Here is a 56,227-nt window from a genome sequence, read left to right as displayed (position 1 = left end):
CAAAGGGACCTCGGCATCTCTAGGGAAACTTCAGAATTTCTTATAACCCTATCATCCATAGCAGCTGTCATTACCATAGCACTAAGCGAGTCTGTAACCCGTATCTTGGGCATGAAAAAATCAGTTCAAATCGGACTCATCATGGTATTTATATCAGGTCTTATCCCAGTCATAGTTACAAACTACTCTTCAATCTTTGTATCTAGGATAATTTTAGGTGCAGGGCTTGGACTTTTTAATGGCCATTCTGCCAACTACATAAGTGCCTTGTATGAGGGTGAAAAGCTCTCTAGCCTAATGGGAATCAGAAATTCTATGGAATTTATCGGTCAAATCCTCCTATTACTTGTGGCAGGATTTCTTATTAAGTTTGAATGGGTCTATGGCTACCTGGCATATTGCCTAGCCATCATTGTCTTTTTCTTTTTTACCTATTATGTACCTGACGTTGGTATCAAAAAAGAAAGAAGCAAATTTCGTATGAACAAGCAAATATTCTTTTATGTATGCTTTGCTGGAATTATGATTATGAATATAAACGCAATCTTGGTTAGACTTCCTAGCATAATAACCATGAACTTAGGGCTAGATGCCAATATAAATGCCTATATGCTAATCCTCCCTATAGTTGGTATGGTATCTGGATTTTTGTTCGGCTATATCAATAATATCCTTAGGGAAAAGACCCTCTTTCTAGGTCTAATCCTCTACCTAGTGGCCAATATTTTTATTGCCCTATCAGCTGATAAGATGTATATCTTTATCCTATCCATGCTAATAATTTCCTTTAGTCAGTCCCTATGCTTTCCTTACCTTTTTGCAGAGGCTTCGAGATTTTCTAGGGGAACGACCAATAGGATAGTAAATAATCTAATCTTTATAGGTTGTAATATAGGAAGCTTTATATCACCGTTTTTCCTAGCTCTTGCCGGAAATCTGGTGAAGACTACTTCCCTCACCTTTGCCTTCTGGGCCTTCTGTCCCCTATACTTATTTTTATTCCTTGTAGTCTTTTATGAATATATCAAGGTTAGGTCAAATAGGTCCTAGACAAAAATATTTAGTCCCAGGTCTTGGGATATTATTTTAAAGAGGCCCTTGCCCCTTACAGAGTTACCTGTCTTATCAAGCCTAGGGCTATAGACTGCAAGGGAGCAAACCTCCGGCACTACTCCCACTATGGCTCCCGATACTCCAGACTTGGAAGGAATCCCTACATTCATTAGGTAGGCTCCGCTATTTTCATACATCCCACAAGATGCCATTTGGCTAACTACAATTTGGACAATATTTTCTGGTACAATCATCTCCCTAGTCTTTATTCCTATCCCCTTGTTGGCAAGGACTGCCCCCATCATCGCTAGGCCCTCTATATTTGTTCCAATGGAGCAGGCCTTGATATAAAGGTCTAATACCTCATCTGGGTTTTGGTCAAAAATCCCCTTGGACTTTAGATAATAGGCTATTGCCTTATTCCTATCTGCTGTAGCTATCTCCGATGTATAAATTCCTTCATCCATCTTTGTCCCTTCAAATTCTGACATAGACCTAAATAGCCCTAAGATCCTATCAAATTTCTCCTCATTATCACTTCCCAAAATCATAGAAGAAGTTGTAATGGCTCCTGCATTTATAAAGGGATTGGCAGCCTTATCCCCTATTGGTATAAGGGAATTAAACTCATAAGAAGTAGGCTCAGATCCAACCTTAGAATACAGGTAGGCTGGAGTAGTATCCGAAAGTGCCAAGATTAGTGTCAAAATCTTAGATATGGATTGGAGGGAGAAGACAATCTCATCATCCCCATAGGTAAAAATATCTCCAGTCGTACCCACCAGGCAAAAGGCAAAGTTGTCCCTATCCACATTCAAAAGCTCAGGTATATATGAAGGGACCTCCCCCTTGCCTATGTATTTTTTGCTATTTTCAATAGCTATTCTTATTTTTTCATCAATCAATTCTTTATTTAATAACATAATCTACCTCCCTTATATCATACTCTATGAAACGATTTTAAAAATAATAAATAGAAAGCCTTTTCTCATTTAAATTTACAATTAACAAGCGTAAAATTATAGTGAGGAGTAAATATGAGAGTTATTGATATATTAAAAAATGAAAATCGGATCAGAAAATATGATTTTTATGAAGACTTTATGGCTTCACCATATTTTGACATGTTAGTTGACACCTACCAAACTTTGAATGAAGATATCCTTTATGATTCCAAGGTTCATGGCAAGGCCCATATTGAGAGAGTTATATTTTTTACCCTTCTTCTTTCCTTTGCCTATGACCTTGATGAGGCTGATACCGATATCCTAAGGGATGCCGCAAGCCTCCATGATACCATGAGGGTAAATGATGGATGGGACACAGACCATGGCAGACGTGCAGCAACTCGTAATATAAAATACGCAAGGACTAAGAAAAAAGACCAGAACATCCTCCAAGCTGTTATAACAGCCCATTCTATAAATGATAAGCTAATGGATGATATCATAAGAGAGTTCGTGAAGGATGAAAGTAAATGGCCAAGGGCCACAAGGCTTGCTAAGCTCTTTAAGGATAGCGATGGACTTGACAGGGTTAGGATTAACCGCCTAGATCCTTCCTACCTTCGTAATGATTACTCAAGAAAACTGGTAGACTTTGCATACGAATTTTATGAAAATTTTTAATTCCTACAAAGCTAAAGATATGGTATAATATAAATAGTTTTGTTATAGGAAGGTAAAATGAAAAATAAAAAGAGACTCTTAAGCCTATCATCAGCATTTTTTATAAGTATGGCTCTAGTTGGCCCCCTACCATCTCTAGCTGATGAGGTTATATTAAATAAAGAAAATACGAGCGGTGTTTATATCAGAGCCGATAAGGCCAATGATGCAGAAATTTATGGGGTAATCGAAGACTTTAATCCCATAGAAATCAAAGATGAAGATAAGGATTGGTACCAAATATCCTACGAAGACAAGGACGCCTATATAGGAAAGTCTTGGTTCTTTAGACTAAGGGATGCCAAGCTAATAAGCCCTAGCAATCTCAAAGAAAATCCTGATTCTGATAGCTTGAACCTAACAGAGGATGAACTTGGCAAGGGCACTTCCCTTACTATCTTGGACTTTGATAAGGATAGCGATTTTGTAAAGGTAGCATATAGGAGCAAAAAACGCTACAATAGGACAGTCAACAAGTTTCTAGATGATGAGGGCAAGGATAAGGACATAAATGAAGAAGGTTATGTAAAACTATCATCTCTTGACCTAAGTAAGGAAGATAAGGAAGAAATAGAAAAAATTAAAAAAGAATACCAAAAAATAAACGAAAGTTTATTAAGACAAAAAGAAGCAGAAAGACAAGCCGAAGATGTAATAGAGTATGAAGAAATCTATGTAACCTACCTAGTAGATGACAATGGAGATATAATTGATGACCCTTCTAATGATATTGGAGCAAGCATTTACAATGATGCCGTAGAATATGTAGGAAGTCCTTATGTATTTGGAGGTACATCCAAGACTAATGGTATAGATTGCTCAGGTCTTGTCCTAGAAGTTTTCGCAAAGTATGGTCTAAACCTACCTCATAGTGCCAAGATGCAAGCAGCTTATGGGGAAGATGTTAAGCTAGGTGAAGAGAAGGCAGGAGATTTGATCTTCTTTGGATCATCTTATGATGATATCTACCATGTAGCCATAGCAGATGGCTTTGGCAATATGGTCCATGCCGCAAATCCTGGTCAAGGAGTTATAGTAAGCCCAATCTACGATACTCCATTTGTTATAAAAAGAATATTTGAATAGAGTTCTTCATTTATAAGGATAGTTATGAAAAAATTACAAATAGGTATTACAAAAACTCAAGAAAAAACAGTAAGAGATAAGGATAGTGCAGAACTTTTTGGTAATAAGGGAGTAGATGTCCTAGCTTCACCCTTCATGATTGCCTTTATGGAGGAAACTTCAAGAAAGCTAGTCGCTCCCTACCTTAAGGACAATGAAACAACAGTAGGGATGTCCTTTAACATCGACCACCTAGCCAGTGCCAAGATAGGTGCAGTTATCAAGTGCGATAGCGAGCTCATAGAAATCGAAGGCAAGAAGCTAACCTTCAAGGTCAAGGTCTATACCGAAAATAAGGTAATAGGTGATGGGATCCACCAAAGATATATCAAAGATCCTAGTAGAATAAGAAAATTTTAAGGGACCCAGTGAGGTCCCTCTTTTATTACTTAATTTGAAGGATCATTTTCGTTTGATGAAAAAGCCTCCATTATTGAATTTATGATTGACTGAAAGAAGTTAGCTAACTTTTCTAAGATTCCTGATTCTTGGACTTCCTTCCCTATCTCATCAATTGTTTCCTTGTTGTCTTGGTAAAATTTATTGGCCTTTTCAGATAGGTCAGTGGCTAAGGCCTTTAGGTTTTCCTTAACTTCTTCTGAGTCGATAGCTGAAGTCTCTTGGTAAGATTCGAAGTAGTTAACAAGGATTTCTATATTGTTATTGGAGAGAATATCTCCCATATCAACATCTGCCAAGGCATCCTTAATGTAGGTCACTATTTGGCTTGGATCAGCCTTCTCCCCCTCATTTTCCTTGTGTTCTGCAAGTTTTTGCTTAACTTCTATGATGACTGTGTCTAGTTTTTCTCCATCAAAATTTTCTTTACCTTCATTTTCCTTGGCTACTTCACTTACTGCCTCTAGCTCTTTTTGAGCTACTTGAGTTCTATTGGTATCAAGTTCCTTACCCCTGGCTTCTTCTGCCTTGTAGACACCTACTAGGGCAGATTCTCCTGTTACAGGCTTGATAGATACAACTATGATGTCTGCATCGGTTATGCCGGCAGTTATGGCTGCATTGGCATATTGGCTCTCAGTAATCTCGGTAATATTGGCAGGGGTCTTTATGCTAACCCCTATCCCCTTATCCTTTACATCTCTTTTTACATATACTGATGATATCATATTGGAATCAGCAGTAGAATAGCCTAGGTATTTTTCTAGGTCTGACCCATTTACACTTAGGATATTTTCATCTCCCTTGGCCCCTAGAGCCTTATCTACGTCTTGCCTTTGGCTATCACTAAGGGCCACTCCATAGACTAGGTCGTTTTTGCTTTCATCTATCCCACTTGCTAATGTAAGGCTTGGTAGGATGAAGGCAGCGGACATAAGTCCTGCTAGGATTTTCTTTTTCATTATAACTCCTCGATTTTTGTAATTATTGGATCTAGTTGGTCTATATTTATATCTTCTGCCCTACCTTGGTCGATTTTTTCTGAAATACTTGGGTCGATTGGAAGTTTGACTAGGGTATCTAGATTGTATTTGCTAGCAACTTCTTCTATATTTGACTTGCCAAAGATCTCATGACGGCTGCCACAGTCTGGGCATTCGAAGTAGGACATATTTTCTACGATACCTATGAGGTTTTTACCCATCATCTTAGCCATCTTTAGAGATTTTTCTACAACCATCTCTACTAGGCCTTGGGGAGTAGCCACAGCGACAACTCCATCTATTGGTAGGGATTGGAAGACTGTAAGTGGGACATCAGCAGTTCCTGGAGGCATATCTACTACCATGTAGTCTATATCTCCCCAATCTACATCTGTATAGAATTGCTTGATGACTTGGGTAACTATAGATGATCTCCAAACAACTGGGTCAGTTTTTTCCTTCAAAATCATATTGACTGACATAATTTTTATTCCGAGGTCTGTTTCTGCTGGATACATGAGTCCCTCCTTGGTCCCCCTTACTGGCTCATTGATACCAAAGGCTTGGGCTATAGATGGACCAGTTATATCTGCATCGAAGAGGGCAACCTTGTAGCCCTTCTTGTTAAGGGATGATGCTATAAGGGATGAAACAGAGCTTTTACCTACTCCACCCTTACCACTCATAACTGCTATGACTTTCTTTATATTGGTTCCCTCGTGGGTCTTTATTTTAAATTTATCTAAATTAATAGTTCTCTTTTGCACAAATATCTCCTTTAAAAATAAATAATCTTAATTTATTATATAATTATATGCGTTTTTCTAACGATTTCCATATCTTTAACAGGACTTATTGGTCTTGACAATTCTACTTTTCCTTGTAGAATATTAACAGCAACTTTGATAAGAAGAGTAACTAAAGAGCTCATTAGATAGAGAATCCTAGCTGGTGGAAATGGAGATTTTGAACTTTAGTGAATAAAGACTTGGAGTTTTGCTGGGGATAATTGATCTGGCAACGTGGCTTGCACGTTATAGCGAGAGAGTATGTAAGTACTTGCTGAGTTCTAGCTTGTGAGAGCTAGTTAAATTAAGGTGGTAACGCGAATTTCGCCCTTAGTTCCTTTTGGGAGCTAGGGGCTTTTTTAAGTCTATTATCAAAGAAATATAAGAAAGGAAAATATATGAAGAAATTATTAAAAATCTTAACTGTCCTTGCCCTAATCCTATCTCCCATCCTTAGGGTATATGCGGCAGATGATAGTGATACCCTCAAGGTAGGTATGGAGGTCAACTACGCTCCCTTCAACTTCTCTGTCGTAACAGATGAAAATGGAGCCTACCCAGTAGCAAACTCCACTGGAGAATATGCCAACGGTTACGATGTCCAATTTGCTCAAAAAATAGCAGATGGCCTAGGCAAGAAGCTAGAGATTTACAAAATCGAATGGGACGGCCTAATCCCTGCCCTAACTAGTGGCAAGATCGATGCAATAATTGCAGGCATGAGTCCAACAGATGAAAGACTAGAGCAAATCGACTTTTCCATACCATATTATAGGGCAAAGATGGTAGTTGTAGTTCCCAAAGACAGTCCCTATGTCAATGCCAAGTCCATAAACGACTTCGAAGGGGCCAAGATAACTGGCCAACTCGGCACCTTCCACGTGGATGTAATCGACCAAATGAAAGGAGTAGAAAAACAAGAAGCCATGGACTCCTTCCCAACCATGATAGCAGCAACCAATGCTGGAACAATCGATGGCTATATATCAGAAGAAGCAGGAGCCCAAGCCGCAGTCAGCGCCAACAAGAACCTAACCTACATTACCTTTGATGAGGCAAATGGCTTTGAAACATCAGACTCAGACACAACTGTTGGTGTAGGTCTTAGAAAAAACTCAGACCTTACAGATAAAGTAAACGCCATCCTAGAAGATATAGACATAGATAGTGAACAAGAAAAAATAATGGCAGAGATGACAGCCCTCACCTCAGACGAAGAGGAAGCAGAAGTAGGCTTCTTCCAAGAAGTAAAAGATATCTGGGCTACCTACTCAACACTTTTCATTAGAGGACTAGTAAATACTCTAATAATAGCTATAATATCAACCCTCCTAGGTTTTCTCATAGGACTAATAGTCGCCATCATTAGAAAAAGCGAAGTAAATCCTCACTCAAACATAATAATAAGATCCCTCCACAAGCTAGTTAAATTTATCCTAGTAGCCTATGTAGAAATATTTAGGGGAACTCCAATGATGGTCCAAGCCGTAATAATATTTTACGGTCTCAAACAATACCTTGACATAGACCTATCAACTATGTTTGCTGCCCTTCTCATAGTATCCATCAACACAGGAGCCTACCTATCAGAAGTAGTAAGAGGAGGAATAAATTCAATAGACAAGGGACAATTTGAAGCCTGCAAGGCCATAGGACTTAGCGAATTTCAAACAATGGTCCACGTTATCTTGCCACAAACCATACTAACCATTCTACCATCACTAGGTAATGAGTTCGTAATCAACATCAAGGATACCTCTGTCCTAAACGTAATATCCGTTACAGAACTATTCTTTATGTCAAAATCAGTAGCAGGATCAACATACCAATACTTCCCAACCTACCTAATTACAGCAGTAATCTACTTTGTCCTAACCTTCAGTATAACTAGAATCCTCTTATACCTAGAAAAGAAATTTAACGATACTGACTTTGTAATGGAATCATCAACAGGAGCAAAAAATGTCTGAAATAATAAAAATCGAAAACCTAGAGAAAAAATTTGGAGATAACCTAGTCCTAAAAGACATCAATATGAGCGTAGATGAAGGAGAAGTAGTAACCATTATCGGCTCATCTGGATCAGGAAAATCAACCCTCCTTAGATGTATCAACCTCCTAGAAGAACCAAGCGGTGGCAAGATCCTCTACAGAGGAGCAAACATCCTAGAGCCAAAATATGACAGGAGACACTTCAGATCAAGAGTCGGTATGGTTTTCCAAAACTTCAACCTCTTTGCCAACAAAACAGTACTAGAAAACTGTATACTAGGCCAAATTAAAGTCCTAGGCAAGTCAAAAAAAGAAGCCGAAGAAAGGTCAAGAAGGCACCTAGAATCCGTAAATATGCAAAACTACGTCAATGCCAAGCCTTCCCAAATATCAGGTGGTCAAAAACAAAGAGTAGCCATAGCCAGAGCCTTGTGCATGGATCCAGACGTCCTCCTCTTCGATGAGCCAACCAGCGCCCTAGACCCAGAAACAGTAGGTGAAGTCCTAGACGTAATGAGAAAACTCGCCAAATCCGGCATGACCATGATAGTGGTAACCCATGAGATGGACTTCGCAAGAGACGTATCAACCAGAGTCCTCTTTATGAACCAAGGCATTATCCTAGAAGATGGCAGCCCAAAAGAAATCTTCACCAATCCAAAACACGACAGAACCCGAGAATTCCTAAGCAGGTTTCTTGAAAAATAAAAAATATGACCAGCCTAGCTCTACATTACTTGAGAAAGGCTGGTCATTTTAATTACTATAAGGCCTTAGAGATTTAATCTAGAGCTTGGTTTTTATATAAAATCTATTCTTTAAGATAAATTTTCACAAAAAAGATCGCCCTATCCCTAAGGCGATCTCTAGCATCCTATTAGCCAAATAGCTCATCTAACTTATCTTCCAATATTCCTTCTTGGATACACTTTAATGAATCTAACTTTCTAAGATTATGCTTATTTATTTTTATCTTATCCGTAAATCCTAGAACAAAATGAAGGGCGATTTGATAGATAATTTCAGTAGGGGCTAGTCCGTAGACCTGCTTTTCAAAAATATGATTTAGCCTATCCTCATCATTTGAGTAAAGCTCTTTCATCCTATCACTTCTATAAAGTCTTTTAACAATTTCAGCAATATATAGACCAGACTTCATATACAAATCTATAAAAGTCTTATCAGGATCGTCAAAGCAACCCGGATTTTCCTTTTCTAATAAGTCTACCATCTCTACAACAACCTTTTTAGGAGTATAGATTTGGTTGGTCTTTTGTGGTGGAATATAATCAAAAATATCTCTCTTAACACCCTCATCAAAGTAGTTAGATAGATCTTTTTTCTTATTAAGGAATTCCTTGACTGAGTCGTTAAAGACTATTTCATCAAAGAGATGGCCTTCAAAATATTTACTTTCACCACTTACACTATCAATATAATCTCCACCGTCACGTAAAAATCTGAATTCATCTAGTGTAATACTTGTAACTTCTTTGAATACGTCTGCTGGAACAATTTTATCAAAGTCATTAAGGTTTGTATCATAATCTCCATAGGCCATCAAGAAAGATGGGATAGTCCTTGAAAATCCTCTCAAATGCTCTCTAACAGAATCTTCAATGAGCTTTTTTTTCTCATTTTTATTATCTGTTTCTACAACTTCAACTACGTCTTTACCAACATCTTCAATAAATTCTCTAGATTCTAATCTTTCTTTTATCCTTTGATAAAAATCTAATTTATTTTTTTCAGCTTCTTTGTCATACCTCTTATTGATTTCAGTTACTTCACTGCCAGTTTTCGCCTTATCTAACTCTTCATTTCTGCTATCTTCGTGCTTGTTATTTTCTTTTATCCAGCTTCCATATTCTTCCTCTATCACCCTATCAGTTGACTTCTTTAAGTTTCTTTGCAAATGTCTTTGAGTAGACTTGCTTAAATTATCCCCATAGCTTGCTTGTGTTTCTTTGATAAAAACTTCAGTTATTGGCTTACTTAGCTCTTCTTTTAATTTTTTTATTTCATTATTCTTTCTAGTAGGAGTGCTTTGAACTTCATCTATCTTTTCTGCCAAGCCTTCCTCTATTACACCATATATCTTATCACCAAATATATCAGTTGCCCTACCAATGATTTGCTCTTCTGAAATCTCGACTTCATTATCAGCATTTAGGTTTAACTCATCCGGTGTATCATCTTCCACTTCTACATTCTTTATCTTCTTACCCTCATCTGCGGTTTTTACTTTATTTAATATATCCCTAACTTCAAGAGGAGCAGAAAATATATTGCCAATATTTGCAAATAAAAAGTTAGATATAAAGCCTCGGTTTACTACCTCACTAGCATGAATTTTTCTTGGTATGCTAAGAACCTTCTCTGCATCTAACAAGATCATCTCCCCGTCTTTGTCCTCTCCATAAACAGGGAAGAAATTTAAAAGCTCTCTTACATGTTTTTTCCTAGTTTCGCTATCACCTCGCCCACCAGAGGTATCTGATAGGAGGTCATTGGCAAACTCTTCAAATATAGTAAGGGTTCTTGCTGGATCAAAATCAAACACATAGGCATTCTTCTTTCTAAAAGACTTCCCATTTTCATAAAATAAACATGGATTTTGAGACCTAAAGGCAGCCTGCATATAAAGGGCAGGACTCTTCATATTGTTTAGCATAAGAACTGCTGTCCATTCTGGAATTGTAATTCCTGTAGTCAGCTGACCAACAGATAAAGTAATAGTCTTATCATATTTCTTAATAGCTTCCACTACTTCGTCATAGGCTTTCTTATTTTCATCATCATTGTCTAGTCTTCCATCTCCTGCAGCAAGGATTATATTATATTCCTTAAATACTGGGTGTTGATTTAATTTCCTAGCCAATTCCTTTGCACTATCTACCCTATTTAAAATCCAAAAAGAATGTTTTATCTCCCTTCTCAAATCTTCTGTAGAAAATGGAAACTTCTCCTGACTAACTAAAGCATCCAAAAACTTATCTACATCCTTTTCATATACAAACTTTCCAGATTCCTTAGTTGAGAAAAACTCATTTAAGTCAAAAGCATATTCTTCACCTTCCCCATCAATAGCTATCCCTGATTCAACCTTTTCTCTTATAAGCTCAGACATTTGATAAGTATATAAATTTAATTTAGGTAATACTTCATAAGGGTTTTCTTCTTCACTTGACCTATCCCAATCCTTCTTTGCCCTTTGCTCATCAGCATAAGTCCAATTATATATAGCATCCTCAGCAAACTTATCCCTTGCCAAAGCCTTAAAAGGAGTACCTGATAAGTGTAAGGTGTGCCTTCTCTTTATATATTTAAAGGCTAGGTCAGTCTTAAAGGTATCTACTCCCTCATGGGCCTCATCTATTACTAGGATATCCCAGATCATACCTATTTGCTTGCCATTTTTATCCAAATCTCCACTTAGTTCCCTAAGCTTGTCATTATTAACATCTCCACCAAAATACTTAGAACCCTTTATATCTTGGAGGCTAACAAATTCTATACAACCCCTAAGATTTTCATCTTCTATAGCCTTATCTAAGTATTGACTCCTATCGAGGACATAAGTCCTATCCTTTAGAGAATCGATATGGCTTACAAAATAATAGCCTGACTTAGGACCAACAAACTTCACATAATCCTCATACCATGAGTTAGCTATGGCAGGTCTATTAGTAACTACCAAAATATTGGACAAACCCATTTTTATACACAAATCATAAGTTGATAAAGTTTTTCCAAATCTTGGCTTGGCGTTCCACAAAAATTCTCCATTTTTGTGGCTAGAAAAATATTCTATAGTTTTTCTTACTGCTTCTTCTTGCTCCCCTCTAAGTTTATACAAAAGAGGATCTTGACTTACCTCTATTATTCCTCTATTTTCCCTAAAATCATTAAATTTTAATTTAGCATCATCTGGATCTATCTTAAACCACTCAGTATGATCATCTCTCTCTATTCCTAATTTAGCCAAATATCCATGAAAGTCCTTATCAGTAAAAGTTTCATTAGTCCCCTCAAAAGTGGCGTTTTTGTGCCATTTTAATACAGGCTTGATACCTACTGTATGAGTTTGTTCCTTTATCCTTGTTTCTACATCCCTTTCTGTATAGCCTATCTTGGTCCATCCATTATGCTTAGGGACTTCAGGAGTAATATAGGCATAGCATTGAGGAATAACTTCCTTGGCTGTGTTTAAATTAATCTTTGCCATTATTCCATCTCCTGAACTTTTTCTTCTATAAAGGAAATTTCTTCTTCATTTAAGCCATATTTTTTATATAACTGCCTATCTATTTCAGGAATTGACTTAGACCGATCTATATCAGAAGATTCTGTAAAGTCTTGAAGGGGGACATATTTCCATTTAGCAGGAGGGTTGTCTTGAGTTATTTTCAAAACCCCCAGCATAGTTCTTGCAAATTTTGTCTTTATATATTTTAAACAATTCTCAGTCTCAATATAGTTATCAAATAATCCTATGCTTATAAAAGTTTGAGTATACCCGATTAGGGGTTCCCCGATTAGGGGTGTGCTTAAAACCTCCCCTATAGCCCCTGATCCATTGGATTTTGGAAGAATAACCTTATACTTGAGGAGGGTATCGTTGGGCCTAATATAAGCTCTTTTAATCCATTTATAGACTCTTTTACCATTACTTCTTCCAATTATTTGCATATAATCTTCTTTATTGTCAACATCATCTAAAAATATCTCTGGTAATTTATCAAAAATACTTGTTGTTAAATCATATTTGTGACCTTTGCTCAATTTTTCTTCTATATCCTTGTAATCTTCATGGACTTTTTCTGAAAATTTATACGTATTTTGTCCATACATTATGGTAGACAAAGATTGATAATTAAATCTATTCATTTTTTGTATGATAGAATTAAGCTCATTAAAGGATGTAAAGACTTTTATTGGGTTGTACTTTTTTAATTTGTCTATATAAAAAATTGTAACTCCACCCTTAATATCAGTATTTGGGAAAATACTCGCAGACTTTTGTTCATATTTCATAACTTTTATATGATCATAGTTTAACATTTTTTCATTCCAAGCTTTTGGAGTTGCACCAGCATTAAATAAAAATCTTGCAGGTGTTATTAGCAAAATTTTATCAGAAATTTCTTTAGCTTCTTCAACAAATAAGTGATAAACTGGAGGAGCTTGTGTACTATCTCCAATAAAAGTATCCTGGTAAGGTGGATTCCCTATTACAAAATCAAATTTTTTCATTTTACTTCTCCTTTCTTAGTCCAGCTATCGTGATAAGTAACCCCTGGAGTAGTATAGGCATAGCATTGAGGAATAACTTCCTTGGCTGTGTTTAAATTAATCTTTGCCATTATTCCATCTCCTGAACTTTTTCTTCTATAAAGGAAATCTCTTTTTCATCAAGGCCATATTTTTTATATAATTGCCTATCTATTTCTGAAATTGACTTAGACCAATCTATATCAGAAGATTCTGTAAAGTCTTGAAGGGGAACATATTTCCATTTTACTGGTGGATTATGTTGAGTAACTTTTAATATACCTAATAAAACTCTAGCAAATTTTCCTTTTATATATTTTAAACAGTGTTCACATTCTTCATAACTTTCAAAAAGTCCAATGCTACTAAAGGTTTGTGTATACCCGATTAGGGGTTCCCCGATTAGGGGTGTGCTTAAAACCTCCCCTATAGCCCCTGACCCATTTGCTGACGGCAAGATTACCTTGTACTTGAGGAGGGTATCGTTGGGTCTAATATAAGCTCTTTTAATCCATTTATAGACTCTTTTACCATTACTTCTTCCAATTATTTGCATATAATCTTCTTTATTGTCAACATCATCTAAAAATATCTCTGGTAATTTATCAAAAATACTTGTTGTTAAATCATATTTGTGACCTTTGCTCAATTTTTCTTCTATATCCTTGTAATCTTCATGGACTTTTTCTGAAAATTTATACGTATTTTGTCCATACATTATGGTAGACAAAGATTGATAATTAAATCTATTCATTTTTTGTATGATAGAATTAAGCTCATTAAAGGATGTAAAGACTTTTATTGGGTTGTACTTTTTTAATTTGTCTATATAAAAAATTGTAACTCCACCCTTAATATCAGTATTTGGGAAAATACTTGCAGACTTTTGTTCATATTTCATAACTTTTATATGATCATAGTTTAACATTTTTTCATTCCAAGCTTTTGGAGTTGCACCAGCATTAAATAAAAATCTTGCAGGTGTTATTAGCAAAATTTTATCAGAAATTTCTTTAGCTTCTTCAACAAATAAGTGATAAACTGGAGGAGCTTGTGTACTATCTCCAATAAAAGTATCTTGGTAAGGTGGATTCCCTATTACAAAATCAAATTTTTTCATTTTACTTCTCCTTTAAGTCCATGAATTTAACCGATTTATTTGCTCTCCAATCATATATCCTACAGTAGGTGGCTTCCTTCTCTTTATCTTCTTTTTTTCCTAATTCAAATATGTTTATCTGATGAGCTTCTTCAAAGGGAGCACCAAAAGGAACTGTGTCTGTCAACCCATCCATCTGCCATAGGTTCCAAGAGATGATGTTGGATAGCTTTAGAAGGATAGGATTTGCCACTTTTTCTCCCCATCTTTCTTCAAAGTACTCTGCAAAGCTTAGCAAGATATTTATCCTAGCTAGAAGGAGGTTATCTCCTTGGTATTCGTAGCCATAGCAGGACTCCACAGCTCTTATAGCCCACTTTATCCAATCTTCTTTTGTTTGTGTATTTTCATTTACTATCCTTAGCTTCCTATCTAGGACTCCTATCCTTAATATAGTCGGGGATATATATTCTCCCGTAGCCACGTCATATCTTGAAACAAGGAAGGGAGCTTCACCACAAGTGATTTCAAGTCTAGTAGAATCAATATAGTCCTTCCATGTTTTCCCTATAGGAAAGCTTATTTTATCCTCGATAGGTTCCCAGCTATTTTCTTTTTCTGTATTAAAAACGTTTTTTCTACCAAACCATTGCTCATCACAGATGTTATTCATATGGTTAACTATCCAAGAAGGGGTAAAGACTTCAGCTTTTTGCTTGGTTCTTTCTAGCTGATCTTCATTGCTTTTGGATGTTCTAGGCTTGATTACAAAACCATTTTTAATAAGCTTATATGATATTTCATTTTTATCATCAAAGGCTGGACCTAAATTTTTATAGGTATTAGTCGCCCAAATTATATTTTTTTTTGTGGATTTATCTTTTAAAATTCTCTTTAGTGTTGACCTAATTGCATAGGAATTAAAATCCATTAACTTCTCTTCCATATCTATCCTTTGTGTGTTTATAGGTAGTCTTATCCTTTTTATATTTATTTATATTATATCACTCTTTGTCTTGTAAATTTAATATTTTCCTCAAAGCAGTAGCCTTTCTTAACTCACTAAAAAAGCCCTGGAGATCCCCCAAGGCTATATTTTTTGCTTTTCTTCTAAGCTATTATTTTTTTAAATAAATCTATGGCTAAGTAGGATAAAAGCATTTATAATAATTGTAAAAATATCTCCCTTAGACCTATATCCCACAATATAAAGGTTGTGAAAAATATAAAAGCAAGGCTATTTAGAATTTCTTCCATAAAGGAATTATTTTTAAATAACCTTTTGGTTTGGTAAAAATATTTTTATTTGAGTCAGAAAATCATCCAAGGTCGCCCACCTTGTTAACTGCTGGTAATTTTCTTATATTTTTATTTGCTACCCAGTAGATGGCTACTAGGAGGATGATTGTGCTTGCTAGGAGGATTGTTCTTGGGCTTGATAAGTATTCTCCCATAAATCCTCCCAGGAGGGCGCCTAGGGGTGCCATTAGGGTTGATATTCCTACCATGGTGCCCATGGCGGAGCCTAGTTTGTCTCTTGGAACTAGGACTTGGACCATGGTTTGGGCGTAGACGTTGACTATGCCGACCACCAACCAACCTAGTCCGTAGAGAGTAACCCCTAGGGCTAAGTTTGATGATGAGAAGGAAATTCCTATCCACATAAGTCCCACTATCCCCATCCCGTAGGTGTATAACTTACCTAGGGGGATGGCTTTAATTTTTTCGATACCTGCAAGTAAAGATCCAACAAGGACTCCCCCTCCCATGGCGGCAAGCATGAGGCTATAGAATATTTCTTCCTTGGAGAAGGCAGGTAGGACTGCCATAATGGAGCTTGCTGAGAAGTTGATAAAGACAATCCCCAAAAGAAGGGCAAAGATCCTCGTATCTTTAAATAAAGCCAGTCCTTCCTTAAGGCCCCTAAGGTGCTTTCTTATCAAATCACCCTCACTTCTTACACTAGCTTGGCTAAGGTTCTTAGAAAGAAGAGCAAAGAGGATTCCTGTTATGACAAAGCTTAGGCTATCAGCGAAGAAGGCAGTCATAAAGCCAAAGACTGAGATAAGAAAGCCCGCCAGGCTATCAAAGATTGCATTTGACCCCTGGTAGGCCATATTCATCAAAGAATTGCCCTTGACCAGGTCAGCTTCTGGTAAAATCTTAGGGAGAAGGGACATCTGCCCTGGGTAGACCAGCTGGTTAATGAGGGCGATAATAGGCATGATGGCCATAATATGGTAGACTCTGAGCCTATAAAAGTAGTAGAGGGCAGGGATTATTAGGATAAGGCCCGCTTGGATAAGTTGAGTTAGGACTAGGAACTTCTTCATATTAATCTTATCTAGGATAGGACTTAGTAGTAATTGGACAAGGGCCGTCGATGAAGTTAGAAAGAGGGTTATACCAGAATAGATGGTTGACCCACTCATCTTGTAGACCAAGAGGGTTGCGGCTATGGCATAGAGACTATCTCCAAAGTTGGTTATGAGCCTACCTAATAATAGTAGGTTGAAATCTTTGTTTTTAATCATTTTTAACATACTCCTTTTATTTAACGTTTTGATAATTTTGACTGTTGAGGATATTTTAGGGGACTCTTGCAAAAATACAAAAATCTACTTCCTTAGAAATTAACTTAACTTTTGGGAGACAAGCCCGTCGGCTCGGGGAGACAGCCCGTCGGCTCGGGGAGACAGCCCGTCGGCTCGGGAAGACTAGCCCGTCGGCTCGGGAAGACTAGCCCGTCGGCTTGAGGAGACTAGCCCTCCTTTTCTTTTCTAAGCTTTGAGAATCTTTATTATGCAAGAATCCCTTTTATGATAGTTTATAAATTTGTAGCTGGTAGGATTCTCCTTCATCCTTTCCATATTTTTCTATCAAAGCCTTCATTTCTTTTTCGAAGGCAGGGAAGGAATCATCTGGAATTTTGAAGGATAATATCTTTTCTTCTAGGTTTTTATTAAATATTTCGCTGCTTGGTATAAAGGCCCTTGCCACAGGCAAAAAATATTTTTGGGTAATCCCATTTATAAGCTCTGTGTCCACTACCTCTATCATCCCATTTTGCTCTAGTATCTTTAGGTGATAGTGGATTTTTGAACGGCTCACCCCTAGGGCATCGGATAGGTCTTGGGCAGTCTTGGGACTAGTGCCAAGGGTCAAGATTATCTTTAGCCTAATAGGATCACTTATTATATTTACTTCTTCTAGTGAGTTTAGTATATGAACTTCTTTCAAAATCCACCCCTCTTCTGTTTTATTATTTAGATTATAACTCCGTTATCCGAATCCGTCAAATCTTTTTTAACGTCGAATAAATTGTTTATGGCCTTGGCTTTCCATAACTTTTAATAAGACCAATATTTTTAATCTCCGTCAATAGTTTTCGCTAATTTATTTTTAGTTCGTTTGTGTTGATTTCTGGGTTAGAATACCTACCCCAGGTCTTGGTCTTTTCCTTGTATTGGATGGCCTTTACTGGGCAAAGGTTGATGCAGGCCATGCAGGATTCACAAGAATTTTTCCATCTTGGCTTGCTTTCTACTAGATCAATGTTTGCTGCTGGGCAGACCTTTTGGCAGATACCACAGGATATGCACTTGTCATCTGAATAGAAGTTCTTGTCAGTATTTTTTTTAACAAAAATCTTGAGGCTTGCCCTAGAGATAGCTGCCATAAACTTCTTAACCTTGATTGCTTCCTTTTCTCTTTTTTCTATAATGCTAGCTATTTTCTTTAGTTCATCTTCTGCATCCCCTACGACTTTTTTTATTGTTTGGTCATCTTTTGGAGCCATATGGGTTTGGAAGTTGGATGGATAGGTTAGAGTAAAGTTGTTATCTACCTTACGCTTGCTTGTTTCTTCTAGGCAAAGCTCTACATCGGTATGGGCTGAAAGCTCGGAACCTGCACAGGTTAGGAGGGAATAGATGTAGGTGTCTTGGGGAAAGCTTGTTACTTTCAAGAAGTCACTTACCATATATGGAAGAGTTCCAGCATAGACTGGGGCAAGGATTCCTATGCTAGCAGCTTCATTTATTAGCTCTCTAACCTTTGCCTTGTCCATATTTTTGCTAATCCTAAAGAAGGTGGTATCTCCTAGTTCGTGAGCGAGGATTTTCCCTGCGTGGAGGGTATTGCCTGTTCCTGTAAAATATATAATTAAATTCATAATCTCCTCCTAGTTTCTTGCTCTAACATAGCCCATAGGGTTGTAGAGGGACCAAGAAGTAAGTCTAAGGAAATCTGCCCCAAATACTACTTGGATATCCTTATCGTTTAGTTCTTTTTCTACTTGGGTAGTAGGGATTTTGACCTCTTCATCATCTATTTTGAAGGTAAACTTGCTCTCATAAACCACTTCTTCTTTATCTAGGCCTAGCATCTTGATAGTTGAGGCCACGTTCTCGTTCTTAACTTCCATATCCTTGGCTATCTTTTCTGAAATTATAGTTAGGGGCCTTGACGTATCTAGGGCTGCCTTGTAGGATTTGTCGTTAAAAACTATGTTAAAGACTGGTTGATTGAGCCTTTGCTTCTGGCTAGGCTTCTTGAAGTCTGAGCTTTGCACTTCAAATTTTCCCTTTCTTAGATCTCCCCTAAAGACAAATTGGCTTATGACATTCCATCCCAAGACCATATCAGCTGGGAAAATATTGCCCACTGGATCGACTCCTAGGTCAATTACCTCATCCTTACAAACTAGGACTGGGACTTCTTCTAACTTTAGATTTCCGAGCTTCATACTAGCTAGTATCGCCCTTCTAAATCCTTTTTCTTCGTCAATAAACTTATCATCTATGAATTTTAGATCTAAGTCCTTGGCAAGCTTTTCTGGTATTAGGGTATTGCCCCTGGTATCAAACATAGCCACGACAGGCTTCTTATCTGCTAATATGCCCAAAAATATATAATTAAAAAATCTCTTATCTGCTAGTGGTATAGGTGTAAATTCCATTTTCATCTCCTTCTTTTTTACTATTATAACATAAATTGTACTACTATTAATAAATTAAGTTATTGGGAGATTATTATATAATAATCTCCCAATAACCATATCAAAATAATCTGAATAGTAAATATTTAATAGAACATGAAAATATTTTATATTTACTCTACAAAGATATCACTTCATTGCTTACACAATAGTTATTGGAATCGTATAAGTTTAAATTTTTCTTAAAATCGTCTTATTTAATCAACCTTCAATGATCTACCATATTGATCAGCTTTTTTTATAGAATCTATAAATTTTTCTCTCGAAAATTCTTCCAAAGCCTTTTTCCACTCATTTGTTTTCATTGCTTCATCAGCTATGATATCAAGATCATTGTAGTTTAAATTGATATCTGAAAGTTTTGTAGGTAATTTTACCTCTTTATTAAATTCAGCTATCTTTTTAAGTTTTTTATCATTACCTGCATAGGCATGTAGTACCATCACTCCGAAAGCAACAACTTGACCATGTAAAAATTCACCGCTTCTTTTTACAGCACAAGTCGCATTGTAAAAAGCATGAGCCAATGAAGAATTAAAATAAAACTCTTCTCTATTTGTTAAATTGGAAACATTGCCTGTATTTATAAATATATCCATTGCAACTTCCTCTATTGCTTCTGAATTAATGTTATTTTGACAGTCTTTTATGGCTTTCTTTCCGTATTCGATAAAAGTATCTTGACATGATGAAGCTATTGCCTTTGCAAGTTTTCCTATGTGATTAAGCTTAGCATTTTTCATGGCATATAATACTTCGGGTTCTTTGCTTATCCCATCACCAATTCCTGCCCACATATACTTTTCTGGAGCATTTGCAAGTATATCAGTATTTATAAATACGTGCTTAGGTGCCCTGATCTTATCTTCATAATGTGAAAGTGAACCATCATCATTATATACAACAGCGATAGCAGTTGCTGAAGAGCAGTTTGAACAAATTGTAGGAAATGTATATATATTCTTATTAAGCCTATCAGCTACAACTTTTGCCGTATCAATGGCTTTTCCTCCACCTACCCCAAATATTATATCGGCTTCTCTTATAGATTTTTCATTTTGGAGAATTTCTATATTAGAATTAGTCGAATCTTTGCCATAGATAAATTCTCCTAGTATTTTTATAGTGGAGCCTTCAAGACTTTCCTTAATTAGCCTATTGGCAGCATTCATAGCTTTTTGACCACCTATTATTACAACAGTTTTAATTTTGTCATCTATACATATATCTTTAAGTTCTGGATAAGATCGATTATCTACACTATAATTTGTTAAGTTTACTGTGGTCAAATTTTTCTCCTAGAGTACTCTTTCTCTCCAATTATATTTATCATCTATCTTTGCCCATTGTATGCCTGTTAAAGTTTCATATAGTTTATGAGTCAAATCTCCTGTTTCGAAATTGTTAATTGTAACTTTGTCTCCCTTATAATAAAGCTCTCCAATAGGTGATATAACTGCTGCAGTTCCTGTGCCGAAAGCTTCTTTTAGTCGACCTGTATGACCTGCCTCCATCAATTCATCTATTGACATATGTCTTTCTTCTATTTTATATCCCATATCTTTTAATAGAGTCAATATAGAATCTCTTGTAACCCCTGGAAGTACAGTTCCATCAATAGGTGCTGTTACAATGGTATCATCTATAAGGAACATAACATTCATTGAACCAACTTCTTCTACATATTTTCTATGAACACCGTCTAACCACAAAACTTGAGTGTATCCTAGTGATTCTGCTTTCTTTTGCCCAACAAGACTTGCAGCATAATTACCACCGCATTTTACATAACCTGTACCTCCGACACTTGCCCTAACAAATTTATCTTCTACATATATTTTTATAGGGTTAACACCTTGAGGATAATAAGCACCAACAGGAGTTAAGATTATCATGAACTTATATGTATCCGCTACGTGAACTCCTAGGGAACTTTCATTAGTAAACATAAAAGGTCTTATATAAAGACTTTCTCCATCTCCCGAAGGTATCCAATCTCTTTCAACTTTAATAAGTTCCTTTATAGCCCCCACAAAAAGGTCCTCATCAATTATAGGCATGCACATTCTCTCATTAGAATTTTGAAATCTTTTTGCATTCATATAAGGTCTGAATAAATATATGTTTCCATCTTTTCCCCTATAAGCTTTCAATCCTTCGAAGGTTTCTTGAGCATAGTGTAAAACCATAGTTGCAGGATCTATTGTTATATCTCCATAAGGCATAATTCTTTTATTATGCCACCCTTCTATTTCGTTATATTCCATTACAAACATATAATCAGTAAAATATTTACCAAATCCTAAGTTGTCTTTTGGTTTTTCTTTCATCTTATCTCTTCTTATAAATTCAAATTCCATAATTCCCCTTTTATTACCATTTTTCAAATTTATAGTATAAATGTATAATTTTAAAATACTAAAAAATCAATTAATCGATACTAATAAAGATAATTGTAAGTATCAGTACCTTCCTCTATATTTCAAAGCTTGAGCTATTTTAGCTACGGCTTTCATAAAAGACGCCTTTCTTAGGTTAACCTTGTTATTTTCTGCAAAATCAAAGACTTGTTCAAAGACTTTTAGCATATCTTCTTTCTCTTTTTTCTTAATCATTTCATAAGATAAATAATAGCCAATTTGATTTTGTATCCATTCGTAATGACTAACTAATACTCCTCCTGAATTTGCCAAAATATCAGGAATTATTAATATATCTTTACCTTCTAAATAATTTGCAGCTTTTAATGTAGTAGGTCCGTTTGCTCCTTCAGCTATAACTTTGGCCTTAACGGTTTTTGCTATTTCTTCAGTTATAACATTTTCCATAGCCGCAGGAACTATGATATCTACATCTAAGGCAAAAAATTCTTCATTTGAAATCTTAGTAGCCTTGTCATATGCAAGTACCGTTGCCTTTTCTCTTCTTATATCTTTTAATTCATCAGGATCAAAACCATCTTCACAATAAATTGCAGATGAGCCTGACTTAGCACTTGAATCACTAGCATTTACAGCAAGCAATTTAGCTCCGAATTCACACAAATATTTGGCAGTAAAATAGCCTACATTTCCGAATCCTTGAATTGCAAAAGTCTTGTTTAATAAATTATCCCCTTTCCTTTTATAAGCATACTTTACAGCTAAAGCAACCCCATAACCTGTGGCTTGATCTCTTCCAAGTGATCCACCTAATTCAAGAGGTTTGCCTGTAAATGTAGCTATATCTTGTTTTGAAGCATTTAATTGCATATACTCATCTACAAAATAGCCCATAATCTTTCCGTTAGTGTTTACATCAGGAGCTGGTACATCAATTCTTGATCCTAGATAATTATTTATAGCTCTTACATAACCACGAGATAAGCTCTCAAGCTCTCTCTCACTTAATTTTTTGGGATCGACTGTAATACCACCTTTTCCTCCTCCCAAAGGAAGATCTAATAAGGCAGTTTTTATACTCATCATCATCGATAGAGCTTTGACTTCATCAGCGTTCACATTTTTATCAAATCTTACTCCTCCCTTGGAAGGTCCGAGGGCTGAACTATGGGCAGACCTATAAGCTTTAAAAACTTTGCTAGATCCATCGTCCATTTTTATTGGTATAGAAACTTCTATAATTCTTTCAGGATCTTTTAAAATCTCATACACTGCTTGATCCAATCCTAATAAATCACATGCATCCTTATATGAACTTCTAACATTTTCCAATATATTTAATTTTTGACTCATTATTGTCTCCTTATATTTATTATTTTAATTTATTATAACACTTTTTTCGTCTTATAAAAATAATTTTTTATTAATAAAAAAAAACCATTTTTTTGCATCGAAGTATAATTATAAATATATAGTAAAGTAAATTCACAAAAATCCATAATTTTAGCGAAATTGCTATTGACATTTGTATATTTTGAAATTATAATAGAAATAATAAACGCTAAGAAATGGAATATTATAAGTTATTTAGCCTATAAAGAGAGACATTGGTCGGTGAAAAATGTCAGGACATATCTTAGAACTAGCCATGGAGCAGCACATTGAACTTTTAGTAGGTGGAGACGGGAACTCCCGTTATAGGGTTATTCATTAGATGAATAGAGAGCATCGTTTGATGAAGAAGAGTGGTACCGCGGAGAAGGTATAATAAATATTCTATTGCCCTTCGTCTCTTCTACTTAATTGTAGAAAAGATGAGGGGTTTTTTAGCGAAATTTAAGGAGGAGGATATGAAACAAAAATCATAATTTTAAATTAATTTAGATTTATTTTAAGATGCTTAAAGCTTAGTATATTAAAAAAATCTACAAGAAGATCTTCTAAATTTATTATAGATAGATATCAAATTATTAGATAAGTAGAATTTTTTAAAAAGGTAATTATCAGATAAATTTATAAAATATCAATTAAAGGGAGGAGAGTTTTATGATATTATTTATTATTGGTATATTGATTCTATTAATTGGGGGATATTTTTATGGCAAATATTGCGAAAAAGTATTCGGACCTGATGATAGAGAAACACCTGCCGTTAAAAAAGCGGACGGAGTTGACTTTGTAGTTATGAAAAGTTGGAAAAACCAGCTTGTTGAGTTATTGAATATTGCAGGAACTGGACCTATATTTGGACCAATTCAAGGCATTTTATTTGGACCTATTGCTTTTATAACAATCCCCGTAGGTTGTGTATTAGCTGGATCCTTACACGATTATTTTGCTGGTATGATTTCTATGAGAAACGATGGTGGCCAAGTTCCAAAACTTATAGAAAAATATGTAGGATCTGGAACTAAAAAAATATATTTTGTAGTTACTTGTGTATTGATGCTTTTAGTCGGTGCAGTATTTATTTATACACCAGGAGACTTAATTGTTAATGATATAATGGGTATGGACATTAACTCTGGCATTATTTGGTTCGTTTATGCTGGCATATTACTTTATTACATAGTTGCTACAATTTTCCCTATTGATGCAATTATAGGTAAAATTTATCCGATTTTTGGAGCTTTTTTAATTATATCAGCTATCGGTATATTTGTTGGAGTCCTTGCTAATGGCGGAAGGGATCTACATGCTATGACAGAAGGTGCGTTTTTGTCAGTACATCCTGACGGTTTGTCATTTATACCCGTCTTTTTTATAACTGTAGCTTGCGGTATTCTTTCAGGATTTCACGCAACTCAAGCTACAATGATTTCAAGGACTGTAAAATCTGAAAAAGATGGTGTAAAGACTTTCTATAATATGATGATAGTAGAAGGCTTTATAGCTATGTGCTGGGCCGCAGGTGCTATGATTCTTTTTAATCAAGGTAGTGACCTTAAAACACCTACAACTATAATGGTAAGTGAAGTGGCAAGGCATTTCATGGGCGATTTTGGTGGCTTAATTGCAATAATTGGAGTAATCGTTCTTCCTATAACAAGTGGAGATACTGCTTTCAGATCTTTAAGATTAATGCTTTCAGAACAATTTAATATAGACCAATCAAAAATAACCAAAAGGATAGGCTTATCAGCAGTTCTATTTATACCTGCAGTAGCTATATTATACTGGGCAAAAATAAACCCTTCAGGATTTAATATTCTTTGGAGATATTTCGCCTTTACCAACCAACTGGTTGCAGTATTCGGTTTAATTATGATTTCTATATATTTAGGAACTCATGGAAAGAATTATTGGATATCCTTAATTCCAGGAATGTTCTATGCTTTCGTAGTTTCAAGTTTTATACTCCATGCTGATATAGGATTTAAACTTGATAAATTATTTGGAATTGAAGGCTATACTGTATCTTATATTGTAGCCGCAATCATAGTTATATTTATATGTATCTTTGTTAGAAAAAAGATAAAGGAAAGAGAAAGTTATATAAGAGAACTCGATTTTATCGATTTCCAAACAGCAAACTAGTTTTAAAACAATTAAACAATAATTCACTTAAAAATCATCCTATAAAAAGCTGATTAGCATATTGAGTTGCTAATCAGCTTTTTAAATCAATATTTTAACTTAGCCGCTTTTTTTGCCAATATATCTGCCATATCGTTATTCTTATCATTAGAATGTCCCTTTACTTTAACGAAATGAATGCTAAGTTTTTTTCTTTTTTCTTCTACAAACTTTGCATATGATTTGGTAAGATCATTGTTGGCTTTCCATTCTTTATTGGCCCGTGACGCAATACCTTGATAATCGTGGTAAATAGTTATAGATTTTTTAGCTTTTTCTATGGCTATATTTATAGCAAGCTCGCTCGCCCTTACTTCTCCTGCTACATTTCTGTGAACATAGTAGTCATCATTATATGTCTTGTAATGCTCACTTTGTCCATCTTCTTCTATAAAGACTACCCCAGCCCCATAGGTTTTCTCTTTTGCATTGTAAGAGCCATCTACATAGGCTATGGCTGAGTCTGGGCTGAGTTCTTCAGTTTCTTCTTCCCTGTCTTCCATAAAGGCTAGGGCATCTTTTTCATTTGTAAAGGACTTAAAGATTGCCCCAGGGTAGCCACTTACTTCTTTTTGGCAGGCCTCCCAAGACCTATATATCCCAGGATTTCTGCCCTTTTTAACTGCATAATATTTCATTAATCTTCTTTGATAGACCAATAGGTTACTGAGCCTGGGCCTACTGTAAATACTCCATTTCCATCATCATCTATCGTTATTTCTTCGTTTTTACCTGATAGGTCTACGAAGGTCTTGCCTTTAAAGTCTGGACCCACGTGCATTTGTTTTTCTGCTGCATCCTTTATGGATATCAAAACTGCTAGTGGTGGGTGCTCCTCGTCTCCCCTTCTGACCCATCCTATTACAGCAGGATCATCGAAGTAGTCGTCTTGGTTGCCGTAGTTATATTTTTTCCTAATTTGCATCATATCGTTTAGGGTATCATACATAGGATCTGTTTTCACTTCTCCATTTAGACCATAGTAGTCACCTGCAAAGATACAAGGATAGCCATCCTTCCTAAAGAGGATTAGAGCATAAGCTATTTCTTTAAACCATACTTCAACCCAACTCTCCAATGATTGGCCTGGTTGAGAATCGTGGTTATCTACAAAGGTTACACATTTTGATGGGAAGTCAGATACCATGGTGTTATCAAAGATCTTTCTCATATCATAGTTACCCATGGACTTACTTGCCTCACTCATGTGGAAGTGGAGAGGCACATCAAATAGGTCTATTTTGTAATCTGTTTTCTCTAGGTAATCGGCTATCTCCTCCTTGTTGTATTGCCAGAATTCTCCGAATAGGTAGAAGTTTTCTTCTCCCTTCTCATTTATGATATGGTTGGTTAAGTCCCTGATAAAGTCTGATGATATGTGCTTAAGGGCATCATACCTAAAGCCACTGACCTTAGTTTCATCTATAAACCAATCAACCCACTTGAAGATTTCTTCCCTTACTTCTGGGTGGTCATGGTCTATATCGCAATACATAAGGTAGTCGAAGTTACCCTTTTCTCCTGACACGTCATCATCCCAGTACTTGCCATCTCCAACTATTCTAAAGATAGCTGAGGTATCAGACTTAACATCATAGTCTACACCCGAAAAGTGGTAGTAGTGCCATACCATGTCTGAATATTTGCCATTCCTACCACTAAAGTCAAAGCCTGTCCAAGCTTCTATATCCTTCTCCCCCTCAACATCTTTACTCCTATTATTTTGATCAACCATAACTGCCTTGAAGGTTTCCTTGAAATCGGCATTACCCTTGTGGTTTAGGACTACATCGGCATAGCATTTTATACCAGCATCTTCTAGAGCAGCTATAGCCTCAAGAAGCTCTTCTTTTGTACCATACTTGGTTCTAACTGTGCCCTTTTGGTCAAATTCTCCTAGGTCCCATAGGTCGTAGACCCCATAGCCTACGTCCATATCAGATCCTCCCTTGGTCATAGGTGGAAGCCAGATGCCATCAATTCCATTTTCCTTTAACTTCTTAGCATCCTTGGTCAACTTCTTGTAAAAGTCACCAGATCCATCTGTATCCCATTCGAAAGATTGGATCATTACATCATTTGCCATACTTACTCCTTACAAATATCAATGGATTTACTTGCCCCTATCCTATCAGCTCCTGCTTCAATTAGGGCTAGGGCTTCTTCTCTAGTGTGGATTCCACCACTTGCTTTAACTTTTAGCCTATCTCCTACTGTTTCTTTCATTAATTTAACATCTTCCACCTTGGCTCCCCCTGTAGAAAAACCTGTTGAAGTCTTAACAAAGTCAGCCCCAGCTTCTTCAGATAGCTCGCATGCTTTTACCTTTTCTTCATCGCTTAGGAGGCTTGTTTCGATAATTACCTTTAGGACCTTATCTCCTATAGCATCTTTTACTGCCTTTATATCATCTCTTACATAATCATAGTCTCCATCTTTGAGTCGGCCTATCTCAATAACCATATCGATCTCACTTGCACCATCTTCTATGGCACACTTTGCTTCAAATGCCTTGGCCCTAGTAGCCATAGCTCCAAGAGGGAAGCCTACAACCGCTGCAATTCTAACATCACTATTATATTCTTTAATATCCTTCACATAGGATGAATTTACACAAACACTATAAAAATCATAGTCACTTGCTTCATCAACTAACTTCTTGATGTCAGCCTTCCTAGCATCTGCATACAAAATTGTGTGGTCAATAAATTGGTTTAATTTGCTCATATATTCTCCTTAAAATTTACTTGGACAAGACTTATATCATCTTCCTGCTTGCCCTGACTAAAGTTCTTTATGTCTTCTAAAATTGGATTAAGGTCTAAACATCGAGAAAACTTCATCCTCAAATTCTCCAGGCCATACTCTATTCCTTCCTTATTCTTTGACTCAATAGCCCCATCAGAAAAGAGCAAAATCTTATCTCCGTCTGATAACTTAACCATTTTCTCATCATAAGAATCAGGCTCTATAATATTTGATATCATCCTGCCATTGGCTAGGAGGTACTCACAAGTATCCTTCCTCTTAGAATAATAAATCGGTGGGCAATTGTGGCCTGCATTTGAAAAAGTTAGGGTATTCTTATCTAGGTCAAAAATAGAAAACCATGAGGTAAAATACTGGGATGATAACATGCCAAGTCCCTTAAACTTCTCCCTTAACTTAAACAAAACCTCAGAAGGCGAGTAATGAGGGTGCTTATCCAAAATAGCATTCATAGTTACCTTGATAAACATAGTCATAATCGAAGCCTTGACCCCATGACCCATAATATCTGCTATATACAAGGCATACCTACTCTCATCTATCTTAAATATATCAAAGAAATCTCCCGAAACATCATCTGTAGGTAGGTAAATACTCTTTAGGTCAATTTTGCCGTAGGTCTTACTCTTAGGCAAAATATTAGACTGGATCATCCTAACAAACCTAACATCCTCAACCATGTTCCTATTCTTATTAAAAAGCTCAATCTTTAGCAGGCTCTCCCTGGTAATATCCCTATAGACCTCCACAAGCCCTACAAACAAATTATCCTTGTAGATAGGGGAAGTCTTGATAGAATAATACCTATCATCGATGAGCTTCTCTTCAATCATGGTAGTCTTTTTCATAGAATCGATACGGGCTGTATTAAGATAAGAAGTACTTTGACTAACATAGGACTTAAGGGACTTAGATGAACTAACAGCCTTCCTAAAAGAATCATTAATAAAGACGGTCTCACCCGAGGTATCGACAACCCTCACCCAATCGTCCATAGAATTCAAAATATAAAAATTAAAATTGTTAGCTAAATTTTGACGATTACCACAAGGCTCTATCATATCCGCCCCCTTACCATTCATTATATTAACTATATCATTTAGGCATTTAATAATCAATCATAATATTTACAAATATAGTTTAAGTATCAAAATATCTGTATATTATAGTAGAGCCACCTTATACCCCACTAAAATAATAGAAATCTAGCTCCTAGCTACTTAAAACGAAATAAAATATAGAAGTTAATCTAGCTAAAAATAAAATCACTTAACCAGTCATATATTTCCCATCTGGAATAAAACTAATCAAGTGATCTAATCTTTATATATTTTACTTACAAGTTTATGAGCAATCTTTATTGGTACTTGTCTATAAAGTCTTGGTAGTCCATAAACTCTAGTTTTTTCTTATCTAGGTAGATTATGTAATCATAGTTTCTTAGGCTAGGGTCTATTCTATGTCTAATGGCTATAACTGTTTTGTCTAGATTTTTTATGGTATCTTCTAGTAAATTTGCATTTCCCTCATCAAGGTTTGCAGTTACTTCATCAAATAGGTAGACATCTTTATCCCTTATAAGCCCTCTCGCAACTTGGATCCTCTGCCTTTGACCTCCTGATAGGTCTTGGGATTTTTCTCCTATTATAGTCATATCTTTTTCAGCTAGGGCCTCTATGGTAGCTCTCATATTAACTCTTTGGAGGATTTCTCTATACTTATCCTCGCTAAAGTTATCATATAAGAATATATTATGTCTAATCGTCCCATTAAATAAAAAAGTATCTTGTCCTATTGCTTGGAAAATATTTTTCTTGGACTCCCTAGTAATGTCGTTGATGTCTACTCCATCTATAAGGACTTTCCCCTTATCTACCTTAATCTCTCCCTTAATTAGCTTAAAGAGGGTGGACTTACCAGATCCTGACTTCCCCATAAGAGCGTATTTTTTGCCCTTTACTAGGGTTAGATTTACCTTATCAAAGATTTGTTTGGATGAAAAATTTAAAGATATATTTTTGAGTTCAATTTTTTCTTCTAGGCTATTCTTATCAATTGTCCCATCAGCTTCTACCTTATTTTCTACTTCTCCTAAATTTTTTATTATTAAGTCATTGGCAAGATCTTCATTTTTGGCATTAACTATCTCCTCGATTGGCTCACTTACAAAAGAAAGGAGTTGGCCGACTATAAGGATACTTCCTATCTCCAAGTAACCTAAATGTATCAAGACCCCTGCTAATAATATGATCATAATCTGAATTAGGAAGGAAAATCCATATTGAATATTATTGGCTAAGTTGATTGATAACTTGGAACTAACCATTGATTTTTCAAATTCTTTGCCATACTTACCAATATCTTTTAGGAAGGCAGCCTCTGCAGAAAAGTCCTTGATTGTCGCAAATCCTCCTAGACTATTGGATATGAAATTATTAAATTTCGATAAGTTTTCTGTCTGAATCTTCCTATATTTAGACAAATACCCCTTGAATAATTTGGGAAAGTTGACCAATATAAGAGCTGCAAGTATAACTACCAATGATAGACTAAGCCTTTGACTAAGTAGGGCTAGGATGGCAAAGGTGAGTAGGATTATATTTTCTACCACTACAAAGGTCAGATTTATCCTTGATGTGACTGATAGGACAATATCGTTTGTAAGTAGGGGAAATAACCTTACCAGAGTTTTGCTCAGACCTACTTAGTATAGTAGAGGTAAATACCCTATTTGAAAGATTATAAACCTCTCCTGCCAGATACTTTCTCTTAAATTTTTCCTTATAATAAAAACTTATGGCAAGAAGTAAGATAACAAGCAAGGCCTTTAGGATAATGGCTAGGAACTTGTCATAATTACTAGTCTTTACTAAGTTTAAGATTTCTCCAAAGGAAAATGCTACGAAGATGTTAAACAAGCTATATAGGCTAATGAAGCATAAGGCTAGGTAATAGTATTTATTTTTTGAAAGTTTCATTATAGACCTCCTTCATTTCCTAGGGCAAAGTCTTTAGCTTCTATTAGCCTTGCATCACAATCTTTGAAGCTAATCACATAGTCATAGGATTTTATAGTCCTTTTATCTTAGGTATGGGATATATTTAAAACTGTCTTATCGGATAAATTAACAAGCATATCATCTAAATTTTGGGCTATTTGCTTATCTAAGGCTGAGAAAGGCTCATCCAAAAGAAGTATTGACGGATCCTTGTAAAAAATTCGACCAAGTCCTATTCGTTTCTTCTCCCCTCCTGAAATATTAGTAGCTGATTCCTTGATTATGGTATCATAGCCTTCTTCAAGCTCTTCTACAAAATTATCCAAACCCGCCTTATAAATAGCTCTATTTAGCTTATCCCTATCATAGTTTTCATCTAGGGCTATATTAAAAGAAAGTGCTCTTTCAAAAATATAGACATCTTGACTCAAATAGGAAGATACCTTATTCCAGCCTCTTGATCCAATATCTTTTAAATCGACTCCTCCTAGGTCAATTCTTCCATCATATGTACTATTCTCCTTACTTAAAATCTTTAGGAAAGTAGATTTTCCAGATCCAGACTCGCCTACAAGGAGGTATTTTTTCCCAAGGTCTAAGTCCAGATTAACCCCGTCTAGTATCTTTGTTTTTCCATCATAAGAAAAAGATAGGTTCCTGATTTTTATTTGCCTAAATACCGGCATATCTTTATTATCTTCGATAATCCTTTTATCTAAAAGCTGACTTACCTTATCCCTTATAGGCTTAGTAGACGATAACTTCATCTTATTATCAATTAGAGCAATAATAGGTCTTCTTATATTATTAGTTAATTGAGATGCAACCATAATATCGCCAACATTTATAAGACCCTTGATATTGAGGATAACTCCACACCCTAGTACAAAGGCATACATAAAAAAGCCTGTAAAGATGTAGGATGCTCCAAGGAGATTTTGTGTATAGGTCAAGGCATTTTCTGCTTCTAACTTATCAGAATTTGCTTGGTCAAACTCATCAATCTTCTTATCCTCTAGGGAAAAATCTCTGATTACATTTAAACCAAGGATGGCTTCCTTGGCAAAGCCTATAAAACTTTCGCTTTTTTCTGAGACAGCCTTATTCCTTTCCTTTAGTTTCTTCGAATATAACTTAGGTATTATGTAGGGAATAAAGGTTGAAATTAGGGCAATAAGTAAAAATATAGGATGGATAGCAAAAATTCCAAGACAGGCTATTATAAGCAAAATTCCATTATCTATAAGACTAAGTTTAGGCAAGAAATAATACTTCCTCAATGTTTCCATATCGGTATAGGTAAGATTATGGTAGTAAGACCCACCTTTATTATTATAGGAATTTGGATCAAGACCCATTATGGTCCTGTATAACTTATTTCTTAAATTATTAAGATTATAAGATGTAATATAATTCTTAACATAGGCCTTAAGGGTGGTTGCCACTATGTATAAAAATATAAGGATAATAACAGCCAATATATAAAGACCTATCCCTTCTAGAATTACACCTCCAATAATCCTATTGATTATATCACCAGATATATAAGATAATCTTATAGTGAAAAAAGCTGCAAGAAAACTAACAATTGTATAAATTATTAAATTAAATAGGTTATTCCTCTCCATATAATATATTCTCCATGTTATCTCCGAACGCTTCAAATCTAGCTTCATTTATAATTTCTGTAAATTTATTAAGCGTAAGCTCTGTTATTTTCTGTGTTCCAAAGCAATTAGTAGTTTTAGAGCTACATTTAATCCTATTTACTTCATCTTGATTTCCTATACAACTAGTACACCAAAATTTACAAATACAAGAATTGCACTTATATAATATATTCTTATTCATTAGTTCTAATCTATTATTAGCTAAGAAATATTTTTCAAAATTATCATTATAAATATTTCCCATATAATATAGTTTATTTTCGTCAAATAATTGACATGGATAAATATCACCCGATTCATTTATAAAAATAGAATTTATACCCGCACCACAAAAATAATAACTTTTCTTTCTTTCCATAATCATAGTTATAATTATATATACATCAGAAACAAAAAAATATTCTTCATTTTCTATTTTTTTAAATATAAAATCTACATAATCTTCTGAATGATCTTCTAAAATTTTAGGCTTATATTCATTAATTTCAGTTGTTACATTACTAATCCCTATGAATTTTGGCTTAAATTTATTATATAGATATTCAGATATCTGTCTTTTTGTTAAAGTTGATTCGGAATTTCTAGTATATACTCCCTCAATCATAGTTGGAAATATACCATAATTTGACAACTCATTCAAATTATTATAAATGGTGTCAAAAGTTCCTCCACCATTATTAAACTTTCTATGATAATCATGTATCCTTCTGTTAACATCTAAACTCACAATTATTTTTAAATTAAATTCCTTAATCAATTCAATAAATTTTTATTTAATAATGTTCCATTTGTAACTGTTGAGTACATAGTATCTTTATTTCTAAGTTTATGTAAAAACATAGATATACTTTCATAATTTAATAATAATTCTCCTCCAAAAAAAGATACTTTTTCTACATTTACTAAATTATTATTTATAAAATCGATAGCTTTGTTAGTAACATCAATATTCATCAAACTATCATTTTTACCACAATTTCCTTTGTTAGCATAAAAATAGTCACAAGACATATTACAAGTATTAGATATTTTTAATTGTACATTTTTAATGTTATTTAAATTAAAAGAAATCTCTTTATTATCATTTTCTTTTTTACTAGAAAAATAATTATCTACCAAGTAATCATAACTATCGCTTCTATCAGCTGCATTTACTTGCTCATTATTATATAATTTAATCTGGTGTAACAGTATTTCCACAAGAACCAATTACACATCCACACAATAGCATAACAACGTTACTAGTAGTACAAGTTATCTCGTTCATAAACTACTTCTTCCTGTAATTATTTATGGAATCTGTGAATATGTAAATTCTATATGACATTATTATATAACGATTTCATGGATTGTCAATAGTTTATTTATTTTATATGTTTACCATAAATTTCAATATAAAGATTAATAATTAGGATAGGAGTAATTAATAAATTAACTAAAACATTACCAAAAGATGCTATAAAGACATTTACATCTGATAGATGAAATGGATTTGCCTGCTATAAAGAAGTTGAAAAAAAAAGGAATATACTTTTACTTTCCAGATGCATAGTCTACATTACAAATAAGGACACCGAAACTCGAATAGACTACTAATAAAATAATACCATTTGAATTATAAATAATTATATCGAATGCATCATTAGCACTTCTTACATCCAATCGTTTTTAATTTTACCAAATCCTCTATCCTTAAGGCCATCAAGACTTACAGGAAGTATAAAATTTTTTTTATTTATTCCTTCAATATTAATGATATTATTAATATTCTCATCCGAGAGTAGTTCTACATTTGTATTTAATACTAATATCCGTTAAATAACAGATATTAGTATGACTTGTTCCATTCCGCCATAACTTCCGCCTCTGGTGTTTCATATGTATTAATTATATCATTGTTCATCTTAAAACCTCCTTTATATTTTTTATAGCAATCTATTTTATAAGTGAGTTTTCAAATATTTTTTGTCATAGTATAAAATATAAATATATATGTAAACTTCTTTTAGATAAAAGATATAGATTTAAATACTAACCACTAAAAAAGCGCAGACACTTGTAATGCCTACGCCTTATTCCCTCAATGGGATTTATTTAAATTATAATCTAAATAAATAGATTTGAGTCCATCGCCGCGTCATGGACTTGTTATTAAACTAATTCAAGGATAGCTCTTTCTGAGCCGTCGCCTCTTCTTGGTCCGAGTTTTAGTACTCTTGTGTATCCACCATTTCTTTCTTCGTATTCTGGTGCTATTTCGTTAAATAGTTTTTGAAGTGTAGATGGTTTGTATAGGTATGCTGCTGCTTGTCTTCTAGTGTGTAGAGTGTTCTTTTTACCAAGTGTAATCATTTTGTCAGCCATTTTTTGTGCTTCTTTAGCTCTAGTTACAGTAGTTTCGATTCTACCATTATCAAATAATGATTGCACAAGATTTCTAAGCATAGCATCTCTATGGTCACTTCTTCTACCAAGTTTTCTTTTTTGGGCCATACTTTCCTCCTATTCGTCCTTTAGACTTAATCCTAATTCGGCAAGTTTTTCTTTGACTTCTGTTAGTGATTTCTTACCGAAGTTTTTAATTGATTTAAGGTCTGATTCGCTTACTTTTGTTATATCACCGACTGTGTGCATTCCTGCTCTTTTTAGACAGTTGAATGATCTTAATGAGATGTCTAGTTCTTCTATAGTCATGTCTAGATCTTCATTTACTTCTTCAGTTTCTTCTATTTCTTTTTCAACTTGTTCTTCCTCAGGTGGGAACTTTTGGTTTGGTAGTTCTTTGAAGAAGGCAAAGTCTTCGATTAGGATTGAAGCTCCTTGGCTTAGGGCTTCTTGAGGACTAATTGTTCCATTTGTCCATACTTCAAGTATTAGTTTATCGTAGTCAGTCCTTTCACCAACTCTGGTATTTTCTACTGTGAAGTTTACCTTTTCTACTGGTGTAAATGATGAGTCTATTGCTATAGCCCCTATTGGATCACTTTCTTTTTTGTTTTCTTCGCTTATCCTGTATCCCCTTCCATCTGTAACATCCATAGCTATGAATAGTTTGGATTTTTCGTTAACTGTAGCTATATAGTGGTCAGGGTTTGCTATTTCGATTTCTGCATCGGATTTGATATCCTTAGCTGTAACTATCTTAGGTCCTTCTATATCTAAAAATAGTGTTATATCGTCTTCGGTGTGTTTTACTAGATTTAGACCTTTAATATTTAGAACTATTTCAGGTACGTCTTCTACTACTCCACTTATTGTAGAGAATTCGTGTAGGACTCCTTCTATAAGTATTTTTGATACGCTAGAACCGGGTAAGGATGATAAGAGCACCCTTCTCATACTGTTTCCAATGGTTGTACCATATCCTCTCTCGAGTGGATATAAAGCAAATTTTCCGTAGTTTTCTTCTTCTTTTATATCCAAAATTTGTATACTTGTATCTAGTTTTTCGATCATGGTAACTCCTTAGTTCTAACTTAGTTTCTACCTAATTAGAGTAGAACTCAACGATCATACGTTCTTCAACAGGAATGTCGATATCTTCTCTAGTTGGGAATCTATCTACTGTTACTTTTAGCTTTTCTAAATCTGTACTTAACCATTCAACAACGCCAAATGAAGCATTTACTTCTTTGATAGCTTTGAATAGTGGGCTAGTTTTTGATTTTTCACGTACTTCTATTACATCTCCCTCTTCTATTAGGTATGATGGGATGTCTACTTGTTTACCATTTACTGTTAGGTGTCCATGAGTTACTATTTGACGAGCTTCTCTTCTTGTTCTAGCAAGACCTGATCTAAAAGCAATGTTATCTAGTCTTCTTTCGCAAAGGATTATAAGTTGCTCACCTGTTTGACCCCTCATTTTTGTTGCCTTGTCGTAGTAACCTCTAAATTGTTTTTCGCTTACTCCGTAGATGAATTTAGCTTTTTGTTTTTCTCTTTGTTGTAAGCCGTATTCAGAAAGTTTTGCCCTTCTGTTTGGAAGAGCTCTCTTGCTCTCTCCTGTATAACCTAGGTAGGCTGGAGAAATTCCTAAAGCTCTTGCTTTTTTGTATACTGGATCTTTTGATACTGCCATAATCTCTCCTTATTAAACTCTTCTTCTCTTTGGTGGTCTACATCCGTTGTGTGGAATAGGTGTTACGTCTTTGATCATTGTAACTTCTAGTCCTGCAGCTTGTAGACTTCTGATAGCTGATTCTCTTCCTGAACCAGGTCCCTTTACGTATACTTCTACAGTTTTTAGTCCTTGGTCGATAGCTTTTTTTGCAGCTTCTTCTGCAGCTTCGCTTGCTGCGAATGGAGTTGACTTTCTGCTACCTCTAAAACCTAGTTGTCCTGCAGATGCCCAAGATATTGCATTTCCTTTCATGTCTGTTAGTGTAACCATTGTATTGTTAAATGTTGAGTTAATGTGAGCTTGGCCACGTTCAACATTTTTCTTAACTCTTCTTCTTCTAGAAGTGCTTTTTCCTTTTTGTGCCATTTACTACCTTAACCCTTTCTGCTCTTTCTGGTTCTAGCATTGTTCTTTGTGTTTTGTCCTCTTACTGGAAGATTGTTTTTGTGTCTAAGTCCTCTGTATGATCCGATTTCTCTAAGAGCTCTGATGTTCATTGATACTTCACGTCTTAGGTCACCTTCTATGGTGTATTTGTTTAGTTCATCACGAATCTTACCTAGTTCATCTTCTGTAAGATCTTTCATTTTTGTATCAGGGTTGATTCCTGTGTTTTTTAGTATTTCATTTGCAGTTGAACGACCTATTCCATAGATATAAGTAAGGCCGATCTCTGCTCTTTTTTCTCTAGGTAAATCTATACCAGCTATTCTTGGCATTTAACCCTCCTCTAACCTTGTCTTTGTTTATGTTTTGGATTTTCGCAAATTACCATTACTTTACCATTTCTTTTGATAATTTTGCATTTATCACACATTTTTTTAACTGATGCTCTAACTTTCATATTTCTCCTACTTCTTTCTCCAGGTTATTCTACCTTGGCTAAGATCATATGGAGATAGTTCTACAGTTACTCTATCTCCTTCTAGTATCCTAATGCTGTTCATACGAAGCTTGCCTGAAATATGGGCTTGGATTTGATGACCATTTTCAAGCTCTACTTTAAAAATTGCATTTGGCAGTGCTTCAACAACAACTCCTGTAACTTCTATAGCATCTTTTTTTGACATCGATAGAACCCCTCCTTTTTATAATTTTTGTCTATTGAACGCCATTTTTTAAATTGTCTTATATCAACATGACCTACAAATATAATCTGTTAAGATTCTATCGCAGTATTTTTATCTTCATAAATTAGAATTAAACTCCTAATTTATCACAAAATTCTTCGAAAACTTCTTCAGGAGAATTTGCGCCGTCAATACTTATTAATATACCTTTATCCTTGTAATAATCAATAAGTACGGATGTTTGACTCTTGTAAATGTCGATCCTGTTTTTTACAGTTTCTTCATTATCGTCATTTCTTTGAATAAGCTTAGTTCCACATACATCGCAAATACCTTCAAGTTTTGGAGGATTATTTTCGATGTGGAAGGTGGCTCCACAGTTTGGGCATACTCTCCTTCCAGTTATTCTATGGATAAGAATCTCTTCGTCTATATCAAAATATACAACATGGTCGATTTGCTGACCTCTTTCTTCCATGCCTTTATCTAAGGCACTGGCTTGGTCAATTGTTCTTGGAAAACCATCAAATAGTACAATATTGTCCTGACTATTATTTTTTTCTATTTTGTCAAACGCATCCCATACCAGATCAACTGTAAGCTCATCCGGTACCAAATCTCCCTTGTCCATATATTCTTTAGCCCTTAGGCCAAGTTCAGTTTCATTTGAGATGTTATATCTGAAGATATCTCCGGTTGCAATTTGAACAGCATTTTTGTTTTCTTTGATTTTATTTGCTAGTGTACCCTTCCCAGCTCCAGGAGGGCCTAATAAAATAATATTCATTATCCTACCTATTTAAGAATCCTTTATATTGCTTCATTGTCATCATCGCTTCAAGTTGTTTAATAGTTTCAATTATTACACCTACTACGATGATCACTGATGAACCACCGAATGATATGTCAAGGCTTAATAGTCTTGATGCAATTGAAGGAATAATTGTTAGTAAGGCAAGGGCAATGGATCCTATAAATGTAATCTTTGTTGATACATTTGCTAAGAATTCGCTGGTTGGCTTACCTGATCTTATTCCTGGAACAAAACCACCGTTTTGTTGTAGTTGCTTAGCATATTCAACAGTGTTAAATTGGATTTGATTATAGAAGTATGCAAATACTAATATCAATACACTTTGTATTATTAAATATAAGATAAAACCAAAGGTAGTATCGTTAAAGAATGTCATCACAGATCCTTTACCATTTCCACCAAAGAACAATGAAATTGTTGATGGAATAGCAAGTACCGCTGATGCAAATACTATTGGCATTACTCCACTCATATTTACCTTAATTGGAATATGAGTTGATTGGCCACCGTACATTTTTCTTCCAACTACTCTTTTTGCATATTGGATTGGTATCTTTCTTTCGCCTTCTGATATAAATACTACCGCTACAACTATAGCTACTATTATTAGTGCCATGATTGCTATTGCTAATAGGCTAGTTGTATTGTAGTGGACTCCAGTCTTCCACCTAGCTATTGTTTTAGGGAATGATGCTATAATTCCCATAAAGATGATAAGTGATGTACCATTACCAAGTCCTTTCTCAGTTATGGTTTCACCCATCCATGTTACTAGCATTGTTCCACCAATTAGCACAATGTTCATTACAATCTTTTGGAAAAGTGTAGCATTTGATAGAGCTGCTCCATATAGACCGTTGGTTATTGCTACTGCTTGGAAGATAGCAAGGGCTATTGTAACATATCTTGTATATCTTTGAATTTGTCGTCTACCTTGTTCACCTTCTCTTGATAATTCTTCAAGTCTCGGAATTACAACAGTAAGTAACTGCATTACAATTGAAGATGTAATGTAAGGTTGGATTCCTAGGGCAAATATTGAAAGGGTTGATAGACCACCACCAGTTAGCATATTTAGGTAGTCAACCAAGGTTCCCTCAATATTTTGATATGCATTTGCTAGGGCTTGAGTATCAATAAATGGTATCGGAATATTATTTCCTAATCTATATACTACTAGCATTAGAATAGTAAAGTAAAATCTCTTTCTTACTTCCTTTTCCTTTGCTGCCTTTTTAATTGTTTCTAGCATGGCTCACCTTAATTCAGTTTTTTTTATCTGGTTTTACCCATTTTTTTGTTTCGATTACTTCTACGCTACCGCCTGCTGCTTCTATTTTTTCAACAGCTGACTTTGTGAATTTATGAGCTTTTACTGTATATTTTTTGTTAAGTTCTCCATCTCCTAAAATTTTAACTCCAGCTTTTGCCTTGTTTTTGTTTAGGATCTTGTTTTCAAATAATAGTTCTGGTGTTATTTCACTACCTTCTTCAAAGATTTCCAAATCACAAACATTTAATGTTTCGTAGTATTTTCTATTGAAATTTTTGAATCCTCTCTTAGGTAGTCTTCTATATAAAGGCATTTGACCACCTTCGAATCCTGGTCTTGTACCTCCACCACTTCTTGAGTTTTGTCCGTCTTGTCCACGGCCGGCTCTTGTACCGTTTCCGCTTCCTGGACCTCTACCTTTTCTCTTTGGCTTTTTTAAAGCTACTTTAGGTTGTAAATCATGTAATTTCATCTTACACCTCTTAGTCTAGTTCGTTTACATCAACCATAAAGGAAATTTTCTTGATCATTCCTCTGATTGCTTCGCTGTCTTCTTTTTCTACTTTTTGACCGATTTTTCTTAGGCCAAGAGCTTTTGCTGTTGCGATTTGATCATCTTTTCTACCGATAAAAGATCTTTTTAATGTGATTTCAATCTTTGCCATCATTACTCTCCTTAATAATCGAATTCTTCTACCGATTTACCACGAAGTTTTGCAACTTCCTCAACAGTTTTCATATTTGTAAATGCGTTCATCACTGCATTTATTATATTTCTTGGGTTGTTTGATCCAAGATTCTTTGCTCTAATATCTTTGAATCCTGCTAGTTCGCATATAGCACGTACTGGACCACCAGCTATAATTCCTGTACCCTCTGTAGCAGGCATTAGAAGAACATGACCGCTTCCCTTATGTCCTGTGATTCTGTGAGGAACAGTTGTTCCAACTATTGGTACTCTTACCATATGTTTTTTAGCATCTTCTGTTGCTTTTCTTATAGCTTCAGGTACTTCTGTAGCCTTTCCTGTTCCGATTCCAACAACACCTTCTGAGTTTCCAACAACCACTAGGGCTGAAAATCTCATGTTACGTCCACCTTTTACAGTTTTCGCAACTCTGTTTATAGCTACTACACTATCTTCGAGGTTTAGTTTTTCTACTTCACTTCTTAATAAATATTCCATCTATAACCTCCCCAACTAAAATTTAAGACCAGCTTCTCTAGCTGCATCAGCCAAAGCTTGTACTTTTCCGTGGTATAGGTATCCGTTTCTATCAAATACTACTTCTTCAATACCCTTTTCAAGTCCTTCTTTAGCGATTGCTTGTCCAACTTTTTGAGCAGCTTCAACATTTGCGCTTAATTTTTCTCCACCATTTACCTTATCTTGTAGGGTGTTTGCACTAGCAAGTGTTACTCCGTTTACATCATCGATAAGTTGTGCGTAGATGTTTGTGTTTGATTTAAAAACGCTTAGTCTTGGTTTTTGAGGAGTTCCGCTTATTTTAGCTCTAACTCTCTTTTTACGAGTTAATAGTCTATCTCTTTTGTTTTTCTTAGCCATTTACTATCTCCTACTTACCTGTTTTACCTTCTTTACGTCTTACATGCTCGTTTTCATATCTGATACCCTTACCCTTGTATGGTTCAGGTTTTCTCCAGTTTCTGATGTTTGCAGCATGTTGACCAACTAATTGTTTGTTAATTCCCTTAACTACTATTGTTCTATCATTTGGTACTTCAACCTCGATTCCTTCTGGATCTGCCATTGTAACTTGGTGTGAATATCCTAGGTTCATTACTAGGTTTTTACCTTGTTTTGATGCTCTATATCCAGTACCTTCGATTTGAAGTGTCTTACTATATCCTTCTGATACACCAATTACTATATTATTAATTAGTGATCTATATAGACCATGGTCAATGTTTTGAGCTTTTGTATAGTTTTCTGGAATCTTTACTAAAAGTTCATTATCATTTAACTCTAATTCTACATTTTTTGAAACCCTTAGGCTGTCTTCTCCCTTTGGTCCCTTAACGCTTACCTTTAGACCGTCTATTTGTACTGTTACTCCAGAAGGTATTTCAATTGGAAGTTTTCCTATTCTTGACATTTATAACTCCTTACCATACGTAACAAATAACTTCGCCACCCACATTTTCACTTCTTGCAGCGCGGTCAGTTAATAGTCCTTTTGATGTTGAAATAATCGCAGTTCCAAGTCCGTCTAATACCTTTGGTACTTCATTTGCTTTAACGTAAACTCTAAGTCCTGGTTTAGAAATTCTTCTAAGTCCTGTAATTACTTTTTCACCACTCTCAGTAACTTTTAAATCTATTGTAAGTATGCCTTGTTTGCCGTCTTCTTCTACATCAAATCCAGAAATGAAGCCTTCATCAAGCAGAATTTGGGCAATAGCTTTTTTCTCATTAGAAGATGGTAGGCTAATTTTTGTATGGTTTGCCTTATTTGCATTTCTAATTCTTGTTAGCATATCCGCAATTGGATCTGTCATCATAATATTTCCCCCTTAATTACCAGCTTGCTTTTTTAACTCCTGGAATTTTACCTTCATTTGCAAGTTCTCTAAAGCAAATACGGCAGATTCCATATTTTTTCAAGTAGCCGTGTGGTCTTCCACAAAGTTTACATCTATTGTATTCTCTGGTTGAGAATTTTTGTTTTCTTTGTTGTTTAGCTTTTAGTGACTTCTTAGCCATTTTTGCTCCTTTACTTTCTAAATGGCATTCCCAATAGTGTTAAGAATGCTTTTGCTTCTTCGTCAGTTTTAGCTGTTGTTACTATACTGATATCCATACCATGAAGGAAGTCTACATTATCATATTTAATCTCAGGGAAGATCAATTGTTCTTTGATACCTAGTGAATAGTTTCCACGTCCATCAAAACTGTTTGGATTGATTCCTCTGAAGTCCCTAACTCTTGGAAGAGATATTGATATTAACTTATCTAAGAAGTCATACATTTTTTCGCCTCTTAGTGTTACCTTTGTACCAATTGTTTGTCCTTCTCTTAGTTTGAAGTTAGCAACTGACTTCTTTGCTTTAAGTTCGATTGGATATTGACCTGTTATAAGAGCAAGTTCTTCTTTGGCAGCATTTAAGATATTTTTGTTATCTTTTGCTTCTCCCAAACCAACGTTGATAACAATTTTTTCAAGTTTTGGAACTTCCATAACATTTTTATAGTTAAATTGTTCGATTAGTTTTCCAACAACTTCGTTTTTATATTTTTCTTTTAATCTACTTGTCATGATATCTCCTTTGAACTAGTCGAATTTTTCATCGCTTTTAGTTGATACACGAACTTTTTTGCCGTCTATAACTTCTACTCTAGTTCTAACACCACGGCTTAGTTCTTCTGAATATAGTAGAACTTTTGAAGCGTCTAGTGGCATTTCTCTTTCGATTCTTCCACTTTCTCCACCCATTTGAGTTGCCTTTTGGTGTTTAGTACCGATATTTGCACCTTCAACTATTACTCTATTTTCCTTTGGGAAAGCCTTGATTACTTCTCCAACGTGTCCTTTATACTCACCTGATATTACTTGGACTTTATCGCCTTTTTTAATATGCATTTAATCCTCCTATAATACTTCCGGTGCAAGTGAAATGATTCTCATGAATCCTTCTGATCTTAGCTCTCTTGTTACCGGTCCGAAGATTCTTGTACCAACAGGTGTCTTATCATCTTTTACTATTACTGCTGCATTTTCATCAAAGCATATTTTTGATCCATCTATTCTCTTTAGGCCTCTTTTGCTTCTAACGATTACAGCTTTTACTACAGAACCTTTTTTTACCGCTCCGCCGGGTGTTGCACTTTTTACTGAACAAACTACCACATCACCTATGTTAGCATATCTTCTTCCAGCTCCACCAAGAACTTTTATTACTGATAGTTCTCTTGCTCCGGAGTTATCTGCAACTCTCATACGAGTTTCTTGTTGTATCATAATAATCTCCTATATCTGTTAGATAATTTCTGCTGCTTGATCGATACGTACTAGTCTCCATCTTTTAGTCTTTGATAGAGGTCTTGTTTCCATGATTACTACTGTATCGCCAAGCTTAGCCTCATTGTTTTCATCATGAGCTTTGTATTTTTTGCTTCTATTGATTCTTTTCTTGTAAACAGGGTGTTGGATCTTATTTTCTACTAAAACTGTTATAGTTTTATCCATAGAATCAGATACTACAACTCCTTTTTCTACTTTTCTTCTATTTCTTTCCATGAAGTTTAAGCCTCCCTATTTATATTAAGCTTTCTTTCTGTTTGGATTGTCTTTACCCTAGCAATGTCTTTTTTAACATTTCCTATGGCAGCCGGATTTTCTAATTGGCCGGTTGCAAGTCTGAAACGAAGATTGAAAAGCTCACTTTGTAAATCATATAATTTTTTATCTAAATCTTGGTCTGATAAATTTCTGATTTCTGCTGGTCTCATCATTATTCCTCCGTAGCGTTAACTTCAAGTCTTTTGATGAATTTAGTTTTAACTGGAAGTTTTTGTGCAGCAAGTCTCATAGCCTCTCTTGCAACTTCTTCACTAACACCACTCATCTCAAATAATACTCTACCTGGCTTTACTACTGCTACCCAATATTCTGGAGCACCTTTACCAGATCCCATTCTTACTTCTGCCGGTTTCTTTGAAACTGGCTTGTCTGGAAATACTTTGATCCAAATATTTCCGCCTCTTTTGATATATCTTGTCATCGCACGACGTGCAGCCTCGATTTGATTTGCTGTCATCCAACTTGATTCTAGTGATTGTAATCCATATTCACCATATGATAGTTGGTTGCCCTTTTGTGCAAATCCCTTCATTCTGCCTCTATGTTGTCTACGATATTTAACTCTTTTAGGCATTAACATAAAAATTTCTCTCCTAATTCTTTAAACTAGTGTCATCCTTATTTATTTTTGTTATTTGGACGTCTATTATTTCTTCTTCTTCTGTTATTGTTTCTTGGTTGTTTCATTTTCGGTTCTCTCTCAGCTTTTTCTCCTGGAAGAACTTCGCCCTTGTAGATCCAAACTTTACAACCGATCTTTCCATATTCTGTGTCAGCTTCTGCAAATCCGTAGTCAATGTTTGCTCTTAGTGTTTGTAATGGAATTGTACCTTCAGAATATCCTTCGCTTCTAGCCATATCAGCTCCACCAAGTCTACCTGATACCATAGTCTTGATTCCCTTAGCTCCAGCTCTCATTGTTCTTTGGATTGATTGCTTCATAGCACGTCTAAAAGCTACTCTGTTTTCTAGTTGGCTTGCAATATTTTCTGCAACTAGTTGAGCTGAAAGGTCTTGATATTTAATCTCTTCAACATTGATGATGATCCTCTTACCTGGGGCAGCTTTTTCAAGTTTTGCCTTTAGTTCTTCAACTCCTGAGCCACCCTTTCCAATTACCATACCAGGTTTTCCTGTAAAGATAGTAACCTTTAGGTTGTTTACTGCTCTTTCAATTTCTATGTCTGCAATTCCTGCATCATACATGTCTTTTTTGATTATTTTTCTGATGTTATAGTCTTCTACTAATAGATCTGAGAAATTTTTCTTGTCTGCGAACCATTTTGAATCCCAGTCCTTGATAACACCTACTCTATATCCCTTTGGGTTTACTTTTTGGCCCATCTTATTCCTCCGTAATTTCTATATCTTGTAGCACTACACCGATATGGCTTGATCTCTTCAATATTGGATAAGCTGCTCCCTTAGCCTTTGGTCTGTATCTTTTCATTGTTGGAGCATCGTTAGCGTATGCTTTCTTAACATATAGATCATTTCTGTCAAGTCCATTGTTGTTTTCAGCATTGGCAATGGCACTCTTGAGTACTTCTTCAAGAAGTCTAGCACCTTTTTTGTTAGTAAATCTTAAGATGTTAAGTGCTTCGTCAACTTGCTTGCCCCTGATCTCTCTTGCTATGAAGTGGACTTTAAGAGGAGATATTCTTTGATATTTAGCTTCTGCTTTAACTTCCATATCTTACTCCTAACGTAATTTGCTTTTCATTTCAGTAGCCTTTTTAGCGTGGCCCCTGAAGGTTCTTGTTGGTACGAACTCACCAAGTTTGTGTCCTACCATATCTTCTGTTATATATATTGGAACATGTTTTCTTCCGTCGTGTACTGCTATTGTATGCTCTACAAATTCTGGGAATATTGTAGAACGTCTTGACCATGTTCTTATAACTTTTTTTTCATTTTTTTCATTTAATTCATCAATTTTTTTCATTAAATGATCATCGACAAATGGTCCTTTTTTAACTGATCTTGCCATTATATCCCCCTATTTTTCGTTTCTTCTTCTTACAATGTAAGCTTCAGATTGTTTTTTAGTGTTTCTTGTCTTAACACCCATAGCTTTCTTACCCCATGGTGTCATTGGGCTTGGTCTACCTATTGGTGCTCTTCCTTCACCACCACCATGTGGATGGTCAACAGGGTTCATTACAGATCCTCTTACGTGAGGTCTTCTTCCTAGGTATCTACTCTTACCAGCCTTACCTATTCTTATAAGTTCGTGTTCGCTGTTTCCAACATATCCTATTGTAGCTTTACAGTTAAGGTGAACTAGTCTCATTTCGCCTGAAGGAAGTCTTAGTGTAGCAAATTTGCCTTCCTTAGCCATAAGTTGTGCTCCTGTACCTGCACTCCTTACTAGAAGAGCTCCTCTTCCTGCTTTAAGTTCGATGTTATGAACTATTGTACCTACTGGGATGTCTTTAAGTTCTAGAGCATTACCTGGTTTAATATCCGCGTTTGGTCCTGACTCTACTACATCTCCAACATTAAGTCCCTTAGGTGCAAGGATGTATCTCTTTTCACCGTCATTGTAGGCTAGTAAAGCAATGTTTGCACTTCTGTTTGGATCGTATTCTATACTTTTTACCCTAGCTGGAATGTTATCCTTATCTCTTTTAAAGTCTATTATTCTATATTTTCTTTTAACTCCGCCACCACGGAATCTTACTGTTGTTCTACCAGTGTTATTTCTTCCACCCTTGCTTTTTAGAGCAACTGTAAGAGATTTTTCAGGTTTTGTCTTTGTTATTTCTTCGAAAGTTGAAACAGACATATTTCTATGACCGTTTGAAGATGGTTTTAATTTTCTAATACCCATTTAAACCCTCCTTATAGTCCGTCGAAGTATTCAATTTCTGCACTGTCATCTGTCAAGGTAACAATTGCTTTTTTCCAGTCAGGTCTTTTACCATATCCATATCTTGTTCTAACAGATTTTCCAGTAAGGTTCATTGTTCTAACTGTTTTAACCTTAACCCCATCAAATATAGCCTCTATTGCAGCTTTGATTTCAGGTTTGTTTGCATTCTTGTCTACTTCAAAAGTATATTTGTTCTCATCAAGCATTTCCATACTTTTTTCTGTGATTATTGGTCTTTTGATAATTTCGTAAGGTGATTTCATTAGTTAAATACCTCCTCAAGTTTAGCAACTGCATCTTGTGTAATTACTAACTTGTCATGTCTTATTAGGTCATAAACATTGATTAGACTTGCGCTTGATACGTCAACACCCTCGATGTTTCTAAAAGCTCTGTAAACAAGATTATCATTTTCAGCTGTTACTACATAAGCTGTTCTATCAGCTCCTAGGGCCTTTAGGGCAGTAGCTGCTTCTTTAGTCTTGTTGTTTTCTAGTGCTAGACTATCTACAACAATTAGTTCATTATCATTTACCTTTGATGTAAGAACTGAATAAAGAGCTTTTCTTTTTAACTTCTTAGGAAGTTTGTAGCTATAGTCTCTTGGCTTTGGTGCAAATACAACTCCACCGCCTGTGTAGTGAGGAGCTCTGATTGAACCTTGACGAGCACGTCCTGTTCCTTTTTGTCTAAATGGTTTACGTCCACCACCACGTACTTCTGAACGAGTCTTGGCAGATTGTGTACCTTGTCTTTTATTTGCTAGTTGGTTTTTAACAACTTCATATACAGCTTGTTCACTGATAGATGTATTAAATAGAGTTTCGTTAAGCTCTAGTGAACCAACATTTTCTCCTTTAATATTTAAAATATCTACTTTAGGCATTTATTCCTCCTTAATTAGGCTTTGATGGCTTGTTTAACTTCAACAAGTCCGCCCTTAGGTCCTGGAACTCCACCCTTAACTAAGATGTAGTTATCTTCAGTACTTACCTTGATAACCTCGATGTTTTGAACAGTAACTCTTTCGTTACCCATCTTTCCTGAACCTTTTCTACCTTTGAAAACTCTAGCTGGATCAGATCCCGCAGATCTTGCACCTGCAACCCTGTGTGATTTTGAACCGTGGCCTTGAGGTCCTCTTCCGTAGTTCCATCTTTTGATAGCACCTTGAGTTCCCTTACCCTTTGATGTTGCAACAACATCTACTAGCTCACCAGCTTCAAATTGGTCTACTGAAAGCTTATCTCCAAGATTAAATTCTGGAGCTTCATCTCCTAGATTAATCTCTCTTAGGAATCTCTTTGTTGTAGCGCCTGCTTTTTTAAAGTGTTCTCTAACAGGTTTCTTAACATTCTTTTCTTTCTTGTCCATATATCCAACTTGGATTGCGTTATAGCCATCAGTTTCTACTGTTTTGACTTGAACTATAACATTTTCGTCGGCCTTTAGGACAGTTACAGGAGTAATAACTCCATCTTCGTCGATGACTTGAGTCATGCCTACTTTTGTTGTAAATATACTCTTCATTGAGTACCTCCTTAATTACAGCGGATTGATTCTTGATTATTCCTTAATAACCAATTATCGTCAATCATCCTAATTACAGTTATAGCTTAATTTCGATATCGACACCTGCAGGTAAGTTTAACTTCTTTAGTGCGTCTAATGTCTTTGCATTAGGTCCTATGATGTCGATTAATCTCTTATGTGTTCTTTGTTCAAACTGTTCTCTTGAGTCCTTGTATTTGTGAACCGCCCTAAGAATTGTGATTCTTTCAATTTCTGTTGGTAATGGGATTGGTCCACTTACTTTGGCTCCGGATCTCTTAACCGCTTCTACGATTTTCTCTGCTGAGCTATCGATAACTTCATGATCATATGCTCTTAGTCTAATTCTAATCTTTTGTTCAGCCATTTTCCCTCTCTCTTTCTTTCCACCCGTCCGGGTGTTTGATATTATTTGGAAACCGCTCAGGATCATTCCTAAGCTCGCTTGGTGAAAGTTTCCTTATGCCCTTGGCCTTAAAGCATAAGCAACATCTCACTTCACAGCACTTATATATAATACAACAAAAAGAAGATTAAATCAAGGGCTTTTTAAATTTTTTTATTTTGATTATTACTTTATAAAAAATAGAAATCACATATAAAATTACATTAAAACTAAAGTCTATATATTTTCAAAATATTCAAAGTATTAACTTGACAAAAAAACGTTTTTATAATATTATAATTATAAAGACATAGTAATATTTATTAGATAGAAGTTAGGAGGCAAATAAATTGTTTTAGAATCAGATGTTAAGGTACTTATTAAGTCAATGGAAAGGAGAATTTATGATGAAAACTATATATAAAAAGATTTTTACGCTCGCTCTTGTATTCACATTTATTTTACCATTTTTTAGTGGTATTACGTATGCAGATTCCGAAGTAAATACTATTAATTTACAAGAAACATCTTTATCTTTAAATACGAATACAGATGCTGATGAAACTTACATTTTTCAAAGAGAAAAGCTTTATAAGGATATAAGTACTTATTCTGCTACTGGAATCTTATTATTTGTTAGTGGAATTGTAGTAGGTTATATAGTTGACGGTGCTATTATTACTACTACAGGTCATAGTGCAGGTTGGTGGGCATCTGAAGCTATGAAGCGGGCTAAAAGTAATGTAGAAAAAGTCTTTATCAATAACGATGGAACTTCTTATGGAATAGATGCTTCTGGATGTGTAAAAAACAGCCCACACGATGTATGGCATTGTCCATATTTATAGAAAGAAGGATATAATGGCTGAATTTAAATCAAAAAAATCTATAATTTTATTCCTCATATTGATGCCCTTATGCTCTATATTAATTGATGGCATAATCCTTTATGCTACCGGCCACCAAGCTGGATGGTGGATTGCCCAAGTGATATCTGGGATTTTTTAATAGTTATTTAACCACAATTAACCTAGCTAGATAATTTGTGAATCTCAAATTTTTATAGCCCCTTAGAACCTTAACTTCAAAGTTAATATTCTGGGGGCTTTTAAAGTTGCTTTATAATCTCTTCCTTATTTATAATATAAATATTCCTACCATCTATCTCTATCAAATCACTATCGACCATATTGGATAGTTCTCTTGATAAGGAAGGTCTAGTTACAGATAGATAATCTGCTAGCTCTTCCCTGGTCATAGTAAGGTCTACCTTGTTATTAATTTCATTTTCAAGGAGGACCTTGGAAATTTTTTGTCTGAGACTTTGAGAAGAGCTTATTTGGTTTTTCTTGGATAAGCTTAGGGTCTTTCTTGCCAAAAGGTCAATAAAATCTAAAAGCAAAGTCCTAGGACTAGCCTCGATAATCTTTTTAAAATCCCTAATGATTATAATCTTGCTATCAACCATCGCCTCTCCATAGAAGTCAAAGGGTAAGTTTAGGTAGACATATATTTCTCCAAATACCATAGGCTTATCCAAGCTTTCCAAGATAAATCTCTTGCCCTTAGAATCTATATTATAAATAGCAATCTTCCCTTCACGCAAGTAAAAAAGGTCTTTTGTTATATCTCCCCAGTTAAAGATGGTCTCGCCCTTTTTGTAGGTCCTCTCTTCAAAGCTCACATCTTTGCTTAATCTCACCAAGTCTTCTTCTGATAAATTTTTAAATAAGTCAATTTCCCTAAGATCCATACTAGCTCCTTGTTAATATTATACAGGATTTTTTAAACGAGGACATATTATTATATTTCTAAGGAGATAGGTCAAAAAAAGACCAAGCCCACTCCTTTAATTAAAGGTTAGGCATTGGTCTATCTAATATCTTTTAAATTTCTCTCTACTAAATTAATTACACATCTCTTTTAAGTCCTCATCGACACTTTTGTTTGGGCTTAAGTTAAAGTTATCTACCAAAAATTTTACTACTGTATCTGATAGGAAGGCAGGTAGGCTTGGTCCTAGGTGAATGTTTTTTACTCCAAGGCTTAATAGGCTTAGTAGGACTATGACTGCCTTTTGTTCGTACCAGGCTATGTTGTATTCTATTGGCAGGTCATTTATATCATCTAGGCCAAAGGCGTCTTTTAGGGCTATGGCGATTTGCACTAGGGAATATGAATCGTTACATTGACCTGCATCTAGGACCCTTGGTATTCCATTTATATCCCCAAGACCTAGCTTGTTGTACCTGTATTTTGCACAGCCTGCAGTAAGAATTACATAGTCTTTTGGTAGGGCCTTGGCAAAGTCTGTGTAGTAGGACCTATCTTTATTTCTTCCATCACAGCCAGCCATTACAACAAATTTTTTGATATTGCCAGCCTTGACCTCCCTGACAATTTTATCTGCCAAGGCCAATGTTTGTTCGTGGGCAAAGCCTCCTACTACTTTTATATCTTCAAGCTTATCTGGGGCCTTGCAAGTCTTTGCAAGTTCAATTATTTGACTAAAGTCCTTGTTACCATCCTCATCTTCACTAATATGGACTACTCCTGGATAGCCTGCATTTCCTGTTGTAAACATCCTATCCCTGTAGGTATTTGTTGACTTCATTGGAATTATGCAATTGGTTGTCATTAGGATCGGCCCATTAAAGTGTTCGAATTCTTCATTTTGCTTCCACCAACTATTGCCGTAGTTGCCATGGAGGTGGTCATACTTTTTGAATTCAGGGTAATAGTTGGCAGGGAGCATCTCTGAGTGGGTATAGATTTCTATACCAGCATCCTTACTTTGTTCTAGCAAGGTCCTCATATCTTTTAGGTCATGGCCTGATATCAGTATTCCCGGCTTATCCCCTACTCCATAGTTTACTTCTGTTATCTCCGGACTACCAAAAGATTCTCTGTTCGCCTTATCAAGTAATTCCATGGCCTTTATACCAAAGGATCCTGTTTCTAACACTAAATCTATTAACTCATCTAAGGATAAGTTTTTGGTGGTTGCTTCTAGGCTCTTAGTAATGAATTCATCTATGCTTCTATCCCTATAACCCAAGACATTGGCGTGGTGGTTATAGGCTGCCATCCCCTTTAGCCCATAGGTTATTAGTTCTTTTAGGCTTCTCTCATCTTCCTTTATTATATTTAATATGCCAACCTCTATGGCTTTTTTCATTAGCTCCTCATCATCCGCAGAATTAAAATTAGCACCTTCTGATAGGTTACCAAGGTTATTTTTTCCTAGCAAGTCTTCTTTCATCCTAATGGTTTCTTTAACTGCTTCTAGGATAAAATCCTTATCAAAGTTTGCATTAGTTATAGATATAAATAGGTTGTTAGAAATCCTATCGTAATATTTATCTTCGATATCATTAGACTTATTTATGACCTCGCTTAGGCCCTTGCTAACATATATTAAAAGGTCTTGAATATTGGCAGTAACTTCGTCCTTGCCACAAACTCCCCTCTTGGTACATCCTTTATTATTTGCTGTTTCTTGACATTGATAACAAAACATTATTTACTCCTTTTCTTTTCTTTCCTTTATTTTATAAAAATAATAAGCTTTAGTCTGTAACATATGTTACGACTATTAATCTTTTCCTTAGCTAGGACTTGTCCCAAAAAGGGTATAGTTTAAATATAAGTAAAGATAAAGTGTAGGAGGTATTATGTCAATATTTGATAAAGTTAAGAATGCTTTTTCTGGATCAAAGGACGAAGAAAACCAAGTAGTCGAAACAGAAAGACATATAGAAGAAACAATCGTGGCACCTATAGATGGTGAAGTAAGGGATATAAAGGAATGTGCTGATGGAGTATTTGCCCAAGAGATTGTGGGCAAGGGAGTTATGATCATTCCAAGTCTTGGCAAGGTATTTGCTCCAGTAGATGGCAAGGTATCAATGATAGCTGAAACAGGACATGCTATTGGTATTACATCTGATTCTGGTCTTGAGATTTTAATCCACATAGGCCTAGATACAGTTGAGCTTCAAGGCAAGCCTTTCACAAGCAAGACTACTATCAATAGTCCAGTCAAGAAGGGGGACCTCCTTATCGAATTTAATATTGATGATATCAAAAATTCAGGCAAGGAAACCCAATCACCAGTTATAATAACCAATACAGATGGTCTAGATATAGAAGCTGTAAAATTCGGACCAATAAGCCACCAAGAAGACCTCTTGAAGGTTTCATCTAATTAAATTTAAACCAGGTTGACTCCTGGTTTTTATAATATTTATATAAACAAAGGAAACTATGAAATTAATAGCAGTTGACCTAGACGGTACACTTTTAAATAGCAAAAATGAATTGACAGACTCCACCAAGGAAGCCTTGATTGATGCAAGAAAGCAAGATTGCAAGGTCGTAATTATTAGCGGAAGGGACTACCACGCCTGCAAGCATATAGGCAAAGCACTCGACTTTGACAAACTTGGTGGGCTAATCTCATCATCCAACGGCGCCAACGTCTACGATATGAAAAATAAAAAATCAATCATCAACCACTACTTGGATAGGGACCTGGCCCAAGAGATGATAGATTATGGCAAGGACTTGGGTCTTGACCTAATAATAAATAAGGACGGGAAAATCTTGGTAGAAAAGGAAGACACCTACTCCCTAGATTTCCTTAGAAAAAAGAACAAGATGGAAGTCGAACTTGTGCCAGACCTTAGTAAGTCCATAGACTTTGGTGTTAACAAGATCCTCTTTTCCAAGGCCCCTCACATCATGGAAACTCAGTCCAAAATCTTCATCGACAAATATAAAGACCTAGTAAATCCAATAAGGTCCATGCCCCAATTCCTAGACATCATGCCAAAGGGGATAAACAAGGGTAGGTCCCTCCTAGAGATCGCAGATTACTACGGGATAGACCACGAGGACACCATAGCCTTCGGTGATGAAATAAACGACATAGAAATGATAAAGGCAGCAGGTAGAGGGATCGCCATGGGTAATGCCAGTGAAATTATCAAGGAAGTCGCAGATAACATCACCCTTACCAACGACCAAGATGGAATAGCCCACTATATAAGAGAAAAAATTATAGGACAATAAATGAAACTTATAGGATTAGACGTTGACGGAACCCTCATCAACACCAAGAAAGAAATTACCCATAGAACTAAAGACAGTCTTATACAAGCTATGAAAGAAGGCCACAAGGTCGCCATAGTTTCTGGTAGACCTACAGCAGGAGTCATAGACCTTGCCAATGACCTAGAATTTGAAAAATATGGAGGTCTCCTATCAAACTTCAACGGAGGAATGATTACCGACTACAAGAGCAAGAAAACCCTAGTCTCCCATAGCTTAGATAGGGACCTTGCCCTAGAAATAATCGACTTTACCAAGGACCTAGATATAGAAATCATGATCCCCCACATGGATAATATTTACACTAGAAAAGCAGGAGAGTACGCAGTAGAAGAAGCCAGATACCTAGGCCTTAACCTAGTAGTTGAAGAAGATCTAGCTAAAATCTTGGACTTTGCTCCAAACAAATTCCTCTTTGCCAAGGACCCTGACAAAATTGACCAAGTCGCTCAGAAAATTTACCATAAATTCGGTGACATAACAGAACAAGTCAAATCATCAAGGTTCTATTATGAAGTCATGCCCAAGGGCCTCAGCAAGGGCAAGAGCCTTATAGAAATAGCTGAGCACTTATCCATCGCACCAGAAAACATAATAGCTTTCGGAGACGAAATGAACGATGCCTCTATGATTGAAATGGCAGGTACAGGAGTAGCTATGGGAAATGCAATAGAACCAATCAAAAAAATAGCAGACTACATCACCCTATCGAACGATGAGGACGGCATAGCCTACTATTTAGAAAAATTTATCTTGGACTAAACTTCTTCATAAGGAAGAGCCCCACTATATCAGCCAAAAGCCAACCAATTGGAATAGAAGTCCAGATGGCAAGAACCCCAATCCTTGGAGCAAGGCCATAGGACAAAAGAACCCTAGTCCCAAGACTAATAATGGTCAAGACAATGGAGATAGATGGCCTCCCAAGGCCCCTATAAAGTCCATAAAACAAAAACAAGAAGCCAATTAGGACATAAAAGGCCCCCTCTATTCTTAGATATGAAGTCCCCATATTAATAACATCAAGGGCATTAGCCTCTACGAAAAGTCCCATCAGACTTGGCGCAAAGGCAAAAACCAAAAGAGATATCGGAAGGCAGATAAAAGTTACATACTTGAAGGCCTTCCTTATTCCACCATTGATCCTAGCAAACTTCTTCGCCCCATAATCTTGGATAATAAAAGTAGAAAAGGCATTACCAAAATCCTGGGCCGGTACATAGGCGATAGTATCAATCTTCACAGCAACGGCAAAGGCCTCAAAAATCGGCTTAGTATAAAGATCTGCATCATCAAAAATTCCACTAGGTAAAGCCATAATTCTAAGAATTTCATCCGTCAAAATAAAGCCACCAAGAGATACGGTCAAACTTACAAGACCTATTAGAAAAAACTCATAAATCGGCTTTATAAGACTATCTCTATCCTTTACCCCATAAAACCCAGAAAAAACAATCCCAGATCCAAGAGCAAGACCGATAATAATAGAATTTACAAAAGTTATGAAGATCCCCCCCCAACATCCCCCTCAGTCATATCAACAGTACTAGACAAATTCCTAAAAACCTTCACTCAAACCTTCCCAAACTTTCTATACTATCCAATCTACTTAAATTAAAAAATCTGCAAGGAAAAATAGCCCCGAGGCAAAGACAATTAAACCTCAGAGTTATTTCAATAATAATTATTTAAATTTTAGCCTTGGTCCGATATCAGTCAAGATCTTCTCCATTACTAGCTATTACCTTCTTATACCAATAAAATGATTTTTTCTTGGACCTTGCTAGACTTCCCTTACCATAATCATCACGATCTACGTATATGAACCCGTATCTTTTGCTCATTTCACCAGTACCAGCTGAAACTAGATCTATAGGACCCCAAGTAGTATATCCTAGTAAGTCAACCCCATCAAGATCTACAGCATC

Annotated in this window: 70 protein-coding genes and 2 other annotated features (2 of these 72 cut by a window edge); of the genes, 12 read left to right on the top strand and 58 right to left on the bottom strand. The window is 35.6% G+C overall.

Features of this window, described 5'->3' with window-relative positions:
- A protein-coding gene (locus MUN42_RS01155; RefSeq protein ID WP_243342437.1) for an MFS transporter crosses the window boundary here: on the top strand, window positions 1–1,050 show its 3' portion. It extends 102 nt beyond the left edge of the window; 1,050 of the gene's 1,152 nt are visible here — the last part of the coding sequence; its start codon lies beyond the left edge, outside the window; the stop codon is at window positions 1,048–1,050.
- On the opposite strand, the gene glsA is transcribed toward MUN42_RS01155, so the two are convergent.
- Window positions 1,047–1,976 carry a glutaminase A gene (glsA, locus tag MUN42_RS01150; RefSeq protein ID WP_243342436.1) on the bottom strand — a complete coding sequence of 310 codons (930 nt, stop codon included), beginning with the start codon at window positions 1,974–1,976 and terminating at the stop codon, window positions 1,047–1,049. The genes MUN42_RS01155 and glsA overlap by 4 nt on opposite strands.
- A 114-nt stretch (window positions 1,977–2,090) precedes the next feature.
- On the opposite strand from glsA, the gene MUN42_RS01145 reads away from it, so the two are divergent.
- The 3 genes from MUN42_RS01145 to MUN42_RS01135 are packed head-to-tail and all read left to right on the top strand — an operon-like array spanning window position 2,091 to window position 4,205.
- Window positions 2,091–2,681 carry a hypothetical protein gene (locus tag MUN42_RS01145; RefSeq protein ID WP_243342435.1) on the top strand — a complete coding sequence of 197 codons (591 nt, stop codon included), beginning with the start codon at window positions 2,091–2,093 and terminating at the stop codon, window positions 2,679–2,681.
- 57 nt (window positions 2,682–2,738) lie between these two features.
- A complete protein-coding gene (locus MUN42_RS01140; protein ID WP_243342434.1) occupies window positions 2,739–3,806 on the top strand; it encodes a C40 family peptidase in 1,068 nt (355 codons plus the stop codon).
- Window positions 3,807–3,830: 24 nt separating this feature from the next.
- Entirely contained in the window at window positions 3,831–4,205 is a 375-nt protein-coding gene (locus MUN42_RS01135) for a thioesterase family protein (RefSeq protein ID WP_243342433.1), read from the top strand.
- A 29-nt stretch (window positions 4,206–4,234) separates the two neighbouring features.
- Here the strand turns inward: MUN42_RS01135 and MUN42_RS01130 are convergent, their stop codons facing one another.
- On the bottom strand, window positions 4,235–5,206 hold the full coding sequence (locus MUN42_RS01130) for a DUF1002 domain-containing protein (protein ID WP_243342432.1): 972 nt from the start codon (window positions 5,204–5,206) through the stop codon (window positions 4,235–4,237).
- Window positions 5,206–5,994, bottom strand: coding sequence for an Mrp/NBP35 family ATP-binding protein (locus tag MUN42_RS01125; RefSeq protein WP_347708747.1), 789 nt, complete (start codon window positions 5,992–5,994; stop codon window positions 5,206–5,208). Before MUN42_RS01125 ends, MUN42_RS01130 begins: the two co-directional genes overlap by 1 nt.
- 126 nt (window positions 5,995–6,120) lie before the next feature.
- Window positions 6,121–6,350, top strand: a binding site (T-box leader).
- 63 nt (window positions 6,351–6,413) lie between these two features.
- Here MUN42_RS01125 and MUN42_RS01120 point away from each other — a divergent pair.
- Together MUN42_RS01120 and MUN42_RS01115 are read left to right on the top strand one after the other, a co-directional pair.
- A complete protein-coding gene (locus MUN42_RS01120) occupies window positions 6,414–7,985 on the top strand; it encodes an ABC transporter substrate-binding protein/permease (RefSeq protein WP_243342431.1) in 1,572 nt (523 codons plus the stop codon).
- A complete protein-coding gene (locus MUN42_RS01115; protein WP_279323773.1) occupies window positions 7,978–8,715 on the top strand; it encodes an amino acid ABC transporter ATP-binding protein in 738 nt (245 codons plus the stop codon). Before MUN42_RS01120 ends, MUN42_RS01115 begins: the two co-directional genes overlap by 8 nt.
- A 169-nt stretch (window positions 8,716–8,884) precedes the next feature.
- Here the strand turns inward: MUN42_RS01115 and MUN42_RS01110 are convergent, their stop codons facing one another.
- The 11 genes from MUN42_RS01110 to MUN42_RS01060 form a co-directional block, all read right to left on the bottom strand.
- A complete protein-coding gene (locus MUN42_RS01110; protein WP_243342430.1) occupies window positions 8,885–12,235 on the bottom strand; it encodes a DEAD/DEAH box helicase family protein in 3,351 nt (1,116 codons plus the stop codon).
- Window positions 12,235–13,263 carry an Eco57I restriction-modification methylase domain-containing protein gene (locus MUN42_RS01105; RefSeq protein ID WP_243342429.1) on the bottom strand — a complete coding sequence of 343 codons (1,029 nt, stop codon included), beginning with the start codon at window positions 13,261–13,263 and terminating at the stop codon, window positions 12,235–12,237. Before MUN42_RS01105 ends, MUN42_RS01110 begins: the two co-directional genes overlap by 1 nt.
- Window positions 13,264–13,372: 109 nt before the next feature.
- The gene (locus MUN42_RS01100; protein ID WP_243342428.1) at window positions 13,373–14,401 is read right to left on the bottom strand and encodes an Eco57I restriction-modification methylase domain-containing protein; all 1,029 of its coding nucleotides are present in this window, start codon (window positions 14,399–14,401) and stop codon (window positions 13,373–13,375) included.
- Between the two features lies 1 nt (window position 14,402).
- Window positions 14,403–15,326: a restriction endonuclease subunit M gene (locus tag MUN42_RS01095; RefSeq protein WP_243342427.1), complete on the bottom strand. Its 924-nt coding sequence runs from the start codon at window positions 15,324–15,326 to the stop codon at window positions 14,403–14,405.
- A gap of 373 nt (window positions 15,327–15,699) precedes the next feature.
- Window positions 15,700–16,923 (bottom strand): MFS transporter, encoded by a 1,224-nt coding sequence (locus MUN42_RS01090; protein WP_243342426.1) that lies wholly within the window; start codon window positions 16,921–16,923, stop codon window positions 15,700–15,702.
- Between the two features lie 274 nt (window positions 16,924–17,197).
- The gene (locus MUN42_RS01085) at window positions 17,198–17,620 is read right to left on the bottom strand and encodes a winged helix-turn-helix domain-containing protein (RefSeq protein WP_243342425.1); all 423 of its coding nucleotides are present in this window, start codon (window positions 17,618–17,620) and stop codon (window positions 17,198–17,200) included.
- A gap of 151 nt (window positions 17,621–17,771) precedes the next feature.
- Window positions 17,772–18,554, bottom strand: coding sequence for an EFR1 family ferrodoxin (locus tag MUN42_RS01080; protein ID WP_243342424.1), 783 nt, complete (start codon window positions 18,552–18,554; stop codon window positions 17,772–17,774).
- A gap of 9 nt (window positions 18,555–18,563) precedes the next feature.
- Window positions 18,564–19,340 (bottom strand): retropepsin-like aspartic protease, encoded by a 777-nt coding sequence (locus MUN42_RS01075; protein WP_243342423.1) that lies wholly within the window; start codon window positions 19,338–19,340, stop codon window positions 18,564–18,566.
- Between the two features lie 236 nt (window positions 19,341–19,576).
- Window positions 19,577–20,668 carry an iron-containing alcohol dehydrogenase family protein gene (locus MUN42_RS01070; RefSeq protein ID WP_243342422.1) on the bottom strand — a complete coding sequence of 364 codons (1,092 nt, stop codon included), beginning with the start codon at window positions 20,666–20,668 and terminating at the stop codon, window positions 19,577–19,579.
- Between the two features lie 9 nt (window positions 20,669–20,677).
- Window positions 20,678–21,739, bottom strand: a complete 1,062-nt coding sequence (locus MUN42_RS01065; protein ID WP_243342421.1) for a branched-chain amino acid aminotransferase — start codon at window positions 21,737–21,739, stop codon at window positions 20,678–20,680.
- A 102-nt stretch (window positions 21,740–21,841) separates the two neighbouring features.
- Window positions 21,842–23,113 carry a Glu/Leu/Phe/Val dehydrogenase gene (locus MUN42_RS01060; RefSeq protein ID WP_243342420.1) on the bottom strand — a complete coding sequence of 424 codons (1,272 nt, stop codon included), beginning with the start codon at window positions 23,111–23,113 and terminating at the stop codon, window positions 21,842–21,844.
- 201 nt (window positions 23,114–23,314) lie between these two features.
- Window positions 23,315–23,557 (top strand) — a binding site (T-box leader).
- Window positions 23,558–23,806: 249 nt separating this feature from the next.
- On the opposite strand from MUN42_RS01060, the gene MUN42_RS01055 reads away from it, so the two are divergent.
- On the top strand, window positions 23,807–25,297 hold the full coding sequence (locus tag MUN42_RS01055; protein ID WP_243342419.1) for a carbon starvation CstA family protein: 1,491 nt from the start codon (window positions 23,807–23,809) through the stop codon (window positions 25,295–25,297).
- 86 nt (window positions 25,298–25,383) lie between these two features.
- Here the strand turns inward: MUN42_RS01055 and MUN42_RS01050 are convergent, their stop codons facing one another.
- From MUN42_RS01050 to rpsJ, 40 genes are all read right to left on the bottom strand, one after another.
- Window positions 25,384–25,974, bottom strand: coding sequence for a ribonuclease H family protein (locus MUN42_RS01050; protein ID WP_243342418.1), 591 nt, complete (start codon window positions 25,972–25,974; stop codon window positions 25,384–25,386).
- Complete coding sequence (locus tag MUN42_RS01045) at window positions 25,974–27,422, bottom strand: alpha-amylase (protein ID WP_243342417.1); 1,449 nt, start codon at window positions 27,420–27,422, stop codon at window positions 25,974–25,976. The genes MUN42_RS01050 and MUN42_RS01045 overlap by 1 nt, the downstream gene beginning before the upstream one ends.
- 2 nt (window positions 27,423–27,424) lie before the next feature.
- The gene (gene deoC / locus MUN42_RS01040; protein ID WP_243342416.1) at window positions 27,425–28,063 is read right to left on the bottom strand and encodes a deoxyribose-phosphate aldolase; all 639 of its coding nucleotides are present in this window, start codon (window positions 28,061–28,063) and stop codon (window positions 27,425–27,427) included.
- Window positions 28,060–29,166, bottom strand: coding sequence for a PP2C family protein-serine/threonine phosphatase (locus MUN42_RS01035; protein ID WP_243342415.1), 1,107 nt, complete (start codon window positions 29,164–29,166; stop codon window positions 28,060–28,062). Before MUN42_RS01035 ends, deoC begins: the two co-directional genes overlap by 4 nt.
- A 296-nt stretch (window positions 29,167–29,462) precedes the next feature.
- Entirely contained in the window at window positions 29,463–30,716 is a 1,254-nt protein-coding gene (locus MUN42_RS01030) for an ABC transporter ATP-binding protein (RefSeq protein WP_243342414.1), read from the bottom strand.
- Window positions 30,667–31,083: a hypothetical protein gene (locus tag MUN42_RS01025; RefSeq protein ID WP_243342413.1), complete on the bottom strand. Its 417-nt coding sequence runs from the start codon at window positions 31,081–31,083 to the stop codon at window positions 30,667–30,669. The genes MUN42_RS01030 and MUN42_RS01025 overlap by 50 nt, the downstream gene beginning before the upstream one ends.
- Window positions 31,084–31,190: 107 nt before the next feature.
- A complete protein-coding gene (locus MUN42_RS01020; protein ID WP_243342412.1) occupies window positions 31,191–32,732 on the bottom strand; it encodes an ABC transporter ATP-binding protein in 1,542 nt (513 codons plus the stop codon).
- Complete coding sequence (locus tag MUN42_RS09825) at window positions 32,719–33,501, bottom strand: SPASM domain-containing protein (RefSeq protein ID WP_243342411.1); 783 nt, start codon at window positions 33,499–33,501, stop codon at window positions 32,719–32,721. The genes MUN42_RS01020 and MUN42_RS09825 overlap by 14 nt, the downstream gene beginning before the upstream one ends.
- 26 nt (window positions 33,502–33,527) lie before the next feature.
- Window positions 33,528–33,974 carry a 4Fe-4S cluster-binding domain-containing protein gene (locus MUN42_RS01010; protein ID WP_243342410.1) on the bottom strand — a complete coding sequence of 149 codons (447 nt, stop codon included), beginning with the start codon at window positions 33,972–33,974 and terminating at the stop codon, window positions 33,528–33,530.
- Window positions 33,975–34,307: 333 nt separating this feature from the next.
- The gene (locus MUN42_RS09770; RefSeq protein ID WP_279323772.1) at window positions 34,308–34,436 is read right to left on the bottom strand and encodes a hypothetical protein; all 129 of its coding nucleotides are present in this window, start codon (window positions 34,434–34,436) and stop codon (window positions 34,308–34,310) included.
- A 489-nt stretch (window positions 34,437–34,925) separates the two neighbouring features.
- The gene (gene rplQ, locus MUN42_RS01005; RefSeq protein WP_243342409.1) at window positions 34,926–35,267 is read right to left on the bottom strand and encodes a 50S ribosomal protein L17; all 342 of its coding nucleotides are present in this window, start codon (window positions 35,265–35,267) and stop codon (window positions 34,926–34,928) included.
- Between the two features lie 9 nt (window positions 35,268–35,276).
- Window positions 35,277–36,230 carry a DNA-directed RNA polymerase subunit alpha gene (locus MUN42_RS01000; RefSeq protein WP_243342408.1) on the bottom strand — a complete coding sequence of 318 codons (954 nt, stop codon included), beginning with the start codon at window positions 36,228–36,230 and terminating at the stop codon, window positions 35,277–35,279.
- A gap of 31 nt (window positions 36,231–36,261) precedes the next feature.
- Complete coding sequence (rpsD, locus tag MUN42_RS00995; protein ID WP_243342407.1) at window positions 36,262–36,855, bottom strand: 30S ribosomal protein S4; 594 nt, start codon at window positions 36,853–36,855, stop codon at window positions 36,262–36,264.
- A gap of 12 nt (window positions 36,856–36,867) precedes the next feature.
- Window positions 36,868–37,263 carry a 30S ribosomal protein S11 gene (gene rpsK / locus MUN42_RS00990; RefSeq protein WP_243342406.1) on the bottom strand — a complete coding sequence of 132 codons (396 nt, stop codon included), beginning with the start codon at window positions 37,261–37,263 and terminating at the stop codon, window positions 36,868–36,870.
- Window positions 37,264–37,271: 8 nt separating this feature from the next.
- The gene (gene rpsM, locus MUN42_RS00985; protein WP_243342405.1) at window positions 37,272–37,616 is read right to left on the bottom strand and encodes a 30S ribosomal protein S13; all 345 of its coding nucleotides are present in this window, start codon (window positions 37,614–37,616) and stop codon (window positions 37,272–37,274) included.
- Window positions 37,617–37,627: 11 nt separating this feature from the next.
- Window positions 37,628–37,741, bottom strand: coding sequence for a 50S ribosomal protein L36 (rpmJ, locus tag MUN42_RS00980; protein ID WP_004818043.1), 114 nt, complete (start codon window positions 37,739–37,741; stop codon window positions 37,628–37,630).
- A 7-nt stretch (window positions 37,742–37,748) separates the two neighbouring features.
- The gene (infA, locus tag MUN42_RS00975) at window positions 37,749–37,967 is read right to left on the bottom strand and encodes a translation initiation factor IF-1 (RefSeq protein WP_243342404.1); all 219 of its coding nucleotides are present in this window, start codon (window positions 37,965–37,967) and stop codon (window positions 37,749–37,751) included.
- Window positions 37,968–38,097: 130 nt separating this feature from the next.
- Window positions 38,098–38,754 carry an adenylate kinase gene (locus MUN42_RS00970; protein ID WP_243342403.1) on the bottom strand — a complete coding sequence of 219 codons (657 nt, stop codon included), beginning with the start codon at window positions 38,752–38,754 and terminating at the stop codon, window positions 38,098–38,100.
- A 4-nt stretch (window positions 38,755–38,758) separates the two neighbouring features.
- Window positions 38,759–40,033, bottom strand: coding sequence for a preprotein translocase subunit SecY (gene secY / locus MUN42_RS00965; RefSeq protein ID WP_243342402.1), 1,275 nt, complete (start codon window positions 40,031–40,033; stop codon window positions 38,759–38,761).
- 13 nt (window positions 40,034–40,046) lie between these two features.
- Window positions 40,047–40,526 (bottom strand): 50S ribosomal protein L15, encoded by a 480-nt coding sequence (gene rplO / locus MUN42_RS00960; RefSeq protein WP_243342401.1) that lies wholly within the window; start codon window positions 40,524–40,526, stop codon window positions 40,047–40,049.
- 10 nt (window positions 40,527–40,536) lie between these two features.
- Complete coding sequence (gene rpmD / locus MUN42_RS00955; RefSeq protein ID WP_243342400.1) at window positions 40,537–40,719, bottom strand: 50S ribosomal protein L30; 183 nt, start codon at window positions 40,717–40,719, stop codon at window positions 40,537–40,539.
- 11 nt (window positions 40,720–40,730) lie between these two features.
- Window positions 40,731–41,240, bottom strand: a complete 510-nt coding sequence (gene rpsE, locus MUN42_RS00950) for a 30S ribosomal protein S5 (RefSeq protein ID WP_243342399.1) — start codon at window positions 41,238–41,240, stop codon at window positions 40,731–40,733.
- A 15-nt stretch (window positions 41,241–41,255) separates the two neighbouring features.
- A complete protein-coding gene (gene rplR, locus MUN42_RS00945) occupies window positions 41,256–41,621 on the bottom strand; it encodes a 50S ribosomal protein L18 (RefSeq protein WP_243342398.1) in 366 nt (121 codons plus the stop codon).
- 10 nt (window positions 41,622–41,631) lie between these two features.
- Window positions 41,632–42,171, bottom strand: a complete 540-nt coding sequence (gene rplF / locus MUN42_RS00940) for a 50S ribosomal protein L6 (RefSeq protein WP_243342397.1) — start codon at window positions 42,169–42,171, stop codon at window positions 41,632–41,634.
- 10 nt (window positions 42,172–42,181) lie between these two features.
- The gene (rpsH, locus tag MUN42_RS00935; RefSeq protein ID WP_243342396.1) at window positions 42,182–42,577 is read right to left on the bottom strand and encodes a 30S ribosomal protein S8; all 396 of its coding nucleotides are present in this window, start codon (window positions 42,575–42,577) and stop codon (window positions 42,182–42,184) included.
- Window positions 42,578–42,593: 16 nt separating this feature from the next.
- Entirely contained in the window at window positions 42,594–42,779 is a 186-nt protein-coding gene (locus MUN42_RS00930; protein ID WP_243342395.1) for a type Z 30S ribosomal protein S14, read from the bottom strand.
- Between the two features lie 10 nt (window positions 42,780–42,789).
- The gene (rplE, locus tag MUN42_RS00925) at window positions 42,790–43,332 is read right to left on the bottom strand and encodes a 50S ribosomal protein L5 (RefSeq protein WP_243342394.1); all 543 of its coding nucleotides are present in this window, start codon (window positions 43,330–43,332) and stop codon (window positions 42,790–42,792) included.
- A gap of 15 nt (window positions 43,333–43,347) precedes the next feature.
- A complete protein-coding gene (gene rplX / locus MUN42_RS00920; RefSeq protein ID WP_243342393.1) occupies window positions 43,348–43,656 on the bottom strand; it encodes a 50S ribosomal protein L24 in 309 nt (102 codons plus the stop codon).
- A gap of 9 nt (window positions 43,657–43,665) precedes the next feature.
- Entirely contained in the window at window positions 43,666–44,034 is a 369-nt protein-coding gene (gene rplN / locus MUN42_RS00915; protein WP_243342392.1) for a 50S ribosomal protein L14, read from the bottom strand.
- Between the two features lie 18 nt (window positions 44,035–44,052).
- The gene (gene rpsQ, locus MUN42_RS00910; protein ID WP_243342391.1) at window positions 44,053–44,313 is read right to left on the bottom strand and encodes a 30S ribosomal protein S17; all 261 of its coding nucleotides are present in this window, start codon (window positions 44,311–44,313) and stop codon (window positions 44,053–44,055) included.
- Window positions 44,314–44,318: 5 nt separating this feature from the next.
- Window positions 44,319–44,525, bottom strand: a complete 207-nt coding sequence (gene rpmC, locus MUN42_RS00905; protein ID WP_243342456.1) for a 50S ribosomal protein L29 — start codon at window positions 44,523–44,525, stop codon at window positions 44,319–44,321.
- A gap of 2 nt (window positions 44,526–44,527) precedes the next feature.
- Entirely contained in the window at window positions 44,528–44,956 is a 429-nt protein-coding gene (rplP, locus tag MUN42_RS00900; RefSeq protein ID WP_243342390.1) for a 50S ribosomal protein L16, read from the bottom strand.
- A 38-nt stretch (window positions 44,957–44,994) separates the two neighbouring features.
- On the bottom strand, window positions 44,995–45,720 hold the full coding sequence (rpsC, locus tag MUN42_RS00895) for a 30S ribosomal protein S3 (RefSeq protein ID WP_243342389.1): 726 nt from the start codon (window positions 45,718–45,720) through the stop codon (window positions 44,995–44,997).
- Window position 45,721: 1 nt separating this feature from the next.
- A complete protein-coding gene (gene rplV, locus MUN42_RS00890) occupies window positions 45,722–46,069 on the bottom strand; it encodes a 50S ribosomal protein L22 (protein WP_243342388.1) in 348 nt (115 codons plus the stop codon).
- Between the two features lie 9 nt (window positions 46,070–46,078).
- Complete coding sequence (rpsS, locus tag MUN42_RS00885; protein WP_243342387.1) at window positions 46,079–46,366, bottom strand: 30S ribosomal protein S19; 288 nt, start codon at window positions 46,364–46,366, stop codon at window positions 46,079–46,081.
- Between the two features lie 9 nt (window positions 46,367–46,375).
- Complete coding sequence (gene rplB / locus MUN42_RS00880) at window positions 46,376–47,209, bottom strand: 50S ribosomal protein L2 (protein ID WP_243342386.1); 834 nt, start codon at window positions 47,207–47,209, stop codon at window positions 46,376–46,378.
- Between the two features lie 11 nt (window positions 47,210–47,220).
- Complete coding sequence (gene rplW / locus MUN42_RS00875) at window positions 47,221–47,514, bottom strand: 50S ribosomal protein L23 (protein WP_243342385.1); 294 nt, start codon at window positions 47,512–47,514, stop codon at window positions 47,221–47,223.
- Window positions 47,514–48,137, bottom strand: a complete 624-nt coding sequence (gene rplD / locus MUN42_RS00870) for a 50S ribosomal protein L4 (protein ID WP_243342384.1) — start codon at window positions 48,135–48,137, stop codon at window positions 47,514–47,516. The genes rplW and rplD overlap by 1 nt, the downstream gene beginning before the upstream one ends.
- A 14-nt stretch (window positions 48,138–48,151) precedes the next feature.
- Complete coding sequence (gene rplC / locus MUN42_RS00865) at window positions 48,152–48,781, bottom strand: 50S ribosomal protein L3 (protein ID WP_243342383.1); 630 nt, start codon at window positions 48,779–48,781, stop codon at window positions 48,152–48,154.
- A 79-nt stretch (window positions 48,782–48,860) separates the two neighbouring features.
- A complete protein-coding gene (gene rpsJ / locus MUN42_RS00860; RefSeq protein ID WP_243342455.1) occupies window positions 48,861–49,169 on the bottom strand; it encodes a 30S ribosomal protein S10 in 309 nt (102 codons plus the stop codon).
- Window positions 49,170–49,591: 422 nt separating this feature from the next.
- On the opposite strand from rpsJ, the gene MUN42_RS00855 reads away from it, so the two are divergent.
- Window positions 49,592–50,035, top strand: a complete 444-nt coding sequence (locus MUN42_RS00855) for a hypothetical protein (protein WP_243342382.1) — start codon at window positions 49,592–49,594, stop codon at window positions 50,033–50,035.
- 13 nt (window positions 50,036–50,048) lie between these two features.
- Window positions 50,049–50,195: a hypothetical protein gene (locus MUN42_RS00850; RefSeq protein ID WP_243342381.1), complete on the top strand. Its 147-nt coding sequence runs from the start codon at window positions 50,049–50,051 to the stop codon at window positions 50,193–50,195.
- 100 nt (window positions 50,196–50,295) lie between these two features.
- Here MUN42_RS00850 and MUN42_RS00845 read toward each other — a convergent pair whose 3' ends face one another.
- Window positions 50,296–50,940, bottom strand: a complete 645-nt coding sequence (locus MUN42_RS00845; RefSeq protein WP_243342380.1) for a Crp/Fnr family transcriptional regulator — start codon at window positions 50,938–50,940, stop codon at window positions 50,296–50,298.
- Window positions 50,941–51,093: 153 nt separating this feature from the next.
- The gene (gene hcp / locus MUN42_RS00840; RefSeq protein ID WP_243342379.1) at window positions 51,094–52,707 is read right to left on the bottom strand and encodes a hydroxylamine reductase; all 1,614 of its coding nucleotides are present in this window, start codon (window positions 52,705–52,707) and stop codon (window positions 51,094–51,096) included.
- Window positions 52,708–52,861: 154 nt separating this feature from the next.
- On the opposite strand from hcp, the gene MUN42_RS00835 reads away from it, so the two are divergent.
- The 3 genes from MUN42_RS00835 to MUN42_RS00825 are packed head-to-tail and all read left to right on the top strand — an operon-like array spanning window position 52,862 to window position 55,061.
- A complete protein-coding gene (locus tag MUN42_RS00835) occupies window positions 52,862–53,398 on the top strand; it encodes a PTS glucose transporter subunit IIA (RefSeq protein WP_243342378.1) in 537 nt (178 codons plus the stop codon).
- 55 nt (window positions 53,399–53,453) lie between these two features.
- Window positions 53,454–54,260 (top strand): Cof-type HAD-IIB family hydrolase, encoded by an 807-nt coding sequence (locus MUN42_RS00830; protein WP_243342377.1) that lies wholly within the window; start codon window positions 53,454–53,456, stop codon window positions 54,258–54,260.
- Window positions 54,261–55,061, top strand: coding sequence for a Cof-type HAD-IIB family hydrolase (locus MUN42_RS00825; RefSeq protein ID WP_243342376.1), 801 nt, complete (start codon window positions 54,261–54,263; stop codon window positions 55,059–55,061).
- Here MUN42_RS00825 and MUN42_RS00820 read toward each other — a convergent pair.
- Window positions 55,048–55,641, bottom strand: a complete 594-nt coding sequence (locus tag MUN42_RS00820) for an MATE family efflux transporter (protein WP_243342375.1) — start codon at window positions 55,639–55,641, stop codon at window positions 55,048–55,050. The genes MUN42_RS00825 and MUN42_RS00820 overlap by 14 nt on opposite strands.
- 370 nt (window positions 55,642–56,011) lie before the next feature.
- Window positions 56,012–56,227: the final stretch of a 6-phospho-beta-glucosidase gene (locus tag MUN42_RS00815; protein ID WP_243342374.1), read on the bottom strand. The gene runs 1,206 nt beyond the window's last position; the window shows 216 of its 1,422 coding nt (coding positions 1,207–1,422); its start codon lies beyond the right edge, outside the window — the gene reads right to left on this strand; the stop codon is at window positions 56,012–56,014.

This window comes from Anaerococcus sp. AGMB09787 (assembly GCF_022808955.1).
Classification (GTDB): Bacteria; Bacillota; Clostridia; order Tissierellales; family Peptoniphilaceae; genus Anaerococcus.
This window is presented reverse-complemented; position numbering and strand designations above follow the sequence as displayed.

Bases quoted from the DNA above. Each gene is read 5' to 3' on its own strand.
- rplB (WP_243342386.1), bottom strand. From the start codon at position 47,209: ATGGGTATTAGAAAATTAAAACCATCTTCAAACGGTCATAGAAATATG.
- MUN42_RS00850 (WP_243342381.1), top strand. From the start codon at position 50,049: ATGGCTGAATTTAAATCAAAAAAATCTATAATTTTATTCCTCATATTG.
- MUN42_RS01130 (WP_243342432.1), bottom strand. From the start codon at position 5,206: ATGAAAAAGAAAATCCTAGCAGGACTTATGTCCGCTGCCTTCATCCTA.
- rpsM (WP_243342405.1), bottom strand. From the start codon at position 37,616: ATGCCAAGAATAGCTGGTATAGATTTACCTAGAGAAAAAAGAGCAGAG.
- rpsC (WP_243342389.1), bottom strand. From the start codon at position 45,720: ATGGGCCAAAAAGTAAACCCAAAGGGATATAGAGTAGGTGTTATCAAG.
- MUN42_RS01045 (WP_243342417.1), bottom strand. From the start codon at position 27,422: ATGGCAAATGATGTAATGATCCAATCTTTCGAATGGGATACAGATGGA.
- rpsD (WP_243342407.1), bottom strand. From the start codon at position 36,855: ATGGCAGTATCAAAAGATCCAGTATACAAAAAAGCAAGAGCTTTAGGA.
- MUN42_RS01135 (WP_243342433.1), top strand. From the start codon at position 3,831: ATGAAAAAATTACAAATAGGTATTACAAAAACTCAAGAAAAAACAGTA.
- rplE (WP_243342394.1), bottom strand. From the start codon at position 43,332: ATGACAAGTAGATTAAAAGAAAAATATAAAAACGAAGTTGTTGGAAAA.
- MUN42_RS01120 (WP_243342431.1), top strand. From the start codon at position 6,414: ATGAAGAAATTATTAAAAATCTTAACTGTCCTTGCCCTAATCCTATCT.
- MUN42_RS01000 (WP_243342408.1), bottom strand. From the start codon at position 36,230: ATGATCGAAAAACTAGATACAAGTATACAAATTTTGGATATAAAAGAA.
- rplC (WP_243342383.1), bottom strand. From the start codon at position 48,781: ATGAAGAGTATATTTACAACAAAAGTAGGCATGACTCAAGTCATCGAC.
- MUN42_RS00845 (WP_243342380.1), bottom strand. From the start codon at position 50,940: ATGGATCTTAGGGAAATTGACTTATTTAAAAATTTATCAGAAGAAGAC.
- rplW (WP_243342385.1), bottom strand. From the start codon at position 47,514: ATGAAATCACCTTACGAAATTATCAAAAGACCAATAATCACAGAAAAA.
- rpsJ (WP_243342455.1), bottom strand. From the start codon at position 49,169: ATGGCTGAACAAAAGATTAGAATTAGACTAAGAGCATATGATCATGAA.
- glsA (WP_243342436.1), bottom strand. From the start codon at position 1,976: ATGTTATTAAATAAAGAATTGATTGATGAAAAAATAAGAATAGCTATT.
- rplQ (WP_243342409.1), bottom strand. From the start codon at position 35,267: ATGGCCCAAAAAAGAAAACTTGGTAGAAGAAGTGACCATAGAGATGCT.
- rpmD (WP_243342400.1), bottom strand. From the start codon at position 40,719: ATGGCAAAGATTGAAATCACATTAAAAAGATCTTTTATCGGTAGAAAA.
- rplD (WP_243342384.1), bottom strand. From the start codon at position 48,137: ATGCCTAAAGTAGATATTTTAAATATTAAAGGAGAAAATGTTGGTTCA.
- infA (WP_243342404.1), bottom strand. From the start codon at position 37,967: ATGTCAAAAAAAGATGCTATAGAAGTTACAGGAGTTGTTGTTGAAGCA.
- MUN42_RS01095 (WP_243342427.1), bottom strand. From the start codon at position 15,326: ATGGAAGAGAAGTTAATGGATTTTAATTCCTATGCAATTAGGTCAACA.
- rplX (WP_243342393.1), bottom strand. From the start codon at position 43,656: ATGCATATTAAAAAAGGCGATAAAGTCCAAGTAATATCAGGTGAGTAT.
- deoC (WP_243342416.1), bottom strand. From the start codon at position 28,063: ATGAGCAAATTAAACCAATTTATTGACCACACAATTTTGTATGCAGAT.
- rplN (WP_243342392.1), bottom strand. From the start codon at position 44,034: ATGATACAACAAGAAACTCGTATGAGAGTTGCAGATAACTCCGGAGCA.
- MUN42_RS01105 (WP_243342429.1), bottom strand. From the start codon at position 13,263: ATGAAAAAATTTGATTTTGTAATAGGGAATCCACCTTACCAGGATACT.
- hcp (WP_243342379.1), bottom strand. From the start codon at position 52,707: ATGTTTTGTTATCAATGTCAAGAAACAGCAAATAATAAAGGATGTACC.
- MUN42_RS00825 (WP_243342376.1), top strand. From the start codon at position 54,261: ATGAAACTTATAGGATTAGACGTTGACGGAACCCTCATCAACACCAAG.
- secY (WP_243342402.1), bottom strand. From the start codon at position 40,033: ATGCTAGAAACAATTAAAAAGGCAGCAAAGGAAAAGGAAGTAAGAAAG.
- rplR (WP_243342398.1), bottom strand. From the start codon at position 41,621: ATGGCTAAGAAAAACAAAAGAGATAGACTATTAACTCGTAAAAAGAGA.
- MUN42_RS00970 (WP_243342403.1), bottom strand. From the start codon at position 38,754: ATGAATATTATTTTATTAGGCCCTCCTGGAGCTGGGAAGGGTACACTA.
- rpsS (WP_243342387.1), bottom strand. From the start codon at position 46,366: ATGGCAAGATCAGTTAAAAAAGGACCATTTGTCGATGATCATTTAATG.
- MUN42_RS01050 (WP_243342418.1), bottom strand. From the start codon at position 25,974: ATGAAATATTATGCAGTTAAAAAGGGCAGAAATCCTGGGATATATAGG.
- MUN42_RS01025 (WP_243342413.1), bottom strand. From the start codon at position 31,083: ATGAAACTTTCAAAAAATAAATACTATTACCTAGCCTTATGCTTCATT.
- MUN42_RS01080 (WP_243342424.1), bottom strand. From the start codon at position 18,554: ATGAATTTAATTATATATTTTACAGGAACAGGCAATACCCTCCACGCA.
- rplP (WP_243342390.1), bottom strand. From the start codon at position 44,956: ATGTTAATGCCTAAAAGAGTTAAATATCGTAGACAACATAGAGGCAGA.
- rpsH (WP_243342396.1), bottom strand. From the start codon at position 42,577: ATGATGACAGATCCAATTGCGGATATGCTAACAAGAATTAGAAATGCA.
- MUN42_RS01035 (WP_243342415.1), bottom strand. From the start codon at position 29,166: ATGATAGAGCCTTGTGGTAATCGTCAAAATTTAGCTAACAATTTTAAT.
- rpmJ (WP_004818043.1), bottom strand. From the start codon at position 37,741: ATGAAAGTTAGAGCATCAGTTAAAAAAATGTGTGATAAATGCAAAATT.
- MUN42_RS00830 (WP_243342377.1), top strand. From the start codon at position 53,454: ATGAAATTAATAGCAGTTGACCTAGACGGTACACTTTTAAATAGCAAA.
- MUN42_RS01090 (WP_243342426.1), bottom strand. From the start codon at position 16,923: ATGTTAAAAATGATTAAAAACAAAGATTTCAACCTACTATTATTAGGT.
- MUN42_RS01055 (WP_243342419.1), top strand. From the start codon at position 23,807: ATGATATTATTTATTATTGGTATATTGATTCTATTAATTGGGGGATAT.
- MUN42_RS01140 (WP_243342434.1), top strand. From the start codon at position 2,739: ATGAAAAATAAAAAGAGACTCTTAAGCCTATCATCAGCATTTTTTATA.
- rpsE (WP_243342399.1), bottom strand. From the start codon at position 41,240: ATGGAATATTTATTAAGAAGTGAAGTAGAAAAACTAAACCTCGAAGAT.
- rpmC (WP_243342456.1), bottom strand. From the start codon at position 44,525: ATGAGACCAGCAGAAATCAGAAATTTATCAGACCAAGATTTAGATAAA.
- rpsK (WP_243342406.1), bottom strand. From the start codon at position 37,263: ATGGCACAAAAAGGAAAAAGCACTTCTAGAAGAAGAAGAGTTAAGAAA.
- MUN42_RS01100 (WP_243342428.1), bottom strand. From the start codon at position 14,401: ATGAAAAAATTTGATTTTGTAATAGGGAATCCACCTTACCAAGATACT.
- rplO (WP_243342401.1), bottom strand. From the start codon at position 40,526: ATGAAATTACATGATTTACAACCTAAAGTAGCTTTAAAAAAGCCAAAG.
- MUN42_RS00930 (WP_243342395.1), bottom strand. From the start codon at position 42,779: ATGGCTAAGAAGTCACTAAAAGCTAAACAACAAAGAAAACAAAAATTC.
- MUN42_RS01020 (WP_243342412.1), bottom strand. From the start codon at position 32,732: ATGGAGAGGAATAACCTATTTAATTTAATAATTTATACAATTGTTAGT.
- rplF (WP_243342397.1), bottom strand. From the start codon at position 42,171: ATGTCAAGAATAGGAAAACTTCCAATTGAAATACCTTCTGGAGTAACA.
- MUN42_RS00835 (WP_243342378.1), top strand. From the start codon at position 52,862: ATGTCAATATTTGATAAAGTTAAGAATGCTTTTTCTGGATCAAAGGAC.
- MUN42_RS00855 (WP_243342382.1), top strand. From the start codon at position 49,592: ATGATGAAAACTATATATAAAAAGATTTTTACGCTCGCTCTTGTATTC.
- MUN42_RS01060 (WP_243342420.1), bottom strand. From the start codon at position 23,113: ATGAGTCAAAAATTAAATATATTGGAAAATGTTAGAAGTTCATATAAG.
- rplV (WP_243342388.1), bottom strand. From the start codon at position 46,069: ATGGAAGTTAAAGCAGAAGCTAAATATCAAAGAATATCTCCTCTTAAA.
- MUN42_RS01065 (WP_243342421.1), bottom strand. From the start codon at position 21,739: ATGGAATTTGAATTTATAAGAAGAGATAAGATGAAAGAAAAACCAAAA.
- MUN42_RS01110 (WP_243342430.1), bottom strand. From the start codon at position 12,235: ATGGCAAAGATTAATTTAAACACAGCCAAGGAAGTTATTCCTCAATGC.
- rpsQ (WP_243342391.1), bottom strand. From the start codon at position 44,313: ATGGAAAGAAATAGAAGAAAAGTAGAAAAAGGAGTTGTAGTATCTGAT.
- MUN42_RS01115 (WP_279323773.1), top strand. From the start codon at position 7,978: ATGTCTGAAATAATAAAAATCGAAAACCTAGAGAAAAAATTTGGAGAT.
- MUN42_RS01145 (WP_243342435.1), top strand. From the start codon at position 2,091: ATGAGAGTTATTGATATATTAAAAAATGAAAATCGGATCAGAAAATAT.
- MUN42_RS01075 (WP_243342423.1), bottom strand. From the start codon at position 19,340: ATGGAATTTACACCTATACCACTAGCAGATAAGAGATTTTTTAATTAT.